Here is a 56,182-nt window from a genome sequence, read left to right as displayed (position 1 = left end):
AGGCGGCCGACGAGGATGTGCTGGACGACTTGTCGCGCCGTATCCGGCGGGATACCAAGGCCCTGGTCGAACAACTGGAAGCAGAGTTCGACACAGCCGGCGATCTGGAGGCCGCGGCCGATACGGTGCGTCGTCTCAAGTTCCTCGAGAAGCTGCAACACGAAATCAATGATGCCTTGACGGCGCTGGAATCCTGATGGCTCTGCTGCAAATTTCCGAACCGGGCATGTCCACGGCCCCCCACCAGCATCGGCTGGCGGTGGGCATCGACCTGGGTACGACCAATTCGCTGGTGGCCACCGTACGCAATGGCGTGCCCCAGTGCCTGCAGGACGAGAACGGCAAGATGCTGCTGCCGTCCGTCGTGCGTTACCTGCCGGACGGGCAGGTGGCGATCGGCCGTGTGGCCCAGACCGCCCAGGCGACCGATCCGCGCAACACCATCGTATCTGTGAAGCGTTTCATGGGCCGCGGTCTGAAGGACGTCGCCCACGTGGAGACGATGCCTTACGACTTCGTGGACGCCGAGGGCATGGTGCGCCTGCGCACCGTCCAGGGCGTGAAGAGCCCCGTGGAAGTCTCCGCTGAGATCCTCCGGAGCCTGCGTCAGCGGGCCGAGTACAGCCTTGGCGGCGAACTCACCGGGGCTGTGATTACGGTGCCGGCCTACTTCGACGACGCCCAGCGCCAGGCGACCAAGGATGCGGCGCGCTTGGCCGGCCTGAACGTGCTGCGTCTGCTCAACGAGCCGACTGCGGCGGCAATCGCCTACGGCCTCGAGAACGCCTCCGAAGGCGTCTACGCGGTCTATGACCTGGGCGGCGGTACTTTCGACATTTCCATCCTGCGACTGTCGCGCGGGGTTTTCGAAGTGGTGGCGACCAGCGGCGACGCGGCGCTGGGCGGCGATGACTTCGATCATCGCCTGTTCTGCTGGATTCTCGACAACGCCGGAATCTCGCTGCCGTCCGACCGGGATTCCCGCCGCCTGCTGATGAAGGCGCGGGAGGTCAAGGAGCGTCTGACCCTCGACGAGTCGGTGCCGATTCGCATGACCCTGGAGAGCGGTGACGAAGTGGATCTGGTGATCGAACGCCAGGTCTTCGTCGACATTACTGTCAACCTGGTCAGTAAGACCCTCAAGCCGGTCAAGAAGGCCCTGCGGGATGCCAACCTGTCGCCGGAGGACGTCAAGGGCGTGGTGATGGTCGGCGGTGCGACGCGCATGCCCCATGTGCAGCAGGCGGTCGGTGAACTTTTCGGGCAGACGCCGCTCACCAATCTCGACCCGGATACCGTGGTAGCCGTCGGTGCGGCCATGCAGGCCAATGTGCTGGCCGGCAACCGGGCCGGGGAGGATGAATGGCTGCTTCTCGACGTGATTCCCCTGTCCCTCGGCATCGAGACGATGGGCGGGCTGGTCGAGAAGATCATTCCGCGCAATTCAACGATCCCCACTGCCCGCGCGCAGGACTTCACCACCTTCAAGGACGGGCAGAGCGCCATGGCCTTCCATGTGGTGCAGGGCGAGCGCGAGCTGGTGTCCGACTGCCGCTCGCTGGCCCGCTTCGAGCTGCGCGGCATTCCGCCGATGGTGGCGGGTGCGGCGCGCATCCGCGTGACCTTCCAGGTGGACGCCGATGGCCTGTTGTCCGTGTCAGCACGGGAGCAGACGACCGGCGTCGAAGCACGGGTTGAAGTGAAGCCTTCCTATGGCCTGGCCGACGACGAGATCGCTGGCATGCTGAAGGCTGGTTTCGAGCACGCCCAGAACGACCTGGAAGTGCGCGCGCTGAAGGAGCAGCAGGTTGAAGCCGAACGCGTGATCGAGGCGACCGAGAAGGCCCTGCAGGCGGATGGCGAACTGCTCAACGAAGCCGAGCGCGCGGAGCTGGATGGCGCCGTGGCCGCCTTGCGGGCTGCTGCCGAAGGTCAGGAAGCACGGGCCATCAAGATTCAGCTGGAGGTCTTCAACCGCGCTTCCAACGAGTTCGCCTCGCGCCGCATGGACAAGAGCATCCGTGAAGCGCTGGCGGGCCACAAGATCGACGAGATCCGGATCTGAACGAATCCGGACGGATAAGAACCATGACGACATTGATTGTGCTGCCCCATGTAGAACTCTGCCCGGAAGGGGCAGTCATCGAGGCCGAACCCGGCCAGAGTATCTGCGACAGCCTGCTCGCCAATGGCATCGAGATCGAGCATGCCTGCGAAAAATCCTGCGCCTGCACGACCTGTCACGTGGTCGTGCGCGACGGCTTCAACAGCCTGGAGCCGGCCGAGGAACTGGAAGAGGATCTGCTGGACAAGGCCTGGGGGCTGGAGCCCACGTCGCGCCTGTCCTGTCAGGCCATCGTTGGCGAGACGCCGTTGACGGTGGAAATCCCCAAGTATTCCATCAACATGGCGCGGGAGGGCAAGCACTGATGAAATGGACTGACGTACAGGAAATTGCCATCCAGCTGGCCGACGCGCATCCGGATACCGATCCGGCGCGGATCAACTTTGTCGATCTGATGCGCTGGGTGGTCGCGCTGCCCGAGTTCGCCGATGATCCCAAGCACTGCGGCGAGCGTGTGCTGGAGGCGATCCAGCAGGCCTGGATCGAGGAATCCGAGTGAGCTCCGCGGCGCCGGCCACCATCCACGGTTTCGAGTTCCGGAGCCTGGACGGCGCGGCGCCGGTTCCGCTGGCAGACTTTGCCGGCAAGGTGGTGTTGATCGTAAACACCGCTAGCCGCTGCGGCTTCACGCCTCAATATGCAGGCCTGCAGCAGTTGCACGAAACCTATGCCGGGCGCGGGCTGGTGGTGCTCGGTTTCCCGTGCAACCAGTTTGGTGGTCAGGAGCCCGGCGATGCGGGGGACATTGTGCAGTTCTGCGAGCGCAACTACGGCGTGAGCTTCCCCCTGAACGAGAAGGTGGATGTCAATGGCGCCAACGCCCATCCCTTGTTTCGTTTCCTGACTGCGGCGCTGCCCGGTGTGCTCGGCACCCAGCCGATCAAGTGGAACTTCACCAAGTTTCTGGTCGACCGCCAGGGGGTGCCTTTCAAGCGTTACGCGCCGACCACGACGCCGGCGGATCTCGAGAAAGACATCGAAGCGCTGCTCGGCTAGCGCCTTCGAACGCTAGTGGGTCGTCGGTTCCGACGGCTCGTTCAACGAAAGCCAGTAGAGACCAAGCTGCCCGACAGCTTGCAGGAAACGTTCGAAGTCGACGGGCTTGCGGATGTAGCTGTTGGCGCCCAGCCGGTAGGCCTCGGAAATATCCTGATGTTCCTTCGAGGTGGTCAGCACCACCACCGGCAGCAGGGTGGTGCGTTCGTCCGCGCGGATGCGGCGCAACACCTCGAGGCCATCGATGCGCGGCAGCTTGAGGTCGAGCAGCACGAAGGCCGGCATCAGCAGTGGGGCGCGCGAGGCATATTGCCCCGTGCAGAAAAGGTAATCGAGCGCTTCGACGCCATCCCTGGCGACCACGACCTGGTTGCTGATCTTGTTCTTGCTGAATGCCCTCAGTGTCAGCGCTTCGTCGTCGGGATTGTCCTCGACGAGAAGAATCGGGCGATCGGTCGCCATACGAACTCCTTGATCCTGCCTTTATGTTCTTGTGCTTGTTTTTTCCGTTGGGCGGGGCCGGGCTCCGAAGAGTCCAGCCCCGTACAAGATCATAAGTACGGCAGGAGCAGGAAGAGGTTGACCGATTTCTCGCTGGAAATCACTTTGACGACAATTGACCGGCTTCGAGGACAAAAATCTTGTCGTCTCCGCTCGGTGCAGATACCCAGGTTGGGGCGAGGGTGGGGAAAGCCTCTTCGACGATGTGCCGGTTGTGGCCGACTTCGATGGCGAGGAGGCCGCTCGGCTTCAGGAAGCGGGGCGCGTCGGCCAGCAGCTTGCGCACCAGATCCAGGCCGTCCTCGCCGGAGCCGAGGGCCAGGCCGGGTTCGTGCAGGTATTCCGCAGGCAGTGCATCCATGGATTCCTGCGTGACGTAGGGCGGGTTGCTGAGGATGAAATCGAACTGCTGCTGCGGAACCGCTGCGAAGCCGTCGGAAAGCACCAGCCTGATGCGGTCTTCGAGACCGTAGGCGGCAATGTTCTCGGCCGCCACTTCAAGGGCGTCCTGGGAAATGTCGACGGCAACGATCTCGGCGTTGGGGAAGGCGTGCGCCATCAGGATGGCCAGGCAGCCCGAGCCGGTGCACATGTCCATTGCCGCGGTGACGGCCTCCGGATCGACGATCCACGGGCTGAAGCCGTCATGAAGCAGCTCGGCGAAGTAGGAGCGCGGGATGATGACCCGTGGATCTACCTTGAAGCGGAAATCCCCAAGCCAGGCTTCGCCGGTGATGTAGGCGGCGGGCAGGCGCTCGGCGGCACGCTTCTCGATGACCTCGAAGATGTCTACCCGCTCGTCGCTGGGAATGCAGGCGTCGAGGAAGGGCTCGAGGCGGTCGAGGGGGAGTGCGAGGGTGTGCAGGATCAGGTAGACAGCTTCGTCGTAGGCATCTTGCAGCCCATGGCCGTAGAAGCAGTCGGCGCGGTTGAAGCGGGTGACCGCGTAACGCAGCCAGTCGCGCACAGTGACGAGTTCGGCCAGCGGGCCATGCTCGTGTTCATGCTCGTCCTCGTGATCGTGATCGTGGTCGTGTTCGTCGTGGTGGGTCATGCCGGTTCCGATGCAGTCAGCAGGTTTTCGAGGGTGCGACGGTAGATCGCGGACAGGGGCTCGATGGCGTCCACCGCGATGCACTCGTTGAGCTTGTGGATGGTCGCGTTCACCGGGCCGAACTCGACGACTTGCGGGCAGATGTCGGCGATGAAGCGGCCGTCCGAGGTGCCACCGGTGGTGGACAGTTCCGTGTCGAGGCCCACGGTGTCGCGGATCGCGTCGGCAATGGCCGTCACCAGGCTGCCGCGGGGCGTCAGGAAGGGCTTGCCACCGAGGGTCCAGGCGAGGTCGTAGTCGAGGCCGTGGCTGTCGAGGATCGAATGAACCTTGGCCTTCAGGTCGTCGGCGGTATGAACCGTTGCAAAGCGGAAGTTGAACAGCACTTCCAGCGTACCGGGAATTACGTTGGTGGCGCCGGTGCCGGCCTTGATGTTGGACATTTGCCAGGACGTCGGCGGGAAGTACTCGTTGCCCTCGTCCCAGGTGACTGCGGCCAGTTCGGCCAGGGCCGGGGCGGCCAGGTGGATGGGGTTCTTCGCCAGGTGCGGGTAGGCGATGTGGCCCTGCACGCCCTTGACGGTCAGCTTGCCAGACAGGCTGCCGCGGCGGCCGTTCTTGATCGTGTCGCCAAGGGTGTCGACGGAGGTCGGTTCGCCGACGATGCAGAAGTCGAGCGTCTCGCCACGGGCCTTGAGGGTTTCGACGACCAGCGTGGTGCCATGGGTGGCATCGCCTTCCTCGTCGGATGTCAGCAGCAGGGCGATGGAACCGGTGTGGTCGGGATGGGTGGCGACGAAGGCTTCGATGGCCGTTACGAAGGCGGCGAGGGACGACTTCATGTCGGCGGCGCCACGGCCGTACAGGAAGCCGTCACGCTCGGTGGGCACGAAGGGGTCGGAATGCCACTCGGCCAGCGGGCCGGTGGGGACGACGTCGGTATGGCCGGCGAAGACGACCAGCGGGCTCTGTGTACCGCGACGGGCCCACAGGTTGCTGACGCCGCCGCCGTCGATGCGTTCGCAGACGAAGCCGAGCGGGGCGAGGCGGGCCGCAATGAGTTCGAGGCAGCCGGAATCCTGCGGCGTGACGGACGGGCGGGCGATGAGTTCGCGGGTCAGGGCCTGGGTCGGCAGGGCCGCGGTCTGGGGGGCGTTCATGTCTTGTTCTTAGTCGTCGTTGTTGAGTTCGAATGTGAACTCGCGGAAGGAAGTGCCGTCCGGCTCGGTTTGCTCGAAATCGATGGTGGAGGGCTGACGGGTCTTGTTCTTGTCGCCGTTACCGGTTGGACCAATCTGTGCGTTGTTGATCAGCCACGACAGGTTGGTGGGCGAATCCGCATTGGCCAGCGCTTCTTCGAGGGTGATGTACTTTTCCTTGTAGAGCCGGAACAGGTCCTGCTCGAAGGTGCGGGAGCCCTGGGCCAGGCTTTGCTCCATGGCTTCGCGGATCGCCGAGATCTCGCCGCGCTCGATGAGTTCGGCCACCTGGCGGGAGTGCAGCAGGATCTCCACCGTCGGAATGCGGCCGCCGTCAGGACGTTTGACGAGGCGTTGGGAGATGATGCAGCGCAGGGTCGCGGCCAGGTCGAGGGACAGCAGCGTGCGGGCATCCAGCGGGAAGAAGCTGAAGATGCGGTTCAGCGCGTGGTAGGCGTTGTTGGCGTGCAGCGTAGCCAGGCACAGGTGGCCGGTCTGGGCGTAGGCGAGGGCGGCCTGCATGGTTTCCCGGTCGCGGATCTCGCCGATCAGGATGCAGTCCGGGGCCTGGCGCATCGCGCTGCGCAACGCGTTCTGCCAGTCCAGCGTGTCGCTGCCGATCTCGCGCTGGTTGACCAGCGACATCTTGTGCTTGAACAGGTACTCGATCGGGTCTTCGATGGTCAGGATGTGGCCGGAGCGGTTCTCGTTGCGGTAGTCGATCATCGATGCGATGGTCGTCGACTTGCCGGAACCGGTGGCGCCGACCACCAGTACGAGGCCGCGCTTTTCCATGATGACTTCGGACAGCACCGACGGCAGGCCCAGGCTCTCGAGGCGCGGAATGTCGCCGAGAATATAACGGACGACGATCGCAATGCTGTTGCGCTGCCAGAAGATGTTGATCCGGAAGTTGCCCATGTCCCGCCGGCCGAAGGAGAGGTTCATCTCCTTGTACTTCTCGAAGCGCTCGATCTGCTCGGGCGACATCATTTCGTAGGCCATGCGGTGGATCATCGTCGGATCCATCGACTGCTGGTTGATCGGCAGCGTGTTGCCGTCGATCTTGATGTGGATCGGGGTGCCGACGGTAATGAAGATGTCCGAGGCCTTCTTCTCGGCCATCAGGGCAAAGAGCTTGTCGATGATCATCGGGCGACCCGGAAATGAACAGGGCCGCCCCTGGAGGCGGCCCCTGAAGGGGGAAAGGTCAGTCGCGCAGCAGTTCGTTGATGCTGGTCTTGGCGCGGGTCTGGGCGTCCACCTTCTTGACGATCACCGCGCAGTACAGGCTGTACTTGCCATCGGCGGAGGGCAGGTTACCGCTGACCACCACGGAGCCGGCGGGGACGCGGCCATAGGTGATTTCGCCGGTGGCGCGGTCGTAGATCTTGGTGCTCTGGCTGATATACACGCCCATGGAAATGACGCAGTTGTCTTCCACGATGACGCCTTCGACGACTTCGGAGCGGGCGCCAATGAAGCAGTTGTCGCCGATGATAGTCGGGTTGGCTTGCAGGGGCTCCAGCACGCCACCGATGCCGACGCCGCCGGAGAGGTGCACGTTCTTGCCGATCTGGGCACAAGAGCCGACGGTGGCCCAGGTGTCGACCATGGTGCCCTCGTCGACGTAGGCGCCGATGTTCACGTAGGAGGGCATCAGCACGACACCCTTGCCGATGAAGCTGCCCTTGCGGGCCGTGGCGTTGGGCACGACGCGGAAGCCGCCGGTGGCGAAATCGTGGGCATCGTAGTTGTCGAACTTGGTCGGCACCTTGTCGAAGTAGCGGGTGCCGTTGTCGATGACCTTGTTGTCATGGGTGCGGAAGTACAGCAGCACGGCTTTCTTGATCCACTGGTGGGTGACCCACTCGCCGTTGATCTTTTCGGCGACGCGCAGCTTGCCCTGGTCCAGCTCTTCGATCACGTGCTCGATGACCTCGATCTGCTCCTTGGTGGCGCTGGCGGCAGACAGGTCGGTGCGGCGTTCCCACAGCTCTTCGATGAGGGTTGCGAAGGGGTTTTCGTGATTGGGCATGATGTGAATGGATGCAGTCATGAATTTTTCGAAAGTCGTTGGGCGAAAGTGGCGACTCGGGTGGCCGCCTCGACACACTCTGCCAGTTCGGCCACCAGCGCGATTCGGACAAACCCTGCGCCGGGATTGATGCCGTGGGCTTCGCGCGCCAGATAGCTGCCGGGCAGAACCGTCACATTATATTCGGCCTGCAGGCGACGGGCGAATTCGGTATCGCTGAGGCCCAGCCGGTCGACCCGGGCCCACAGGTAGAAGCCGGCGTCGGGGCGTTCGACGTCCAGGTGGGCAGCAATGAGCGGGGTGATGCGGTCGAACTTCTCGCGGTACTGGCGGCGGTTCTCCGCCACGTGGGCTTCATCGCGCCACGCTGCCGCGGAGGCGGCCTGCACGGACGGGCTCATCGCACAGCCGTGGTAGGTGCGGTAGAGCAGGAAACGCTTGAGGATGGCCGCATCGCCAGCCACGAAACCGGAGCGCATGCCCGGCACATTGGAGCGCTTGGACAGGCTGGAGAACATCACCACGTTGCGGAAGTCGCTGCGGCCGAGGCGGTGCGCGGCTTCGAGGCCGCCGATCGGCAGGTTGTCGTCGTCGAAGTAGATCTCCGAGTAGCACTCGTCGGCGGCGATCACGAAGTTGTAGCGGTCGGACAACTCGAACAGGCGCTTCCATTCATCCAGCGACAGCACGCGGCCGGTCGGGTTGCCGGGCGAGCAGACATAGACCAGCTGCACGCGCTGCCAGTCGGTTTCCGGAATGGCGTCGAAGTTCGACCCGAAGTTGTCATCCGGTAGGTTGTTGATGAAGTAGGGCTGGGCGCCGGCGAGGTAGGCCGCGCCCTCGTAGATCTGGTAGAACGGGTTCGGGCAGACCACCAGCGCGCCGGGTTTCGAGCCGTCGACGACGCATTGGGCGAAGGCGAACAGCGCCTCGCGGGAGCCATTGACCGGCAGCACCTGGGTGCCTGCATTGACCGAGGGGAGGTTGTAGCGCCGCCCAAGCCAGCCGGCGATGGACTGGCGCAGTTGCTCGGAGCCCTGGGTGGTGGGGTAGTTGGCCAGGCCGCCGAGATTGTCGATCAGCGTGTCGCGGATGAAAGCCGGCGTGGCGTGCTGGGGTTCGCCGATGGACAGGCGGATCGGCGCGTACTCCGTCGGCGGCACGATGCCTTCGAACAGGGCACGCAGCTTTTCGAAGGGATAGGGGTGGAGTTCCTGGAGATGCGGATTCACTTTCGGCGGATGTCCTGTGTTTGGGCCCTCGACGGGCATTCTATGGCGCCGGCGCGGGGCCCGGCTTGGCCGCTGTCGCTGCGGCTCGGGGCAGGGCGGTCAGCCCTGTGGCCTCGTTTTGGGCCGGTGGTATTATAGCGGCGGCCGCCAATGCGGCACTGCAGCATCAACGGCGCTCCCGCCTCCTGTCCCTTGTTTTCTGGAATCCCGTGCGCCTCGCCAAACTCAAGCTTGCCGGTTTCAAGACCTTCGTCGACCCGACGACCGTGCTCACCCCGGGCAACCTGGTGGGCGTCGTCGGGCCGAACGGGTGCGGCAAGTCGAACATCATCGACGCGGTTCGCTGGGTGCTCGGCGAGTCGCGGGCCTCGGCGCTGCGCGGCGGGTCGATGCAAGACGTCATCTTCAATGGCTCGACGACCCGCAAGCCGGTGTCGCGGGCCAGCGTGGAGCTGGTCTTCGACAACGCAGAGGGGCGCGCCGCCGGCCAGTGGAAGCCCTATGCCGAAGTGGCGGTGAAGCGGGTCCTTGACCGCAGCGGTGAATCGACCTATTTCATCAATGGCGTGCAGGTCCGCCGCAAGGACGTGATCGACCTGTTCCTGGGCACCGGCCTGGGGCCGCGGGCCTACGCGATCATCGAGCAGGGGATGATCTCGCGCATCATCGAGGCCCGCCCGGAAGAGGTGCGGGGCTTTCTCGAAGAGGCCGCCGGCGTCACCAAGTACCGGGAGCGCCGCAAGGAGACCGAAGGTCGCCTGGCCGATGCCCGTGACAACCTGGCCCGCCTGGACGACATCCGCAACGAGCTCGGCCAGCAGCTCGGCCGGCTGGAGGCCCAGGCCGCGGTGGCCGAGAAATACCACCGGTTGAATACCAGCCTGTCGGAGCGCCAGAACCTGTTGTGGCTACTCAAGCGCAACGAGGCGCGCGCCGAACGGACGCGCCTGACCGAGGAGCTGGCCGACGCCACCCGCCGCATCGAAGCCGATTCGACCCGCCTGCAGGAACTGGAAGCCCAGCTCGAAGCCGCACGAGACAGTCAGATGTCCGCCAATGAGGGCGTGCAGCTGGCCCAGAGCGCGCTGTTCACCGTGAGCTCCGAACTGACCCGCCTTGAAGGCGAGCTGGCGCGGCTGCGCGACAGCCGGCGCCTGCTGGAAAGCCGCCTGGCCCAGCTGGAGCGGGACGACGCCCAGTGGCGCAGCCAGCAGGAGAACCTGGGCGCCGACGCCGAGCGCTGGCAGAGCCTGCTCGAGAACGCCAGCCTGCGCGCCGAACAGGCCGAGGCGCGGCATGCGGAAGTCGAGGAGCGTTTGCCGGAGGCCGAGGAGGCCCAGCGCACCGCCGATGCCACGGCATCCGCGGTGCGGCGCGAACTCAACCAGGCCGAGCAGCAGATCCGTGTCGAAGAAGCGCACCGGGTCAGCAGCGAACGGACCCTTGAAACCCTGACCCAGCGCCGGGCGCGCCTGCAGCAGGAGCAGGCCTCCGTGCAGGCGCCGGACCTGCGTGCAGTGGCCGAAAGAGAGGCGGCACTGGAGGAGGCCGAGGACACCCTGGCCCGTCACCAGGGTGAGATCGCCGATCTGCAGGCCAGCCTGCCGGCCACCCAGCAGGCCCTCAAGCAGGCATTGGAGGCGGAGCGTCAGGCCCAGCGCCGGGCGACCGAGTTGCGGGCGCGGCGTGAAGCCCTGGTCCAGTTGCAGAACAAGGTGCAGGCCCAGGGGCAACTGGGTGACTGGCTGAAGCGCCATGGTCTGGAGGCGCTCAAGCCCTTGTGGCAGCGCATCCGTGTCGAAGCCGGCTGGGAGCTGGCGCTGGAGGCGGTATTGCGCGAGCGCCTGGCTGCCCTGCCGGCGTCCGACGGCCGAGCTGCGCTGGCGGCGTTGGCCGACCGCGTGCCGGGCGCCGTCGCCTTTCTGCTCGCTGATTCCGCACCGGAGCCGGCCACGTCACGGGAGGTGCTGGACGGGACCCGCCCGCTCCTGTCCCTCGTGCAGGCGGACGACGAGTTGTTGCCCCTGCTCGCCAGCTGGCTCGCCCAGGTCTTCGTGGTAGGCGATCTCGGGCCGTGGCTGGGCCGGCGCGCGGAGCTGCAAGGCCTGCGGCTGCTGACGCAGGAAGGGCATCAGCTGGATGCCTGCATCCTCAGCCACTACGTGCCGGATTCCCGCACCCATGGTGTGATCGAACGCCAGAGGGAAATCGACCAGCTGGCGGCGGAAGTCGATGCGGCTCAGGAGGAGGCGTCCCTGGCCCACGCCGGCGTGGGGGAGGCGGAGGAGCAGGCGACCCGCCTGCAGGACTCCCTGACCCAGCTACGGCGCGAGGCGCAGGCGCTGCAGGCTCGCGTCCATGCCGAGCAGGTGGAGGTGCTCAAGCTCAACCAGGCGCGCCTGCGCTATGAGGAACGCTGCGGCCAGATCGACCGCGATCTCGGTGAGATCGCCCACAGCGAGCAGGCCGAGCAGGACCGCCTGATGCGCGCCGAGACCGAGCTGGAGCGCAGTCGGGAAATGGCCGAGCTGCAGCGGGGCCGTCTGGATGCGGCGGAAGCCGTACGGCAAGAGCGGGAAAGAGCCTTGCGCGAAACCCGCGCGCTGGAGCAGGCGCTGTCGCGTGAACTGCAGGAAGCGCGCCATTCCGAGCGCGAATGTGCCAGCAAGCTCGAGGACATTGCCCGCAACCGGGCGCTGGCCGCCGAGCAGCTCGAACGCATCGCCGACGAACTGGCCGAGCGGCGCGAGACGCTGATGGAGATCGACGAGGTCTCGGTAGCTACGGCCCTGCAGGAAGCCGTGGCCCTACGTTCGGCGCGGGAATTCGCGCTGGCGGAAAGTCGCAACATCCTCGAGGACGCCAACGGACGCCTGCGTGCGCTGGAGGAGGAACGCCAGCGCACGGAGCATGGCGCGGCGCCTCAGCGGGAACGGGTTGCAGACCTGCGCTTGCGCGTGCAGGCAGCGGAAATCGCCGAAGCCCAGCACGCAGCGCGGCTGGAAGAAGCTCAGGCTGACGAGGCCGCATTGCTGCCGCTGCTGATGCCCGATTTGAAGGAAGGTACGTTGCAGCGGGAGGTGGCCCGCCTCGGCCGGGAAATCACTGAGTTGGGCCCGGTCAACCTGGCGGCACTGGACGAGTTGAAGGCGGCGGCAGAACGTAAAAATTATCTGGATGTGCAGACCGAGGACTTGCTCGGTGCCATCGAAACCCTGGAGGATGCAATCCGCCGTATCGACCGGGAAACACGGGAGCAACTCCAGGAGACGTACAATACGGTGAATCGCCATTTCGGCAGCCTGTTCCCGATGCTCTTTGGTGGGGGCGAGGCCCGTCTGGTGCTGACCGGCGACGAGATCCTCGATGCGGGGATCACGATCGTCGCCCAGCCGCCGGGCAAGAAGAACAGTTCCATCCAGCTGCTTTCGGGCGGCGAAAAGGCCTTGACGGCGATTGCGCTGGTGTTTTCCATGTTCCAGCTCAATCCGGCGCCGTTCTGTATGTTGGATGAGGTCGACGCGCCACTCGACGATTCGAACACCGAGCGTTACTGCCAGATGGTCAAGCGCATGTCGTCGCAGACCCAGTTCGTCTTCATCAGCCACAGCAAGATCACGATGGAAATCGCGCAGCAGCTGGTGGGTGTCACGATGCAGGAGCAAGGTGTGTCTCGGGTGGTGGAAGTGGATATCGAGGAAGCGCTGCGCCTGGCCGAAACGGCTGCGGCGTAATCCGGAATACAAGGGAAATCGATGGCAATCAGTGAATTGCAGATAGGTCTGGTCGGTGCCGGTGGCGCCGTGGTGGTCGGCATCTTCGCGTTCAACAAGTGGCAGGAACGCAAGCACCGCAAGCAGATCGAGCAGGCCAACCCCACCGTACAGGAGCCTGTGCTCAGCGAGTTGCCGACGGGAACCGGGGCCGAGCGCGTCGAGCCGGTCATCAGTGCCGAGCAGGTGCGCACGGCGCCGAGCGCCCAGTCCGTCAAGGACGCCAGCGCGCGGCGGGTGCCGCCCTTGTTGCCGCCAGAGGTGGATGAGCGGGCCGACTGGGTGATCCGCATCGAGTCCATCGAACCGCTGGTGGCGGCGCGCCTGTGGCAGGTGGCAACGCAGCAGTGCGGCGATATTGCCAAGCCGGTACGCTGGTTCGGTTTTTCCGATTCCGGTAACCGCTGGGAGCAGGTGAGCGCCCATAGCGCCGGCACCTATCACTGGGTTTGCGCGGCGCTGCAACTGGTAGACCGGCGCGGGCCGGCGAGCGAGGGCGACCTGGTGCATCTTTCCGACAGCCTGCAGCGCATGTGCGACATCTTCATGGCCATCCCGTCCCTACCGGCCCGCACCGAAGCGCTGACGCGGGCGGCTGAGCTGGATCGCTTCTGCGCCGGCGTGGACATCCAGATCGGTGTCAATGTGGTGGCCCGTTCCCAGGCTTTTGCCGGAACCAAGCTGCGTGGCCTGGCGGAAGCCGCCGGTCTCGAACTGCTCGGCGACGGCTGTTTCCATGCCCGTGACGAGCTGGGCAACAGCCAGTTCGTGCTGAGCAACCTGGAGCCGGTGCTGTTTGCGGCTGAGGAAATGCGCAGCCTGAGCACCCAGGGCGTGACACTGATGCTCGACGTGCCGCGGGTGGCTGACGGAGTTCGGGTTTTCGAACGCATGATGAGCTTTGCCCAGCAATTGGCCGAGGCCCTCAATGGTGCGGTCGTCGATGACAACCGCTCGCCCTTCGGCGAGAAGGCGATGGGCCTGATCCGGGCCCAGATCGAACAGTTCCAGGGGCAGATGGCCGAGTGCGATATCGCCCCGGGCTCACCGCTGGCCCAGCGCCTGTTTTCCTGAGCGAGGTCCGGATGACTGTCAGTCAGGAAACCCGTGCCCGGGCGGCGGCGCTGCGCGCCGAGCTGGAACGCCATGAACATGCTTATTACGTGCTCGATGCGCCCACCGTGCCGGACGCCGAGTACGACCGCCTGTTCCGCGAGCTGCAGGACCTCGAAGCAGCGCACCCGGAGCTGCTGACGCCGGACTCGCCGACCCAGCGCGTCGGCGGCCAGCCGTCGTCCGAGCTGGCACCGGTGGCCCATGTGGTGCCGATGCTGTCGATCCGTACCGAGACGGACACCACCGACCAGGGGGCGCTCAATTTCGATCAACGCGTGCGCCGGGCGCTGGGCTTGGACGAGCAGGCTGCGCCTGTCGCCTATGCGGCGGAGCTCAAATTCGACGGCTTGGCGATCAGCCTGCGCTACGAAAATGGCGTGCTGGTCCAGGCCGCGACGCGCGGCGATGGCAGCACCGGCGAGGACGTGACGCGCAACGTACGCACTGTCCGCCAGATTCCGCTGCGCCTCAAGGGCGATGCACCTCCGGTGCTGGAGGTGCGCGGCGAGATCTACATGCGGCGCGACGAATTCGAGCGTTTCAATGCCCGCCAGGAAGCTGCGGAGCAAAAGATCTTCGTTAATCCACGCAATGCCGCGGCGGGTAGCCTGCGCCAGCTCGACCCGAGCATTACAGCGCAGCGGCCGCTGTCCTTCTTCGCCTATGGCCTCGGCGACGTGCAGGGCTGGGCGCAGCCTGACACCCACAGCGGCGTGCTCGATGCGCTGGCGGCCTTCGGCCTGCCGGTCTGCGAGCATAGGGCTCGCGTCGAGGGGCCGGAGGCGCTGGCCCGTTTCCACACCGAGATGGCGGCACAGCGCGAGCGTCTGCCCTTCGACATCGACGGCGTGGTTTACAAGGTGGACAGCATCGCCCGCCAGCTGGAGCTGGGCTTCGTGTCCCGCGAGCCGCGCTGGGCGGTGGCCCACAAGTACCCGGCCCAGGAAGTGGCGACACGCCTCATCGGCATCGACGTGCAGGTGGGGCGGACCGGAGCCCTGACGCCGGTGGCGCGACTGGAACCGGTGTTTGTCGGCGGGGTGACGGTCACCAACGCCACGCTGCACAACCAGGGTGAGATCGACCGCAAGGATGTGCGCCTCGGCGACTGGGTCATCGTGCGCCGCGCCGGCGACGTGATCCCGGAAGTCGTCGGCCCGATCGTCGAACGGCGCGAAGGTGAGCTGGAGCGCTTTGACCTGCTCAAGTCCTACCCGACGTGCCCGGAATGTGGCTCCCACGTGGTGCGCGGCGAGGACGAGGCGGTGGCGCGGTGCACCGGTGGCCTGTTCTGCCCGGCCCAGTGCAAGCAGGCGCTGCTGCACTTCGCGGGCCGGCGGGCGGTGGATATCGACGGGCTCGGCGAGCAGATCGTCAATCAGCTGGTCGAGGCCGGCATCGTCAAGACGCCGGCGGATCTCTACGACGCCAGCCGGGTGAATGCCGAGGTGCTGGCCGGGCTGGAGCGGATGGGCGAGAAGTCGGCCGCCAACCTGATGCAGGCCATAGATGCCAGCCGGGAGACCACGCTGGCGCGCTTCATCTTCGCGCTGGGCATCCGCAATGTCGGTGAAACCACCGCCAAGGACCTGGCCCGCCATTTCGGCGGAATCGAGGCCCTGCTGGCCGCCGACGAGGCCGCGCTGCTGGTGGTGCCGGACGTGGGGCCGGTGGTGGCGCGCTGCATCGCCGAGTTCTTTGCCGAAGCGCACAACCGGGATGTCATCGCCGCGCTGCGCCGGGAGATGCGCTGGCCGGAGACAGAGCCAGCGCCGAGTCGTCCGACCGAAGGTGGTCTGGCCGGCAAGACCTTCGTGCTGACCGGCACGCTGCCGAGTTTGCGGCGCGATGAAGCCGCCGCGATGATCGAGGCCGCGGGCGGTAAGGTCAGCGGTTCCGTCTCCAAGAAGACCAGTTACGTGGTGGCCGGGGCCGATGCGGGCAGCAAGCTCGAAAAGGCGCAACAACTCGGTGTCATAATCCTGGACGAGGACGCGCTGCGTGCCTTGCTCGCATCGGTCGAACCGGAACAGCCGGGCGACCAGGGCCAATTATTCAGGGAATAAGGGACGATGAAGAAAGTGACGAAGGCGGTGTTTCCTGTCGCGGGTCTGGGGAGCCGCTTCCTGCCTGCGACCAAAGCCAGTCCGAAGGAAATGATGCCGATCGTGGACAAGCCACTGATCCAGTATGCGGTTGAAGAGGCCGTGGCGGCCGGGGTGACCGATCTGGTGTTCATCACTGGCCGCTCCAAGCGGGCCATCGAGGATCATTTCGACAAGGCCTACGAGCTCGAGACCGAGCTGGAGATGCGCGGCAAGACCGAGTTGCTGAAGATCGTCCGGGACACCGTGCCGTCCCACGTCAATTGCATCTACATCCGCCAGGCTGAAGCGCTGGGTCTGGGGCACGCGGTGCTGTGTGCTGCGCCGGTGGTTGGCGAGGAGCCGTTTGCGGTGCTGCTCGCCGACGATCTGCTCGATGCCCGGGGCCAGACGCCGGTGCTCAAGCAGATGACCGATGTCTACAACTACCATCGCTGCTCCGTGCTGGGGGTGATGAACGTGGCGCCGGAGCAGACCCGCCAGTACGGTATCGTCAGTACCGAGCGGGATAGCGGCGAGCTCCAGCGCGTCACCGGCATCGTCGAAAAGCCGAAGCCCGAAGAAGCGCCGTCCACGCAAGCGGTGATCGGCCGCTACATCCTCACCGGCCGGATTTTCGACCATCTGCGCCAGCTCAAGCCGGGCGCCGGCGGCGAACTGCAGCTGACGGACGCGATTGCGTCCCTGCTGCAGGAGGAGGCGGTGCTCGCTTATCAGTTCAAGGGTGTCCGTTACGATTGCGGCTCCAAGCTGGGCTACCTGCAGGCCACCGTGGAGCTGGGTCTGCGTCACCCGGAAGTGGGAGCGGAGTTTGCGGCTTTCCTGGCATCGCGGGACGCCTGAGCCCGTAGAGCAGCACGGACGTCAGCAATGAAAAAGCGCGGCTCGATGAGCCGCGCTTTTTCATTGCGTTGCCGGCACGGGGGCCGGCAACGTGGGGCGTGCTTACGCGTCGTCGCGAGCAGCGCGCTTACGATCGTGTTCCTTCAGGAAGCGCTTGCGCAGGCGGATGGACTTCGGCGTGATTTCCACGATTTCGTCATCGGCGATGAATTCGATGGCGGATTCGAGGGTCAGCTGGATCGGGTTGATCAGACGGACGGCTTCGTCGGTGCCGGAAGCACGCACGTTGGTCAACTGCTTGCCCTTGATCGGGTTTACCACCAGGTCGTTGTCGCGGGTGTGGATACCGATGATCATGCCTTCGTACAGGGCATCGCCCGGGCTCACGAACATGCGGCCGCGATCCTGCAGGTTCCACAGGGCGTAGGCTACGGCTTCACCGTCGTTCTGGGAGATCAGCACGCCGTTGCGGCGCTCGGCCATGGCACCGGCCATCGGGCTATAGTCGTCAAACACATGGCTGGCAAGGCCGGTTCCGCGGGTCATGGTCAGGAATTCACCCTGGAAGCCGATAAGGCCACGGGCAGGAATGCGGTACTCGAGGCGCACGCGACCCTTGCCATCCGGTGCCATATCCTGCAGCTCGCCGCGACGACGGCCGAGTTCTTCCATCACACCGCCCTGGTGGTCTTCTTCCACGTCGACGGTGAGCATTTCGTACGGCTCGCACTTGACGCCGTCGATATCCTTGAACACCACGCGGGGGCGACCCACGGCCAGCTCGTAGCCTTCGCGGCGCATGTTCTCCAGGAGGATGGTCAGGTGCAGCTCACCCCGGCCGGCCACTTCGAAGGTGTCGGAGTCGCTGGTGAAGTTCACGCGCAGGGCGACGTTCTTGAGCAGTTCCTTCTCGAGGCGCTCACGGATCTGGCGGCTGGTGACGAACTTGCCTTCACGGCCGGCCAGCGGGGAGCTATTGACCATGAAGTTCATGGTCAGGGTGGGTTCATCCACGGCAATCGGGGTCATGCCTTCCAGACAGTCCGGATCGCACAGGGTGACGCCGATGTTGACCTGCTGGATGCCGGCCACCAGCACGATGTCGCCGGCCTCGGCAACTTCGGCGGGGGAGCGCTCCAGGCCCTTGAAGGTCAGGATCTGGGAAACCTTGCCCTTGCCGCGGTTCTCGTCGCCGTACATCACGACGACTTCCTGGTTGGGCTTGATGCGGCCACGCTTGATGCGGCCGATGCCGATCTGGCCCATGTAGGTGGAGTAGTCGAGGGAGCAGACCTGCATCTGCAGCGGGCCATCAGCGTCCACTTCGGGGGCCGGAACGTGCTTGAGGATGGCTTCGAACAGCGGGCGCATGTCCGTGCGCTCGTCCTCGAGGTTTTCCATCGCGAAGCCGTTGAGGCCGGAGGCGTAGATGATCGGGAAGTCGAGCTGTTCGTCGGTGGCGCCGAGCTTGTCGAACAGGTCGAAGGTGTGGTTGATGACCCAGTCGGGGCGGGCGCCCGGACGGTCGATCTTGTTGATCACGACGATCGGCTTGAGACCCAGGGCCAGGGCCTTGCGGGTCACGAAGCGGGTCTGCGGCATCGGGCCTTCGACGGAGTCTACGAGCAGCAGCACGCTGTCGACCATCGACAGCACACGTTCCACTTCACCGCCGAAGTCGGCGTGTCCCGGGGTGTCGACGATGTTGATGTGGGTGTCGCCGTACTGGATCGCACAGTTCTTCGACAGGATGGTGATGCCCCGTTCCTTTTCGATGTCCCCCGAGTCCATGATCCGCTCACTGACCTGCTGGTTGTCGCGGAAGGTGCCGGATTGGCGCAGGAGCTGGTCGACGAGAGTTGTCTTGCCGTGGTCGACGTGGGCGATGATGGCGATGTTGCGAATGGCGCGGGACATGTGGAGGGATACCGGAAGTGCTTGAATAAACCGGTATTTTAGCATGTCTTGCGCGACGCAGCATCGGAAGGCGACGGGCGGGGGCGTGCTAAGATGCCGGGCCAAGACGGATTTTCGAGGAGTGGCCGGAGATGCTGGCGATTATTGGCGGTAGTGGATTGACCCAATTGGCAAGCCTGGACCTGATTCGCAGGGAGGTGGTGCGGACGCCTTACGGCGAACCTTCCGGGGCGCTTACCTTCGGGCGTCTGTGCGGTCGTCCGGTGGTGTTCCTGGCGCGTCACGGTTACGGCCACACCATTCCTCCCCATCGGGTGAACTACCAGGCCAACCTGTGGGCGCTTCATCAGGCCAAGGCCGACGCGATCATTTCGGTGGCTTCCGTGGGAGGTATCCGGGCCGACCTGTGTCCGGGCACGCTGATTGTTCCCGATCAGATCATCGATTACACCTGGGGTCGCAAGAGCACGTTCCACGACAGCTCGGACGAGCCGGTCGTACATATCGATTTCACCGAGCCGTACGATGCCGCACTGCGCCGGCGGATTCTTGCCGCAGCGGCCGCTGCGTCGGAAACCATTGTGGATGGCGCCGTCTATGCGGCAACCCAGGGGCCGCGTCTCGAAACGGCCGCGGAGATCAACCGTCTGGAGCGCGACGGTGCCGACGTGGTGGGCATGACCGGCATGCCCGAAGCGGCGCTGGCCCGTGAGCTCGGCATTCCCTACGCGGCGATCAATGTGGTGGCCAATTTCGCGGCCGGCCGTGCCAGCAGCGCCAATGGCATCTGCTTTGACAGCATCGACGTGGTGCTGCGTGAAGCCATGCGGCGGGTAAGGCAGGTTCTCGACCATATCTGCGAAGCATGATTCGCGACGTTCTCCGCATGGGCGATCCGCGCCTGCTGAGGGTGTCGAGGCCGGTCGAGGCTTTCGGTACGCCTGAGCTTGCAGCCTTGATTGCCGATCTGCGTGACACCATGCGTCACATGAGCGGGGCGGGCATTGCCGCGCCTCAGATCGGTGTTGACTTGCGGGTGGTGATCTTCGGTGGTGGCCTCAGTCCACGTTATCCGGACGCATCGGCCGTGCCGGACACGGTGCTGATCAACCCAGTGCTCACTCCCGTCGGCGAAGACGAGGAGGGCGGCTGGGAGGGCTGTCTGTCCGTCCCGGGCCTTCGGGGCTGGGTGTCGCGCTGGACGCAGTTGCGTTATACCGGGTTCGACGAGCGTGGTGAGCTCATTGACCGGCTGGCGAGCGGATTTCACGCCCGTGTGGTGCAGCATGAGTGCGATCACCTGGACGGCATCCTGTATCCGATGCGGGTGCGCGATTTTTCCCGCTTCGGATTTACCGATGTACTGTTTCCGGATGGTTCGGTGGCGGCCGACGACTGAGCGCCGGCCGCGTACCAGGTCAGACGGCCAGTTTTTCCAGCAGGTCCGATTCGATCTTCAGCACTTGGGCGTCCTGGGTCAGGCCCGGGCCGCTGATCAGGAAGGTATCCTCCACCCGCTCGCCCAGCGTGGCGATCTTTGCAGTGTGCAGGTTGATGCTGTAGTGGGCCAGCGTTTCGGCGACGCCGAACAGCAGTCCGGGGCGATCGGCGGCGGTGACTGACATGATGAAGTGCTGGCCGCGCTCGTCCGGGCGGATGCTTACTTCCGGCGTAATCGGGAAGTGCTTGACTTCCCGCGACAGGCGGCCGTTGGCAGGCTGATCCACCGGCGCATTGGTGTGCAGGCGTTCGGTGAGATCGTGTTCCAGCAGGTTGATCAGGTCGCGGTAGTGCACTTCTTCCTGGCCCGGGTCGAGCAGCACGAAGCTGTCCAGTGCATAGCCATGGCGGGTGGTGTGGATCTTGGCATCGGCAATCGTGAAGCCGAGGCGCGCGAAGAAGCCGCACAGGCGCACGAACAGGTCGCGCTGGTCCTGCATGTAAACCATGACCTGCAGGCCTTCGCCTACATGGCTGAGGCGAGCCTTGACGACCGGTTCGCCGGCTTCCACGCGGTAGTACAGCATGCGTGCGTGCCAGGCGATTTCTTCCGGGTCGTGGCGCAGGAAGTACACCGTGTCGAGCTGGTCCCACAGCGCATCCTCGGTGCCCGGGCGCAGGCCGTAGTAGCGCAGCAGGTTGCGGGCGTCGTCCTGGCGAATCGGCGTTCCCAGGGCCTGTTGTGGCGTGGCGCCACGGAGCAGGCGCTGGGTGGTGAAGAACAGGTCCTCGAGCAGCTTGCCCTTCCAGCCGTTCCAGACCTTGGGGCTGGTGCCACGGATGTCGGCGTGGGTCAGGATGTAGAGTGCGGTCAGGTTGCGCTCATTCCTGACTAGCGCGGCGAAGCGGCGGATGACGTCCAGATCGGACAGATCCTGTTTCTGCGCGACATTGGACATCGACAGGTGGTGTTCGACCAGCCACTCCACCAGATCGGTGTCCGCAGCTTCCAGGCCGTGGGATTCGCAGAAGTCCCGGGCGTCCTTCATGCCAAGCTTGGAGTGGTCGCCACCGCGGCCTTTGGCGATGTCGTGGAACAGCGCGGCGATGTAGATCAGCCAGGGCTTCTCGAAGCTGGTGCACAGGCGTGTCAGCAGCGGATACTCGTGGGCATGTTCCGCCACCACGAAACGGCGTACGTTGCGCAGGACCTGCAGGATGTGCTGGTCTACGGTGTAGACGTGGAAGAGATCGTGCTGCATCTGGCCGACGATGCGCCGCCAGGCAGGCAGATAAAAGCTCAGGATGCCGTACTGGTTCATGCGCCGCAGTTCGTGCACGACGCCGCGCTTTTGCTGAAGCAGGCGCAGGAACAGCGCCTTGTTGGCCGGGTTCTGACGGAACTCGGCATTGATCAGTTTGCGCCCGCGCCACAGGGCGCGCAGCGTACGGGCGGTCATGCCCTTCAGCTCCGAGCGCTGTTCGAGCAGCAGGAAGCACTCCAGAAGGGCGCTTGGATGCCGATCGAAGACGCCCTCGTCACGCACGTCGAGGAGTTCGCGCACGCACTGGAAGCGCTCGTTGATGTTGATGGCGGCGGGGAAGCGGTTGGGGAAGAACTCGACGCCGAAATTCAGCAGCAGGATGGTATTGAGCTGGGTGACCTTCTTGGCCGTTCGGTAGTACTCCTGCATGAACACTTCAGAGGCCCGGCGCACGTCATTGGATTCGTAGCCGAACTGGCGGGCGAGCTTGTCCTGGTGGTCGAACAGCAAGCGGTCTTCGCGGCGGCTTGTTATGTGGTGCAGGCGGATCCGCGTGTGCTGCAGGAAACGCTCGACTTCGCGCAGCTCGGTGGCTTCCTCGTCGGTAATCAGGCCGTGCCGGGCCAGATCGCGCCAGTGGGTTCCGAAGCCGGCCGCACGGCTGACCCAGCCGATCAGCTGCAGGTCGCGTAGTCCCCCCGGGCTTTCCTTGCAGTTCGGCTCCAGGGAGTAGGGCGTTTCGTTGTGGCGCGTGTAGCGCTGCTCCTGTTCCAGGCGTTTGGCCTTGAAGAACTGGCCGGGGTTGAGTCGTTCCCTCAGCTGCTGCTCGAACTGTTCGTAAAGCGGTCGGTTGCCGCACAGGAAGCGGGCTTCCAGCAGATTGGTCATGACCGTCACGTCGAGTGCGGCCTCTTCGAGGCACTCCTCCTCGGTCCGTACGCTATGGCCGATATCCAGGCCGACGTCCCACAAGAGGCCGATCATCTGGGTCAGGCGATCCTGCAAGTCCTCGTCGGGCTGGTCTTTGAGCAGGAACAGCAGATCCACGTCCGAACAGGGGAAAAGTTCTTCCCGCCCATAGCCGCCGACGGCGACCAGGGTCGCCGAAGCGGGCAGTCCGAAGTCCTTCCACAGGTCCAGCAGTACGCCATCGACCAGATGTGAGCGGCCCTTGAGGATCGGGTCCGTCAGCGGCCGGGCCTCGTAAGCCGCGCGCAGTGCTTCGCCCCCGGTCTTGAGGCGGCTCTTGTAGCGGGCTATGAATTCTCTGGCGGCTTCGGGGGGGATGATGGAGGCGGTCTCGGGCATGTTCTGGCTGGCGCTCAGGGCTGGAGGTTGGCGACGATGTCCGGGCGCGGCGGCGAGCCGGCCGAAAGGGTCAGGACTTCAACGCCCGTCTCGGTGACAAGCACCATGTGCTCCCACTGTGCAGACAGGCTGCGATCGCGGGTGACAATGGTCCATCCATCGGGGAGTTCGGAGATTGCCGCCTTGCCGGCGTTGATCATCGGCTCGATGGTGAAGATCATGCCGGGCTTCAGTTCCAACCCTGTGCCCGGCTTGCCGTAGTGCAAGACCTGCGGGTCTTCGTGGAAGTTGGCGCCGATGCCGTGTCCGCAGAACTCACGAACGATGGAGAAGCCGTTTTTCTCCGCGTGCACCTGGATGGCATGACCAATATCCCCGAGATGGGCACCGGGCTTCACCTGGGCGATGCCGAGCCACAGGCATTCGTATGTAATATTGCACAGCCGCTTGGCCAGGATGCCCGCATCGCCGACGATGAACATGCGGCTGGTGTCGCCGTGGTAGCCGTCCTTGATGACGGTGATGTCCAGATTGACGATGTCCCCCTTCTTGAGGGCCTTGTCGCTTGGAATCCCATGGCAGACCTGATGGTTGATCGACGTGCAGATGGACTTGGGGTAGGGCTTGTAGCCGGGCGGGCAATAGTTGAGCGGTGCAGGAATGCAACCTTGGACATCTACCATGTAGTCATGGCACCGCTTGTCGAGTTCCGCGGTGGTGATGCCAGGCTTGACGAAGGGCGTGATGAAGTCGAGGACTTCCGAGCCCAGGCGGCCCGCGATGCGCATCTTTTCGATTTCTTCGGGCGTTTTTATGGAGACGCTCATGGAGGCATGCTTTGTTGGGTTTTGAGCCTATTAGGCTAGCTCAAGCAGACCCTGCGGGCAACGCGTGGGCCCGCATGGGCGGCTCGAGAGGGGCGGTCTTGAGAGGGGTCTGCAAATGCTGATATACTCGGAGGCTTGTCTGGCTGGATGCCGGGCAAAATTCACACGCCTGACCCTTTGGGGTTTGTGAATCCTTGTAATGGATTCAAAGCGGAGCCGTTTTGCAGAAAGGCTGCACGGCAGGTTGGGCGGCGGTTAAACCTCAGTATTGGAGTAAGAAATGTCTGTCACCATGCGTCAAATGCTCGAAGCGGGCGTTCACTTTGGCCACCAAACCCGTTTCTGGAATCCGAAGATGGCTCCGTTCATCTTCGGTCAGCGCAACAAGATCCACATCGTCAACCTCGAGAAGACCCTCGTCAAGTACAACGAGGCCATGGATTTCGTGCGCAAGCTGGCTTCCAATCGCGGCAACATCCTGTTCGTCGGTACCAAGCGCCAGGCCCGCGAAATCGTTGCTGAAGAAGCCCGTCGTGCTGGCATGCCTTACGTTGACGAGCGCTGGCTGGGCGGCATGCTGACCAACTTCAAGACCGTCAAGGTTTCCATCAAGCGCCTCAAGGACATGGAAGCCATGGTCGAAGACGGCTCCGTCGAGCGTCTGTCCAAGAAGGAAGCCCTGCTGGCCTCCCGCGAACTCGAGAAGCTGCAGAAGAGCCTTGGCGGCATCAAGGATTTGGGCGGCCTGCCGGACGCCCTGTTCGTGATTGACGTCGGCTATCACAAGATTGCGATCACCGAAGCCAACAAGCTGGGCATTCCGGTCGTGGCTGTTGTCGATACCAATCACACCCCCGAAGGCGTTGACTTCGTGATCCCGGGTAACGACGACTCGTCCCGTGCGATCCGTCTGTACGCCCGTGGCGTTGCCGATGCGGTCCTCGAAGGCAAGAACCAGGTGATCCAGGAAATCGTTGCTGCCGGCTCCGACGAGTTCGTCGAAGTGGAAGACGGCGCCGAAGAGCAGGCCTGATTTCCGTCGAATCCGATCAAATAGTTATTAGGAGCAAGCATGGCGGAAATTACCGCAAGCATGGTCAAGGAACTGCGCGAGAAGACCGACGCGCCGATGATGGAGTGCAAGAAGGCCCTGGCTGAAGCCGCTGGTGATATGGGCAAGGCTGAAGAGATCCTGCGCGTCAAGCTGGGCAACAAGGCCTCCAAGGCTGCTGCCCGCGTGACTGCAGAAGGTATCGTTGGCGTTTCTATCTCCGCTGACGCCAAGCTCGGCGCCATCGTCGAAGTGAACTGTGAGACCGATTTCGTCGCCAAGAACGACGATTTCCTGGGGTTCGCGAAGAGCGTGGCCGATCTGGTCGCCAGCAAGAGCCCGGCGGACGTCGATGCGCTGTCTGCTCTGGATCTGGGTGGTCAGTCCGTTGAGGAAGTTCGCAAGGCACTGATCGGCAAGATCGGCGAGAACATCACCATCCGTCGTTTCTCCCGTATCGAGGCGAAGGGCGCTGTGGCCAACTACATCCACGGTGGTTCCAAGATCGGCGTGCTGATCGACCTCGTCGGTGGTGACGAGGCTCTGGCCAAGGATCTGGCGATGCACATCGCCGCGTCCAAGCCGAAGTCCCTGGATTCATCCGGCGTGCCCGCCGAACTGCTGGATGTCGAGCGCCGCATCGCCATCGAAAAGGCGCGCGAAGCCGGCAAGCCGGAAGCGATGCTGGAGAAGATCGCCGAAGGTACCGTGCAGAAGTTCCTGAAGGACGTCACGCTGCTGGATCAGGTCTTTGTGAAGGCCGAGGATGGCAAGCAGACCGTCAGCCAGTTGCTGAAGGCCAAGGGCGCTTCCGTCGCCGGCTTCACCCTCTACATCGTGGGTGAAGGCATCGAGAAGAAGGTTACCGACTTCGCAGCTGAAGTGGCCGCCCAGGCCGCTGCTGCCCAGAAGTAAAAGAGGTGACAAGACGATGAGTCAGCCCGCTTACAAACGCATTCTCCTCAAGCTGTCCGGCGAGGCCCTGATGGGTGATGATGCTTATGGCATCAACCAGGAGGTGGTGACCCGGATCGTCAGTGATGTGGTTGAAGTCACACGTATCGGCGTCGAGGTCGGGATTGTGATTGGCGGCGGGAACATCTTCCGTGGAATGGCGGGCGCTGCGACCGGTATGGATCGCGCGACCGCCGACTACATGGGGATGCTGGCCACCGTCATGAACGCAATGGCCCTCGGCGACGCCTTCCGCGCCGCCGGGGTCAATGCCCGAGTTCAATCCGCGCTGAGGATCGACCAGGTGGTCGAGCCGTATATCCGCGGAAAGGCAATCCGCTACCTCGAAGAGGGGCGGGTGGTCATCTTTGGTGCCGGTACTGGCAATCCGTTCTTTACTACCGATACGGCCGCCGCGTTGCGTGGCTCCGAGATCGGTGCGGATATCGTCCTCAAGGCCACCAAGGTTGATGGAATCTACACGGCCGATCCCAAGAAGGATCCTTCTGCGACCCGCTTTCACAAGATTTCGTTCGATGAAGCAATTGCGCGCAATCTGGCAGTGATGGATGCGACTGCGTTCGCGTTGTGCCGTGACCAGCGTTTGCCGATCAATGTCTTCAGCCTTTTCAAGAGCGGCGCTCTGAAGCGTGTCGTTCTCGGCGAAGATGAAGGTACGCTGGTTTATTGCTGAGGAAAAAGTGATGATTCCAGAGCTGAAGAAAACTACCGAGCTCAAGATGCAGAAGTCCATCGAGGCGCTCAAGCAAGATCTCGCCAAGGTGCGTACCGGTCGGGCGCACGTGGGGATTCTGGATCATGTGATGGTGGAATATTATGGCAACCCTGTGCCGATCAACCAGGTCGCCAATGTCACGTTGATCGATGCCCGTACGATCGGTGTCCAGCCGTGGGAGAAGCCCATGGTTGGCAAGGTGGAAAAGGCAATCCGTGATTGCGATCTTGGTCTGAACCCGGCGTCGCAGGGAGAGGTCATCCGCGTGCCGATGCCCGCTCTCACTGAAGAGCGTCGCAAGGAGTTGATCAAGGTCGTTAAGCATGAGGGCGAAGGTGCAAAGGTTGCCGTACGCAATCTGCGCCGTGATGCCAATGCGTCGCTCAAGGATGCCGTCAAGGCGAAGACGATCTCGGAAGATGATGAGCGTCGCGCACAGGATGATGTCCAGAAGCTGACCGATAAGGCGATTGTCGAAATTGACAAGCTTCTTGCTCAGAAAGAACAAGAACTGATGCAGATCTGACCCTCGCGGTCGGATTTTTTCCGCTCTCCTTCAGACGGACAGATCATGGTGCGATTGCCTTTTCTCAGCTCCACGCGGGGCGTACCCGAGGCTGCGAAGATTCCGCGGCATATCGCCATCATCATGGACGGCAATGGGCGTTGGGCGCGCAAGCGCCTGATGCCGCGGGTTGCCGGTCATGCCAAAGGTGTCGATGCCCTTCGTGAGGTGATTCGAACCTGCCTTGACCGGGGGGTCGAGTACCTGACGGTTTTTGCATTCAGTTCGGAAAACTGGCGTCGTCCGAAGGATGAAGTTTCCTTCTTGATGCAGTTGTTCGTGAAGTCGCTCAAGCTGGAAATCGAGCGTATCCATCGCAACAACATGCGTCTGCGCGTTGTGGGTGATCTGGCTGGCTTTGACAAGCCGCTGGTCGATCTGATCCGTGACTCGGAAGCGCTCACGGCGGCCAACACTGGCATGAATCTGACAATCTGCGCCAACTACGGCGGACGTTGGGATGTCATGCAGGCTGTCGATAAGATGTTGGCCTCCTCGCCTGGTGTCACCAGCGGGTTCTCGGAAGACGATCTTGCCTCGCATCTCGCGCTGAGTTTCTGTCCTGAGCCGGATCTCTTCATACGCACAGGCGGTGAGCAGCGCATCAGCAATTTCATGCTGTGGCAACTCGCGTACTCCGAACTCTATTTCACCGACAAGCTTTGGCCTGAATTCGGGGAGGCTGCGCTGGACGAGGCAATTCTGTCGTATCAGCAGCGTGAGCGCCGCTTTGGGCGCACCAGTGAGCAGCTCGTGTCCGGCGAGCCAGACTCCTCCGTTTCCGGTCATGCTTAAAGCGCGGGTCATTACCGCGCTCGTCCTGCTTGCGGGGTTGCTGTCGGCGCTGTTCCTGTTGCCACCTGTCGGTTGGCTCGCATTTTCCTCTCTGATCTGCGCGCTTGCGGCGACCGAATGGGCGTCGATGCTCGGGTTTTCGACGGTGACGAGGCGCTTGTACGCGCTGTTGCTGGGGGCTTTGTGTCTCGCAATGGGGCTTGTTGCCGGTTTGCACAAGGAGGCGGCGATCGCCCCGTTTGCATTGGAGCCGGTCTACATTGTCGGTGCAATTTTCTGGTTGTTGTGCGTACCCTTCTGGCTGAGGGCCAAGTGGCGTCTGCCTGAAAGTGCTGCCGCGCCGTTGATAGGTTCGGTACTTTTGTTGCCGCCCAGTCTGGCCATCGCACATCTCCGTCTTCTCAGTCCTTGGCTGTTGCTCGGAGTCATGGCTGCGGTCTGGATTGCCGATATTGCGGCCTATTTCTCTGGACGGGCTTTTGGCAAGCGCAAGCTGGCGCCGTCTATCAGTCCCGGCAAGAGCTGGGAGGGGGCGTATGGTGCGGTGATCGCGGTCACGCTGTATGGCGTCGCTTGCATCTCGTACTGGGGATCCGTCAAGGGCGCAGGTCTGTTGTGGGTGGCCTTGCTGCTGGTGGGTTTTACGGCGCTCAGCATCATCGGTGATTTGTTCGAGTCGCTTGTCAAGCGTCAGGCTGGCGTGAAAGACAGCGGAAGCTTGCTGCCTGGGCATGGAGGCGTTCTCGACCGGATCGACAGCCTGACGTCTACCTTGCCGGTCGTCGCGCTGATTGCCCTCTGGATGGCACGATAAGACATGATTCAAGGGAAAAAGCTCATTACCGTGCTGGGGGCTACGGGCTCCATCGGCGTTAGTACGCTGGACGTTGTCGGGCGCCATCCGGATCGTTACGGTGTCTTTGCATTGACGGCTCATCGGCAGGTGGACAAGCTGCTGGCCCAGTGTCTTGTGCATCGTCCTGCCTATGCGGTCGTGGCGAGCGCCGACGATGCAGCACTGTTACAGGTCATGCTCGAGCGTGAAGGGTGCTGTACCGAGGTGTTGTCCGGCAGCAAGGCGCTCGTCGAAGTGGCGTCTGCTCCCGAGGTCGATATGGTCATGGCGGCCATCGTCGGCGCAGCCGGCTTGCCGCCGACACTCGCCGCGGCGCGCAGCGGAAAGCGAATTCTGCTGGCCAACAAGGAAGCCCTGGTGATGTCCGGGGCTCTTTTTATGCAAGAGGTTGCCGCAGGTGGCGCAACGTTGCTACCCATCGACAGCGAGCACAATGCGATCTTTCAGGGCCTCCCCGTGGGGTTCGAGCGTGGCCTTGATGGCAGTGGCGTGACCCGTATCCTGCTGACTGCATCCGGCGGTCCTTTCCTGAACAAGCCCATCGACGAACTCCCTGCGGTGACGCCGGACATGGCGTGTGCTCACCCGAACTGGGTGATGGGGCGCAAGATTTCCGTCGATTCCGCGACGATGATGAACAAGGGACTCGAAGTCATCGAGGCCCACTGGCTGTTTGGTGCGTCGGCTGATCGCATCGAGGTCGTGATCCATCCCCAGAGCGTGATTCATTCCCTGGTGGCGTATGCGGACGGTTCGGTGCTGGCCCAGCTGGGCAATCCGGATATGCGCACGCCCATTGCCCACGCCATGGCCTATCCGGAGAGAATCGATGCAGGGGTGAAGCCGCTGGACCTGTTCGAGATCGGTCGTCTCGATTTTCAACGGCCGGATTTTCAGCGTTTCCCGTGTCTGGGTCATGCGTACAGGGTGCTTCGTGAGGGCGGTGTCGCTCCGGCGGTGCTGAACGCTGCCAACGAGGTCGCCGTGGCGAGCTTTCTCGACGGGAAGCTGGGGTTCGAACGTATCGCCGGAGTCATCGCGGCGACGCTCGATGCCATCGAGCCCAGGGACGCGGACTCCCTGGATGGGGTTCTCGAGGCGGACCGTCAGGCCCGCGAATACGCCGCCCGTTTCGTTGGGCGGGCCTCGTGCTGACGAATATGAGTCTGCTGGACTACCTGATTCCTTTTGCGCTGGCGCTCGGCATTCTGATCGTAGTGCACGAATTCGGGCATTACATCGTTGCCCGTGTGTGCGGTGTGAAGGTGCTGCGCTTTTCCCTTGGCTTCGGCAGACCCTTGTTTGTCTGGCGGGCAGGAAAGGATGGCACCGAATGGGCGCTGTCCGTGTTTCCGCTGGGCGGCTATGTGAAGATGCTCGACGAGCGCGAAGCGCCGGTTGCCGAGGAGGAGCTGCATCGGGCGTTCAACCGGCAGACAGTCTGGCGCCGCATCGCCATCGTTGCTGCCGGGCCGCTGGCGAACTTTGCGCTGGCGATCATCTTGTACTGGGGGTTGTATTCCGGCGGCGTAGAGGAGTTGCGGCCGCGTCTCGGTACGCCGATTGCTGCCAGTGCTGCCGAGCGTTCGGGCTTCTCCGATGGCGAACTGGTGCGCTCCGTGGATGGGCACCCTGTGGCGACCTGGCAGGAGTTCCGCTGGCAATTGCTTCAGCACGCTTTTGAGCGGCGCACCGTCACGGTGGAGACAATCAATCCCAGGGATGAGATCGCATTCCGGCCGCTCGAACTGGCCGGTGTGAGTGTGGATCAGGGCGAGCAGGACATCAGCGCGCAGCTCGGACTCCGCCTCTATCGTCCGAATGTTCCTGCAGTGCTCGGTGCCCTGAGCAGTGGCGGTGCGGCCGAGCGGGCCGGTCTGAAAAGCGGTGACAAGGTATTGCGCATCGGGAGCAAGAAGATCGGCGGCTGGAGTGATCTGGTCGAGATTGTCCGCGATGCCCCGGGCGCTGAGCTCGAGGTGGAGGTCTTGCGCGACAACGTGCCACTCGTTTCGAAGGTGGTGCCGACATCCGTAGAGGAAAAGGGGCGGACCATAGGGAGGATCGGTGTTGCGGTCGCCGATGCGGACATCCGCCGGGATTTGATGTTCACCATCGTCCAGTACGATTTCGTCGATGCCTTCGTCAAAAGCGTGGCTCAGACCTGGGATACCGCTGCCTTGAGCGTGTCTGTGCTGGGGCGCATGATCGTCGGCGAAGTTTCCGTCAAGAATTTGAGTGGGCCCGTGACGATTGCCGATTTTGCCGGTCAGTCGGCAAAAATGGGTTGGGCCCATTACATCAAGTTTCTGGCCCTGATCAGCATCAGTCTTGGTGTGCTGAACCTGCTGCCCGTTCCGGTGCTCGATGGTGGGCACTTGTTGTATTATGTGATCGAGATCATCAAGGGCGGCCCGGTTTCCGAGCGGGTTATGGAAATCGGTCAGCAGATTGGAATGGCTCTGCTGGCGGCGCTAATGGCTTTTGCCTTCTACAACGACATCAACCGCCTTGTTGCTAGCTGAAATCGGATGAAATCCAAGCTTCTTCCTGGGCTGATCGCCACACTTTTTGTGGCATCGCCCGCCTTGGCCTTCGAGCCATTCGTAGTCAAAGACATTCGCGTTGAAGGGATTCAGCGGACCGAGGCCGGTACTGTTTTCAGTTACCTGCCGGTCAAGGTCGGCGAGCGCTTCTCGGATGAAAAGGCCTCCCAGGCCATCAAGGCGCTATTCGCAACGGGTTTCTTCAAAGATGTCCGGATCGAGGTGGATAACGATGTGATCGTTGTCGTACTCGACGAACGTCCGGCCATCGCGCAGGTCGATTTTGTCGGCATCAAGGAGTTCGACAAGGACGCGCTGAAGAAGGGGCTCAAGGAAGTCGGTCTTGCCGAGTCGCGTATTTTTGACCGTGCGGTACTCGAACGCGCCGAGCAGGAACTCAAGCGCCAGTACCTTTCCAAGGGTCTGTACGGCGTGCAGATCACGACGACCGTCACGCCGCTGGAAAGAAACCGGGTCGGTGTGAATTTCAATGTCGTCGAGGGCGACGCCGCCAAGATCCGTCAGATCAGCATCATCGGTAACCAGGTGTTCAAGGAGAAGGAACTGCTGGAGCTGTTCTCCTTGACGACGCCGGGCTGGATGACTTGGTACTCGAAGAGCGACCAGTATTCCAAGCAAAAGCTGTCTGCCGACATCGAGACGCTGCGCTCGTACTATCTGAATCGCGGCTATCTGGACTTCTCGGTCGATTCGACCCAGGTGTCCATCACGCCGGACAAGAAAGACATCTACATCACCTTGAGCATCACCGAAGGTGAGAAATACACCGTTTCCGACGTCAAGCTGGCGGGGAACATGGTGGTGCCCGAGGAAGAGCTGCAGAAACTGGTCAAGCTCAAGGCCAGTGACACCTTCGTGCGGGACAACGTCACTGCGACGACCAAGGCGATCAGTGACCGTCTCGGCAATGCCGGCTACGCGTTTGCCAACGTGAATGCGGCGCCTGAGGTGGACAAGGCCAATCGCACGGTGGCTTTCACCGTGTTCGTCGATCCCGGTCGACGGGTCTATGTGCGCAAGATCAATTTTGCCGGTAATGCCCGGACGCGGGACGAAGTGATCCGGCGTGAAATGCGCCAGATGGAAGGCGCATGGTATGACGGCGACGCCCTCAATCGTTCCAAGGTACGCCTGGACCGGCTGGGCTATTTCGACGAAGTGACGGTTGAGACCCCGGCCGTGCCCGGCTCGACCGACCAAGTCGATGCGAATTTCACGGTCAAGGAACGGGCCACAGGCAACCTGATGCTGGGTGCGGGCTTCTCCAGTTCCGAAAAGGTGATCCTGTCCGCGTCGATTTCCCAGCAGAACCTGTTCGGCACGGGTAATGCGATGACGCTGCAGGTAAATACCGGTCGCATCAACAAAACCATTGCCCTGTCCTTCACCAATCCCTACTGGACGATTGACGGCGTCAGCATCGGCTGGGATCTCTACCAGCGCAATGTGGACCCGACCTCGTTGTCGGTGGCAACGTACAAGAGCTCGTCCATTGGTGCGGGAATCCGCTTTGGCTATCCGATTGCCGAGGACGACCGGATCAATTTCGGCCTGGCCGTCGATCAGACCTCGATCAAGGTCTACGATTCCAGTCCGTCGCCCTACGTGGGCTTCGTGAATACCTTCGGTGATACGGCCAAGAGTCTGCTGGCAACCATCGGCTGGTCCCGTGACCGCCGCGACAGCTTCGTGTACCCGACGTCAGGTGTTTATCAGCGTGCATCGGTTGAGATCGCCACGCCGGCCTTCGACATGCGTTATATCCGCGCCAACTACCAGCATCAATACTGGATTCCGTTTGGCGGCGGCTACGCGTTGATGTTGAACGGCGATGTTGGCTATGCCCATGGTTACGATGGCAAGGAATTGCCGTTCTACAAGAATTTCTACGCGGGTGGTATTGGCTCGGTGCGCGGCTATCAGCAGAGCACGCTGGGGCCGCACTACACGGATTCGTCGGGTTATGTCCGGGCGCTGGGCGGTAACCGCCGCGTGATCGGCAATGCCGAGTATTACTTCCCGATGCCGGGTTCCAGCAAAGACAAGTCCATGCGTCTGTCGCTGTTTGCCGACGTGGGCAACGTCTGGGGGGCCGACGAAAAGGTTCAGGCTTCGGATTTGCGTTACAGTGCGGGGTTGGCTTTCTCCTGGAGTTCCCCGGTTGGGCCCTTGAAATTCAGCCTGGGTAATGCGTTAAAGAAAAAAGACGGCGACAAGACGCAGAAGTTCCAGTTCCAACTGGGTACCGTGTTCTGATTGCTGCCGCATGGCATGCAGATGGAGGTTTGAGTGAAAGGTATTGGTTTGTCCGCACTCGCAGCAGTGCTGCTTGCTGCATTCGCAACGACGGCTGCGGCCGAGGTGAAGGTCGGGTTCGTCAATTCCGATCGCGTCATGAAGGAAGCGACGCCTGCGAAGAAGGCCCAGCAGAAGCTGGAAAAGGAATTCGAGAAGCGCGATCAGGACCTGCAGCGCATGGCCAAGCAGCTTCAGGGCATGCAGGAAGGTCTCGAGAAAAACGGCGTGACGATGGGCGAGGGCGACCGCCGCAACAAGGAACGCGAATTCAACGAGCTCAACCGGGATTTCCAGCGCAAGCAGCGCGAGTTCCGTGAAGACCTCAATCAGCGCCGCAACGAGGAACTGGCCGGCGTTCTGGATCGCGCCAACAAGACGATCAAGCAGATCGCCGAGGCCGAGAAGTACGACATCATCTTCCAGGAGGCGGTGTACGCCAGTCCGCGCATCGACATCACCGACAAGGTGATCAAGGCGCTGAGCGAAGCGAAGTAAGCGGTTGCCAATGGAATTCTCCCTTGGCGAGCTGGTAAGCCGGCTCGGCGGCGAACTCGTCGGCGATCCGGCCACTGTCGTTCGGCAGATTGCTTCGATCGAAACGGCCCGGGAAGGCGAGCTGGCTTTCTTGTCCAACCCCAAATTCGGGGCGTCGCTGGTGACGAGCAAGGCCTCAGCGTTCATCCTGTCTCCGAAGGCGGCTGGGCTTACCGAGCGTCCGCGCATTCTGACGGCCGATCCGTACCTGTACTTTGCGCGGGTCGCGCAGCTGTTCAATCCGCCCAAGCGGGCGCCGGCAGGCGTGCATGTCAGCGCGGTGGTCGCCTCTGTGCTTCCCGCATCGGTGTCCGTCGGTCCCAATGCGGTGATCGGCGAGCGTTGTCTGATCGGCGAAGACTGCGTGATCGGCGCGGGGTGCCTGATTGCCGATGGCGTTCAGATCGGTGCGGGTTCCCTGCTGCATCCCGGCGTCAAGATCTACGACAATTGCGTCATCGGTGCGCGGACGATACTGCATTCCGGTGCGGTGATCGGCGCAGATGGCCTCGGTTTTGCGCGTGATGCGGACAAGCACTGGGTCAAGATCCCGCAGATCGGCCGGGTGGTGCTGGGCGACGATGTGGAGATCGGCGCCAATACCACCATCGATCGTGGTGCGCTGGACGACACTGTCGTTGGAAATGGCGTGAAGCTGGACAACCTCATCCACGTGGCCCATAACTGCCATGTGGGGGACGACACCATCATGGCGGCAATGGCCGGCCTGGCCGGTAGTACCCGCGTCGGCAAGCGCGTGATGGTCGGCGGCAAAGCCGGCTTCTCGGGCCATCTGGAGGTGGCCGACGACGTGGTGATCTCGGCGGACACCAATGTGACCAAGACCCTCGACAAGGCCGGCGTGTACACGGCCATGATCCCGCTGCAGCCGCATGCGGACTGGGTCCGGAATTTTGCCCATCTGCGTCGCCTCGATGCGATGGCGGAGCGGGTGCGCGAGCTGGAAAAGAAGCTCGCCGAAATGGAAAAGAAATCATGAGCGAAATCATCGACATCAACGAAATCAAGCGTTACATCCCGCACCGCTATCCCTTCCTGCTGGTGGATCGCATTACCGAACTGGAAGTGGGCAAGCGCGTCGTGGGCCTGAAGAACGTGACTGTCAATGAGCCTTTCTTCCCGGGCCATTTTCCGCACAACCCGGTGATGCCGGGCGTGCTGATCATTGAGGCGCTGGCCCAGGCAGCCGCAGTGCTGGCCTTCAAGACCGACGGTACGGTGCCGGACGAGAACGCGATGGTGTATTTTGCTTCCGTGGACAACGTGCGCTTCAAGCGTCCGGTGGTGCCGGGTGACCAGCTCGTGCTGGAAGCCGAGATCGTGCGCGTGATGCGCAACATCTGGAAGTTCAAGGGCACCGCGAAGGTTGCCGGCGAGCTGGCGACCGAAGCCGAATTCATGTGCGCGATCAAGCGATGACGATCCACCCGACTGCCATCGTTCATCCCGGCGCGCGCCTTGCCGAAGGTGTGCAGGTCGGGCCGTATTCGATCATCGGCGAACACGTCGAGATCGGTGAGGGGACCCGCATCGGTCCCCACGTGGTGATCGAGGGGCACACCCGCATCGGTAGCGACAACCGCATCTTCCAGTTCTGTTCGCTGGGCTCCGAGCCGCAGGACAAGAAGTACGCCAACGAGCCGACCCGGCTGGAAATCGGCGACCGCAACACGATCCGAGAATTCTGCAGCTTCAGTACGGGCACGGTGCAGGACGGCGGCCTGACCCGCGTCGGCAACGATAACTGGATCATGGCTTACGTGCACGTGGCCCATGACTGTCTGGTCGGCAACAACACGATCTTTGCCAACAACGCGACCTTGGCCGGCCACGTGACGGTGGGCGACTGGGCGATCCTTGGCGGTTTCACCGGCGTGCACCAATTCGTCCGTGTTGGCGCCCACAGCTTCTGTGGCGTCGGTACCGTGCTGCTGCAGGATCTGCCGCCCTTCGTGACGGTTTCCGGTAATCCGGCTGCACCGCACGGTATCAACAGTGAAGGCCTCAAGCGCCGGGGCTATTCGAGCGAAGGCATCACGGCCATCAAGCGGGCCTACAAGACCCTCTATCGCAGTGGCCTGACCCTCGACGAAGCGCGCCGCCAGATTGCCGGGGCCGCTGCGCAGGCGCCTGAACTGCAGCAGTTCTCCGACTTCATCGCCGAATCCGGGCGTGGCATCGTTCGCTGATCCATGGTCGTGCGCATTGCCATGGTGGCGGGTGAGGCCTCCAGCGATCTCCTGGCCAGTCATCTGATCAAGGCCCTCAAGCATCACCTCCCCGATGCCGAGTTCTTCGGCATCGGCGGTCCCAAAATGCAGGCGGTGGGTTTCCAGGCCCTGTGGCCCGCTGAAAAGCTGTCGGTCCACGGCTATGTGGACGCCCTCAAGAATTACCGCGAACTGTCGGGTATCCGCCGTCAGTTGCTGGACATGCTGGTCAAGAATCCGCCGGCTGCCTTCATTGGCGTCGATGCGCCGGATTTCAGCCTGTGGCTCGAGAAACGCCTGAAGGACAAGGGCATTCCGGCCATCCATTTCGTCAGCCCATCTATCTGGGCCTGGCGCCGTGGGCGTTTGAAGGGTATTGCGCGGGCGGTCAGCCACATGCTGTGCCTGTTCCCGTTCGAGCCGGAGATCTACCGGACGGCGGGCGTGCCGGTGAGCTACGTGGGCCATCCCCTGGCCGATGTCTTTCCGTTGGTGCCGGACCGCGAGGGTACGCGGGAGATGCTGCAGATCTCCCCCGGCGGGCCGGTTTTCGCATTCCTGCCGGGCAGCCGCCAGTCGGAACTGCGAAACCTGGCGGATACCTATATCGCCACTGCGGCGCTGCTGCACAGCCGCCATCCCGATGCCCGTTTCCTCGTACCGCTGGCAACCCGCGAGACCCGCCTGTTGTTCGAAGAGGCCTTGCGGCGCCATGCCCATCTGGACCTGCCGATCCGCATTCTCTTTGGCCATTCGGTCGAGGCGATGATCGCCGCCGACGTGGTGCTGGTAGCAAGTGGAACGGCAACCCTGGAGGCTGCGCTGCTCAAACGGCCGATGGTTATAACCTACAAGATCGGCAAATGGTCCTTCCGTCTCATGAAGCGCATGGCCTACCTGCCGTGGGTCGGGCTGCCCAACGTGCTGGCGGGGCGGGAAGTGGTACCTGAGGTGCTGCAGGACGCAGCCACGCCCCAGGCGCTGGCGGAAGCCCTCGACGGCTGGCTGGTGGACAAGGCACGTATCGCCGAACTCGAGCGAACCTTTACCGACATGCATCTGCAGTTGCGCCAGAACACGGCGGACAAGGCGGCGGCGGCCATTCTGCCGTACCTGAAAGGACGTTGAAGATGCTCCTGTGTGGCGTCGATGAGGCTGGACGCGGCCCCCTGTGCGGGCCGGTAGTGGCTGCGGCGGTGATCCTCGATCCGGCCCGGCCGATCGAGGGGCTGGCCGACTCCAAGAAGCTCAGCGAAAAGCGCCGCCAGCGTCTGGCGGTGGAGATCCGGGAGAAGGCTTTGGCCTGGTGTGTGGCCGAAGCCAGCGTCGCCGAGATCGATCGGATCAACATCCTGCACGCCAGCATGCTGGCGATGCAGCGTGCCGTGGCGGGCTTGTCGCAGCGGCCGGATAAGGTGCTCGTTGACGGCAACCGCTGTCCGCAGCTGGATCTGCCCTGCGAGGCCATCGTCAAGGGCGACGCGCTGGTGGCCGAGATTTCGGCAGCATCCATCCTCGCCAAGACGGTGCGGGACGAACTCCTGGTGGAACTCGACAAGCTTTACCCTCAATACGGTCTGGCCGGCCACAAGGGCTACCCGACGGCAGCTCACTTGAAGGCGTTGCGTGCCCACGGGGCCTGCGGAATTTATCGGCAGAGCTTCGCGCCGGTGCGCGACGTGATTTCCAATCCGCCTCTGTGGACCGAGGACGACCTGAGATGAAACATCACCACGTGCTGTTGCTCGTACATCTGGCCGGCGTGATCGTGTGGGTTGGCGGCATGGCCTTCGCCCATTTCTGCCTGCGGCCGTCTGCGCTGCAGTTGCCGCCGGCCCAGCGTCTGAGTCTGTGGCATGGTGTCTTCGGGCGCTTCTTCCCGATCGTGTGGGCTGCGGTGGCAGCCATCGGCCTGTCCGGCTTCGCGATGCTGCTGGAGGTGGGCTTCGCTCAGGCGCCTCGTGCCTGGCACATGATGGCCGGCGTGGGCTTGGTGATGATGGCGATCTTCGCGAGCATCTGGTTTGGTCCGTGGCAGGCGCTCAAGGCTGCGGTGGCGGCGGAGAGTTGGGCACGGGGCGCACAGGCGCTCAATACGATCCGCCAGCGGGTGACGCTCAACCTCGTCCTTGGCACATTGACGGTCGTCCTCGCCACGGTCGGCCTGGCATTCTGACGCGTGAAGCAGATCAGCTCACGGGATAACCCGACCATCAAGCATCTGCACGCGCTGGCGACGTCGGCGCGGGATCGGCGCAAGGAAGGATGCACGTTGCTCGATGGCGCACACTTGCTCGGTGTTGCGCTGGAGCGGGGCGTTGATGTGTTGCAGGTCGTCGTCAGCGAGAGCGGCCGCCGGCAGGCGGAGATTGAAACGCTGCTGGCACGCTGCCCGTCCGAGAGGCAGATCGAAGTGCCGGATCGTCTTTTCGCGCATATCAGTCCGGTGGATACGCCCAGCGGCGTGCTCGCGGTGATCGCAATTTCCGTCGCCGATGAACAAAGCCCGACGACCGACACTTGCGTGCTGCTCGACGGTGTGCAGGACCCCGGCAATCTTGGCACCATCCTGCGGACTGCCGCGGCGGTTGCCGTGAAGGAGGTGCTGCTCACTCCGGGCTGCGCCCAGGCTTGGTCGCCCCGCGTACTGCGTGCGGCGATGGGGGCCCACTTTGGCTTGTGCATCCGTGAAGGCGTCGATGCGGCGCAGGCGCTGCGGGATTTCCCCGGTGCCATTCTGGCTGCGGATCTGCGGGACGCCACTGAGCTGTATGACCTGGACCTGCGCGGTCCGGTGGCCTGGCTGTTCGGTTCTGAGGGGCAGGGTCTGTCCGCCGAAGTGGCGGCGCTGGCCACCCGCCGCGTGCTGATCCCGATGCCCGGTGGCATGGAGTCCCTCAACGTGGGGGTGGCGGCCGGCGTGTGCCTGTTCGAACAGCTCCGCCAGCGGCGTTCAGCCAGGTACTCAGTCGGGTAATTTGAGACCGGCAGCGCTGGCTGCCGCCGCGGCGTCGTGGTCGGTACGGAACGGCAGCACGCCCAGCAGTGGCGCAGGCAGACGACGGCTCAGGGATTCCAGGTTCTGTTCGAAGCGCAGCATGGCCGGATCCACCTGGTTGGCGATCCAGCCGGCGAGCCGCAGACCGCGCGCCTGGATGGCCTCTGCGGTGAGCAGGGCGTGGCTGATGCAGCCGAGCTTCATGCCCACCACCAGGATCACTGGCAGGGCCAAGTGCTGGGCCCAGTCGGCGGTGTCGAAATCATCGCCCAGTGGCACGCGGAAACCACCGACGCCTTCCACCAGTACCAGCTCGGCCTGGGCACGGAGTGCTTGGAGCGCTGCGTCGATTTTGCTTGGATCGATGCTCACGTCTTCTTCGGCGGCGGCGATGTGCGGTGCGATCGGGCTGGCCAGGCAGTAGGGGTTGAGCAGCGCCAGCCCCGGGTCGAAGCTGCCGGCCGCGCGCAGGCGTGCCGCATCTTCGTTGAGAAATTCCCCATTGATCATCTCCGCGCCGGCGGCGATCGGCTTCATGCCGACGGCGCGCAGGCCGCGGGTGCGGGCTGCGTGGAGCAGGGCGCAGGTGGAGAAGGTCTTGCCGATTTCGGTATCGGTGCCGGCGATGAAGTAGGCGCTCATTTCTTTTCTGCTATCAACCAGTAGGTATCGTAGGACGCCGGCAGTCCGGCGGGGGTCCGGTAGGCCTCGTAGGCCGCGCTGAGGCGGCCCCAGGCTGCTTTCCCAAGGGGCGCCTGGCGGCGCGGCGCGCCGGTCTGGTGGGCGCCGAGGGTCTTGATGTCGCGCAGCAGGCGGCGCAGGTCGGGTGCCCAGGCGTAGAGGGTGTCGCGCTCAGTCTCGACGATCCGCAGACCGGCGTCCTCGATGGCGTCGTCGATGACTTCCGGCGGCTGGAAGCGCAGCACATGCTCGTGTTGATCCACGTGGCTGAAGGCATCGCGCAACTCGCTGAGGGTGCCGGGGCCGAGGGTGGCGATCCACAGCTGGCCGCCGGGGCGCAGGCTGCGTGCCAGCTCCGGGAAGGCCTTGCGCGGATGGCACCACTGTAGCGCGTAGCTGGACCACAGCAGGTCCACGCTGGCTTCCGCCAGTGGCAGGCGTTCCATGTCCGCACACAGCGGTTCGGCCAGCCCGGCGGGATGACGGCGCAGCATTGAGGTGGCGAAGTCCAGCGCGATCAGCTGGGCCGCCGGGAAACGTTGCCTGAGGCCGGGAAGCGCGTAGCCGGTGCCGCAGCCCGCATCGACGATACGGCCGGGCTGCAAAGGCTGCGTGGCGGCGAGTGCGAACAGGCGGTCGCAGGCGCTGCGCTGGACGGCGGCAACCGCGTCGTAGGCATCGGCGGCCTTGTCGAAGGCGGCGCGGACTGCGTCTTTTGGGGCGGGGGCGTCAGTCAAGGGCGAAACCCTCGATCAGCGTCGCGCATTCTTCGGGGCGCGACAGGAAGGGGGCGTGGCCGCATTGCCCGAACACCGTCAGGCGTGCGTCGGGCAGCGTATCGGCCAGCCATTCGGCGGCGGCGGCCGGCATCAGCTTGTCCTCGCTGCCGTGGAGCAGGCGGACCGGCTGGCGGATTGTCGGGACGATGGCGCGCAGGTCGGTCTCGGCGAGCAGGCGCAGGCCGTCGGCGAGAGCTGTCCTGCGGGCATCGTCGGCGGGTGTGAGGCTGTCCGTGAGGGTTGCGGCGACTGCCTTGCGGGCGCTGTCGCCGAGGCTTTGCAGTGCCACGAAACGGCGCTGGGTGGTGTCAGGTGCGGTGTCGAAGTCCTGGCGGAAGGCGTCGAGGGTGCTTGCGGGCAAGGCTGCGGGCCAGTTGTCGGCCTGGACGAAGCACGGCGAGCTGCCGATCAACACCAGCCTGGCCACGCGCTCCGGGGCCTGCTGCGCGAGATGCAGCGCAAGCTGGGCGCCGAGGGACCAACCGACGAGCACGGCGCCTTCCGGTATGTGGGGAAGCAGGGCGTCCGCCCATTCGTGCAGGCTCGGCCCGACCGAGGCCGCGCTGCCGTGCCCAGGCAGATCGGGGGTATGCAGCGTGAAGGTGCCGGAGAGCGTTGCGGTCAGCGGCTTCCAGACAGTCGAGGAGAGCCCCCAGCCGTGCAGCAGGACGAGATCGCGGCTCATGCCAGCGCTCCTTCCAGACGCAAGAGGGTGGCAACCAGGCGATCCACCTGCGCCTCGCTGTGGGCGGCCGACAGTACGATGCGAAGCCTCGCGGCGCCCTTCGGAACCGTTGGTGGACGGATCGCCGGCACCCACAGGCCTTCCGCATCGAGGGCGCGGGAGACGGCCAGCGTCTCGTGGTTGTCGCCGATCACGACGGGCTGGATCGGGGTTTCCGACGGTAGCAACTGCCAGCGTTTCAGCTTCAGCCCCGCGCTGAAGCGGGCGATCAGGGCCTGCAGGTGGGCGCGGCGGGCGTCGCCGTGTTCGATCAGGTCGACGGCGGTCAGCAGCGCGTCGGCGAGCAGCGGCGGGGCTCCGGTGGTGAAGATGTAGCTGCGGGTCTTGTTGAGCAGCCAGTCGATGACGCTCCGCTGCCCGGCGATGAAGGCGCCGGACACGCCGGCGGCTTTGCCGAGGGTGCCCATGTAGATCAGGCGCGGCGAGTTCAGGCCGAAGTGCGTAAGGCTGCCGCGCCCCTGGGGGCCCAGTACGCCGAAGCCGTGGGCGTCATCCACCAGCAGCCAGGTCTTGTGCGCCTCCGCCAGTGCGAGCAGTTCGCGCAGCGGTGCGATGTCGCCGTCCATGCTGAACACGCCGTCGGTGACGATCAGCTTGCGCGGCGCGGTGGAGGCCTGCAGGCGGGCGGCCAGGGCCTGGACGTCGCAGTGGGGGTAGCGGATCAGCTCGGCGCGGGACAGCAATGCGCCATCCACCAGCGAGGCGTGGTTCACCTTGTCGGCGAAGATTGCGTCGCCACGGCCGACCAGCGCCGGCATCACGCCGATGTTGGCCATGTAGCCGGTGGAGAAATACAGCGCGTCGTCCATGCCGACGAAGGCGGCGAGGCGGGTTTCCAGCGCCTCGTGGGCGGCATAGTGGCCGCTGACCAGGTGGGATGCGCCGGAGCCGACACCCCAGCGGTCGATGCCCTGGTGGGCCGCGGCGGCCAGTGCAGGCTCGGCGGCCAGGCCCAGGTAGTCGTTGGAGCAGAAGGCGGTGACCGCATCCTCCCGGTCGGCGAGGCGCGTGTCCGGACGACAGGGGGTAGTGACGATGCGCCGGCGGCGGCGCAGGCCGGCGGTGTCGAGTTCGGCGAGGCCGGCGTCCAGTTCTTCGAGCGGATCGGGATACTCAGGCAAGGCTGGCCTCCAGGGCGGCAGCGCAGCGGCTGGCGAGGAAGCCGATCTCGTCGTCGCCAAGGATATAGGGGGGCATGGTGTAAACCGTATTACCGATCGGGCGCAGCAGAAGTTCCCGCTGCAGGGCTTCGGCGAAGAAACGGCGAGAGAAGCCGGCCAGTGCGTCGGCTACGTCGAAGGCCAGGATCATGCCTTGCTGGCGCAGATGGCGGACCGCCGGGTGGCCGCCAAGCGCGTTGCGGAAAGCCTCGCCGATACGCTGGGCTTTGGCGCGGTTGGTGGCGATCACATCGTCCTGCGCGAAGATGTCGAGGGTCGCCAGCGCGGCCCGGCAGGCCAGCGGGTTGCCGGTATAGGAATGGGAGTGCAGGAAGCCGCGGGCGGTATCGTCGTCGTAGAAGGCCTCGAAGACGGTGTCGGTGGTGAGGACGATGGACAGGGGCAGGTAGCCGCCGGAAATGCCCTTCGACAGCAGCAGGAAGTCCGGCCAGATGCCGGCCTGCTCGCAGGCGAAAAAGCTGCCGCTGCGCCCGCAACCGACGGCGATTTCGTCGGCCACCAGATGCACCTGGTAGCGGTCGCACAGCCCGCGCGCCAGGCGCAGGTATTCTGGATCGTACATGACCATGCCGGAGGCGCCCTGGACCAGCGGCTCGACGATCAGCGCGGCGGTTTCGTCGGCGTGGGCGGCCAGGTGGGCTTCCAGCGCGGCGGCGGCGCGGCGGGCTACGTCGGCGGCCGTTTCGCCGGCTTCGGCCAGACGCGCGTCCGGCGTCGGCACGCAGGTGCCACCGCGCACCAGCGGGGCGTAGGCGTCGCGGAAGATCGCCACGTCGGTGACGGCCAGCGCGCCGACGGTCTCGCCGTGGTAGCTGCCGGCCAGGCTGACGAAGCGGTTCTTGCCGGGGCGGCCCGTATTGCGCCAGTAATGCACGCTCATCTTGAGGGCGATCTCGGTCGCCGAGGCGCCGTCCGACGCGTAGAAGGCATGCCCGAGTCGGTGGCCGGTGAGGGCGGCCAGACGCTCGGACAGCTCAACCACTGGTTCGTGGGTGAAACCGGCCAGCAGCACGTGCTCGAGGGTGTCGAGCTGATTCTTGAGCGCTGCGCCGATGCGCGGATTGGCGTGGCCGAAAAGATTGACCCACCAGGAGCTGATGCCGTCCAGGTAACGCTTGCCGTCCATGTCGTACAGCCATGCACCCTCGCCGCGCTTGATGGGGATCAGCGGCAGTTGTTCGTGGTGCTTCATCTGGGTGCAGGGGTGCCAGACGGCGGACAGGGAACGGGACAACAGGCTGGCGTTGGAGGCGCTGGATGACATGGCGGTTCTGATTTTTCTCTGCGGATGGCTTCAGAAGTGCAAAGTGGAGCGGTCATCAGCTGACGGCTCCACTTGCTTGGCCGGGTCCGCTGCCTGTTGCCAGGTGCGGACCCGCGGCACGACTCAGTACGAGTAAATGCTGTTTCCGGCCGCACCGACGGCGGTGAAGATGTTGTCGGCGTGGATCACGCCATACATCGTGTTGCTGTTGGGGCTGGAGGCGGCGGCCCAGGTCGTGCCGTCCGTGCTGGAGTAGACGGCGCCGTTGTCGCCGAGGGCGGCGTAGCGGGACGAGGACGCGACGGCGTTGAGGTTGGCGCTGCCCTGAGTCTGGACATTCCAGGCCGTGCCCGTGGTGCTGCTGACAATCACGCCGCCGTTGCCGACCGCCACGATGCTGTAGGTCACACCGCCGGTGGTGGAGTTGACCGTCGACATGCTGGCTGCTGCCTTGAGCGTGGCCGTGGTGCCCGAACTGACGGCGGTCCACGTTACGGCATCGGAACTGGTGAGCAGGGTGCCGTTGGCGCCGACCGCCACCCACAGGCCGAGGGCCGAGTAGGTCACGCCATGAAGGTCGTTGGTGGTCGGAACGGTGGTGGCCGCGGTCCAGGTCGTGCCGTCGCCGGAGTGCAGGATGGTGCCGTTGGCCCCGACCGCGACGAGGGTCGACGAATTGGTGGCCAGCGCGTTGAGCTTGGCGCTGCTGCCTGAGGTGGCGGCCGTCCAGGTCGTGGTGTCGGTGCTGGTGAGCACGGCACCGCCATCGCCCACCGCGACGTACTTGGCCAGCGCATACAGGACGGCATTGAGCGCGGCACCGCTGGCGGGGCGAACCTGCGTCCAGCTGAGGGCGCTGGCCGACACGTAGGCTGGGCTGCTGTAGATCACACCCGTGTCGCCGACGGCAACGTAAGCGTAGGTGGTGGCGCTGCTGGAGCTCAGCCCATAGGCCACGCTGCGCAGTGCATTGGTGCTGCCGAGGGCTCCGCCGGCCAGCCAGACCGAACCTGCGGCCCGCGGCGTGGCCGTCTGGACCGCCGAGCCCGGGCCGCCAGGGCCACCGTTGGTGCGGCCGTTGATCGTGATGGCGTACTGGGTGTCGTTGGTCAGGCCGGTCAGGATGTACGGTGCGCTGACATTCAGCCGGTAGCTGGCGGTCTTCTCGCCCGCGCTGATCGTGTCGCCCGCCTTGAACCACAGCCAGTACTCGACGCCGGGTTCCTGGACCCAGTCGATGACGATCTGGGTGTCACCGGGAGTGACCGACTTGATGCTCGGGGCCGGGGCTGAGCCGCCACCACCGCCACAGGCGGAGAGAACGGCAGCACTGAGAATTGCGGTGATGAACTGTCGGCGACGGGGGAGGAACATGGAATGGACCATCGATGAAGGAAGCGAGATGGCATTCTACAACAGCCCGGCAGTCCCGCTCTCCCCCGACGTCGGTGGATGTCGGTGAGGCGACGGGACGGATCAGACGATTGGAACGCCGGCCAGCTCCTTCAGCAGGATTTCCTGCGCGGCGCGCCGGTTGGTGCGGGGATTCTTCCTGCGATAGGCGTTATCGGCATCCAGTTCCCAGGCCTGGCAGTTGTCGCCCAGATAGGGCCGCAGGCCTTCCTTCATGACCCGTCGTTTGACCCGCGGGTCGAGGATCGGGAAGCCGACTTCGATGCGTTTGAAGAAGTTGCGCTCCATCCAGTCCGCGCTCGACAGGTAGAGTTTGTCGGCGCCGTCGGCGTGGAAATAGAAGATCCGGTGGTGTTCCAGGAAGCGACCGACGATGGAGCGCACCCGGATGTTTTCGGACAGGCCGGGTACGCCGGGCTTCAAGGCGCAGACACTGCGGGCGATGATGTCGATCTCGACGCCGGCGCGGGACGCTTCATACAGCGCTTCGATGGTCTCCGGTTCGAGCAGTGCATTGACCTTGACGATGATGCGGCCCTTGCGGCCCGCCCGCGCGATTTCGGCCTCTTCGTGAATCGCCGCCACCACGTTCGGCTGCAGCGTGAACGGCGCCTGCCACAGGTGCTTGAGCTTGCCGGCCTGGCCGAGCCCGGTGAGCTGCTTGAACACTTCGGCGACGTCGGCGCCGATTTCGTCGTTGGCGGTCAGCAGACCGAAATCGGTATAGAAGCGGGTCGTGCGCGGATGGTAGTTGCCCGTGCCGAGGTGAGCGTAGCGTTTGAGCTGGCCTTCTTCGCGGCGTACGAGTAGCAGCAGTTTGGCGTGGGTCTTGTAGCCGAACACGCCGTACACCACGTGGGCGCCGACTTCCTCGAGCCTGGCGGCCCAGCTGATGTTGGCCTCTTCGTCGAAGCGGGCCATCAGCTCGAGCACCACCGTGACCTCCTTGCCCTTTTGGGCGGCGCGGATCAGGTGCTCCATCAGCACCGAGTCGGTACCGGTACGATAGACCGTCATCTTGACGGCAACCACTTCCGCGTCGTCGGCGGCGGCCTTCAGCAGCTCGATGACCGGCTCGAAACTCTGGAAGGGGTGGTGGAGCAGGATGTCCTGGCGGCGCATCGCCGCGAAGATGTTCTCCTGCTTGTCGAGGCCCTTCGGGCGCGCGGGCAGGAAGGGGCGGTATTTGAGGTCCGGGCGTTCGACCCAGTCGGGCACCTGGTTGAGGCGCACCGGATTGACCATGCCGGGAACCCGATAGACGTCAGCTGGCCCCAGGGCGAACTGCTTCATCAGGAAGTTGGCCATCGACTCCGAGCAGTTGTCGGCGAGCTCCAGGCGTACCGCGTCGCCGAAGTGGCGCTGCTGCAGTTCGCCCTTGAGGGTGGCTCGAAGGTCCTTGACCTCTTCCTCGTCCACGAACATGTCGGAGTTGCGGGTCACCCGGAACTGGTAGCAGCCGAGCACGTTCATGCCTTCGAAAAGCTCGCCGACGTGGGCGTGCAGCAGGGACGACAGGAAGACGAAGCCATACTCGACGCCGGTCAGTTCCTTCGGCAGCCGGATCACGCGGGGCAGGGCGCGGGGCGCCTGCACGATGGCGGAGCCGGAGCTGCGGCCGAAAGCGTCGCGGCCTTCCAGCTCGACGGCGAAATTGAGGCTCTTGTTGAGCACCCGCGGGAAGGGGTGGGCCGGGTCCAGGCCGATCGGTGTCAGTACCGGCATCACTTCGCGCATGAAGTAGTCCCGTGCCCACAGGTGCTGGGCATCGGTCCACACGCTGCGGCGCAGGAAGACGATGCCCTCGGCGGCGAGGGCCGGCAGGATGGTGTCGTTGAGCAGCGCATACTGCTCGGCGATGATGCTGTGAACCTTGGCGCTGATCAGGCTGTGGAGGGCGGAAGGGGTCAGCCCGTCGGTGGTGATCGCATGGCTGCCGAGACGTAGCTGTTCCTTCACGCCAGCCACCCGAACTTCAAAGAACTCGTCCAGGTTGCTGGATACGATGCACAGGAAGCGCAGGCGCTCGAGCAGCGGTACGGCGGGATCGGCGGCCTGGGCGAGGACACGGCGCTGAAACTGGAGCAGGGAGAGTTCGCGGTTGATGAAGTGATCCGAGTTGAAATGGCGGATGTTGTTGGTACGGTGCATGGGCTCTCCTCTTGATCCTCTGATTAGGCCCTGAGTATGTGACATTTTTGTTGCGTGAAGATTACGGTTGCCGCCGGGGCGGGATTGATGCGGAGCACCGTGCGGTGCAGTGCTAGAATTTCGAGCCTCTGCGCCGCCTGGTGCCATTTGTGCATGCTTCATGAATCGTGAATTGATTGCCGCCATCGATCTGGGTTCCAACAGTTTCCGTCTGCAGGTCGGGCGGATCGTCAATGACCAGATCTACCCCCTCGATGGCATCAAGGAGGCTGTCCGCCTCGCGGCCGGGCTGTCCCCCGACCGGATGCTGGATGCCGCGGCCCAGTTCCGTGGCATCAGCGCGCTGCGCTGCTTCAACGAGCGGATCCGCGACTATCCGCCGGAGGCCGTCCGGGCAGTGGCGACCAACACTCTGCGGGTGGCCAAGAACGCACCCCATTTCCTGGTGCAGGCCGAGGCCGCACTGGGCTTCCCGATCGAGGTCATCGCCGGTCGTGAGGAGGCGCGCCTCATATACGTGGGGGTCGCGCACACCCTGCCCAATCCCCACAGGCAGCAGCTGGTGGTGGATATCGGCGGCGGTTCCACGGAGTTCGTGATCGGCAAGAGTTTCCAGCCGATCAAACTCGAATCCCTTTACATGGGCTGCGTGAGTTATTCCCTGCGTTATTTCCCTGACGGCCGCATCGACAAGCGCGGCATGCGCGAAGCCGAACTGGCAGCCCAGAAGGAGATCCAGACCATCACCCACGCCTACCGGGAGGTGGGGTGGGAAGAGGCGGTCGGTTCGAGTGGCTCGGCCAAGGCGCTGGTGGACATCCTCGAGCTCAACGGGCTGTCCGACGGCGGCATTACCCGCAGTGGCCTGGATCGTCTGCGCACCCTGATGCTGAAGGCGGGCCATCTGGACAATCTGCAGCTCGAGGGACTGCGTCCGGATCGCATGCCAGTGCTGCCCGGTGGTCTTGCCATCATGTGGGCGATCTTTCAGGAATTCGGCCTGGAGCGGATGACCTTCTCGGAAGGCGCGCTGCGCCTGGGGGTGCTCTATGACCTGCTCGGTCGCTACCACCACCATGACCTGCGCGATGCGACCGTGTCGGCTTTCATGGAACGCTACGGCGTGGACATGGCGCATGCCCGGCAGGTGACCGAGACTGCGCTGGCTTTCCTGCTGCAGCTCGATCCGGCCGCCAACGATGCCGAGAACGCGGATCGGCGCTTCCTCGAGTGGGCCGCGCGGCTGCACGAGATCGGTGTTTCGGTGGCCCATTCGAGCTATCACAAGCACAGTGCCTACATTCTCGGCAATGCCGACATGCCGGGCTTTTCACGCATGGACCAGGGGCGCCTGGCGCGCATGGTGCTGGCTCACCGCGGCAAGCTGTCGCGCATCGGGGCCCTCGATCCGGAAAGCCCCGAGTGGCGCCTGATCCTGTGCCTGCGGTTGGCGGCGGTCGTTCACCGCGCCCGCGACGGCCGTGGGGTGCCGCCGCTGCGCCTCAAGCGTGACGGTCGGGGCCATGTCGCGGTGGCGGATGCGGAATGGCTGCGCAACCTGCCACTGACTGCGGCGGCCCTGGACGAAGAGGAGCGTCAGTGGCAGACCATCGGCCTGCCGCTGAAGGTGCGCGTGGAGCGGGCTGCGGCGCGCAGTCCGGCTGGCGCCTAGGCGTCGGCCGATGCGTTCGGAACCCCGTCCGCTCCCCGCGATCCGTCTCGAACGCGACGGCGGGGCACTGCGGGCCGTGTTGTCGGGGGACTGGACGCTGCGCCTGCTGCAACCAGATCTCGGTACGCTGCGGCGCCAGCTCGATCAGATCGAGGCAGACTGCATCTGGGACCTGGACGGCGTGTCGCGGCTCGACAGTTTCGGTGCGCTGCTGTTGTGGCGTTGCTGGGGACGACGCTGTCCGCCTGGCCTCGTGCTGCCGGACCGGCTGGACTCGGTCTTTGCGCGCCTGTCCGGTCTGGGCGAAGGCGGCCTGCCCGTTGAGCCAGGGTATCGGTTCCTCGACGGTACGGAAGGCGTCGGCCGCCTCTTCTTCAAGATGCTCCGCAATGTGGTCGGCTTTGTCGCGCTGGTTGGCCAGCTCGTCATCGACTTCTTCCATCTGCTGCACGCGCGCGGCCATTGGCCCGTGCTGGAGACGTCCGCCAACTTTTACAAGGTCGGAGTCCGTGCGATGCCGGTCACGGCGCTGGTGGGTTTCCTGATCGGTGTCGTGCTGTCCTACCTGTCTGCACTGCAGTTGCGGGCCTTTGGCGCGGATGTGTTCATTGTCAACATCCTGGGGCTCGGCATCATCCGCGAGCTCGGGCCGGTGCTGGTGGCAGTGCTGGTGGCGGGCCGCTCGGGCTCGGCGATGACGGCCCAGATCGGTGTGATGCGCGTCACCGAGGAGATCGACGCGCTGGCAGCGATGGGCATCTCGCCCTACGTCCGGCTGGTGCTGCCCAAGGTGGTGGCGTTGACGCTGGCGATGGCGCCGCTGACCCTGTGGGGTTCGGCGGTGGCCTTGTTCGGCGGCATGGTGTCGGCCAACCTCCAGCTGGATCTGAGCTTCGACTATTTCTTGAATGCCTTGCCGCGGGCTGTGCCAGCGGCCAACCTGGTCATTGGCCTGAGCAAGGGGGCGGTGTTCGGGTTGCTGATTGCGCTGGTGGCCTGCTATTTCGGTCTGCGCGTGAAGCCGAACACCGAGAGCCTGTCGGCCAACACGACGGCTTCGGTGGTCACGTCGATCACCGTGGTCATCCTGGTGGATGCGGTGTTCGCCATCGCGACCCGTTCCATCGGCCTGCCGCGATGAGCGACCAACCCGTTCAGGTCCGGGGGCTGGAAACCCGCTTCGGCCAGACTTGGGTCCACCGGGGCATCGATCTTGCCGTTCCGGCCGGAGAGGTAGTGGCCCTGGTCGGTGGTTCGGGGAGCGGCAAGACCACGCTGCTGCGTCAGATGGTTGGTCTGCTGCGGCCGACTGCCGGGGAGGTGAGCCTGTTCGGCGAGCCGCTGTTTGCGGGTTCCCGTGCCGAGCAGTTGGATCGCCGGCGCCGCTTCGGCATGCTGTTCCAGCACGGGGCGCTGTTTTCTGCGCTCAACGTGTTCGCCAATGTGGCTTTCCCGTTGCGGGAAATCGGTATCACCGACGAGGCGATGCTGCAGGATCTGGTGCGACTCAAGCTGGCAATGGTGGAGCTCGAGGCCGACGTGGCGCTACGCATGCCGGCCGAGCTGTCGGGGGGCATGGTCAAGCGGGTAGCGCTGGCGCGGGCCCTGGCCCTCGAGCCCGAGCTGCTGCTGCTCGACGAGCCGACGGCGGGCCTCGATCCGGATCGCAGCAGTGGCTTCGTGCGGCTCATTCGGGCCTTGCACCAGGCGCTTGGACTCACCGTGGTGCTGGTGACCCACGATCTGGATACCCTGGCTGCATTGGCCAGCCGCGTCGCGGTGCTGGCGGAGGGGCGTATACTGGCTTTCGGCCCGCTTGACGAGATAATGAACGTGCAGGACCCTTTCATTGAGCGTTTTTTCCATAGTGATCGCGCCCTGGCTGCCTTGGCGCGCGGACGGGGTATCGGCTGATGGAGAGTCGGGCCCACGCCATTGCCGCCGGTCTGTTCGTGATCCTGCTCAGCGCGGGTATCGTCCTGTCCCTGTGGTGGTTTTCCGACAAGCGGGAGGTCACCCGCGATGTCGTGCTGGTGACCTCCGGCAGCGTTAACGGCTTGAATCCCCAGTCCACCGTGCGTTACCGCGGCATTGTTGCCGGCAAGGTAGCGGACATCGCCCTCGATCCGGCAAATCCGAAAGACCTGCTGGTCAAGGTGCGGATTCGCAGTGACCTGCCGATCACCCGCGGTACGCGGGCGCGCATGGCCAATCAGGGGGTGACAGGGTTGGCCTACATCGCCCTCGATGATGCCGGCGACAAGCCTGAACCGCTGCAGGGGGAGGGGGGAGGGCTGCCGCGAATTCGTCTGGCCCCCGGCCTGATGGAGGAGGTGGCCGATGCTTCGGTGCAGACCCTCAGGCGCGTGCAGGAAATCGTCGACCGGCTGGCGGTGCTGACCCGCCAGGACAATCTTGTACATATCGAGAAGACCCTAGCCAATCTGGAGTCTTCCAGCCAGGGGCTGGACCGGACGTTGAAGGAGGCGCCGAAGACGCTGGCTGCCGTGCGTCAGGTGTTCAGCAAGGAGAACCTGGCACGCATCGACCGCTCCCTGGCCAATCTCGAACGCCTGAGCGCCGAGGCCGCGCCGATGGCCAGCGAGGGCCGCGCGCTGCTGGTCAGGCTGCAGAACGTGACGGAGCGGGTCGACGGTGTTGTCGGGGCGACCGGAGAAGGCTTTGCCACCAGCACACTGCCGCGCTTGAACGTGTTGCTGCAGGAGCTCACCACCACGTCGCGGCAGCTGTCCGATCTGCTCGACGAACTCGACAACTCGCCGCAGCTCCTGTTGCTGGGGCGCGGCAAACCGGCGCCGGGGCCAGGTGAGGCGGGTTTTCATAGCCGGCCCGTGCCGCGGTAAGGTCGGGATTGCCAACGATCCGTCCACTGTTGCCAGATTCGATGCGTATGCCCTCTCATCTTCGGTCTCTGCTGCCGGCGCTCCTGGCCCTGGGCTTGGCTGCATGCGGCAGCCTGCCCAAGGCCGCGCCAAACTACTCGGTGCACGATTTCGGTCCGCTCGATTCGGCGGCGTTGCGTCCTCTCGGTTTTCCGATCCGCAGTGCCGAGGTGGTGCCGGCGCCCTGGCTGGCCTCGACGGCGATGCAGTATCGCCTCGCCTACGCGCAGCCGACCCGGCGCCAGTTCTATCTTGAAAGCCGCTGGGCGGCGCAGCCCGGGCAGCTCGTTGAGCTGGCGGTGAAGCGTTCGATGAAGACCAGCGAGACGGCTGTCTCCTCCAGTGGCTGCCGGTTGCGGGTGGATCTGGACGAGTTTGTGCAGGTTTTCGACGAGGAGGGGCGCAGTCGCGGCATTGTCGAAGCCCGGGCGGCGCTACTGGCGCCGCGCACGGATCAGCTCATTGCGACGCGGGGATTCGCCGTTGCACGCCCGGCGCCGACCCCGGACGCTGTTGGTGGCGTGATGGCCTTGCGGGAGGGTGTGCTGCAGCTCAACCGCGAACTGCTCGACTGGCTGGAGGCGATCGACAGGGAAGGGGCGACGCGGCCCGGCGGTGGCGTCCGTACCCGCTGTTCAGCTTGAAGTTCGACCGGCAGGAACGTGCCGGCTTATCACATGAAGACCGAGGAGGAGAGCCCATGAATGCTGTTGCCGAAACCCTTACCGATCCCTTGCTGCTGCGCGAAGACGCGGACGGCGTCGTAACGCTGACGCTGAACCGGCCGGGCCAGTTCAATGCGCTGTCGCAGCCGATGCTGGAGGCCTTGCTGACGGAGCTGACCGGTATTGCAGCCAACTCTTCGGTGCGGGTGGTGGTGCTCGCCGGAGCCGGCAAGGCCTTCTGTGCCGGGCACGACCTGAAGGAAATGCGCGGCAACTACACCAAGTCCTTCCAGCAGGCCCTGTTCCGCCTGTGTGGCAAGGTGATGATGCAGATCGTGAACATGCCCCAGCCGGTGATCGCCCGCGTGCATGGCATTGCCACCGCCGCCGGTTGCCAGCTGGTGTCCATGTGCGATCTGGCGGTGGCGTCCGACGTGGCGCGCTTTGCGGTGTCCGGCATCAACGTCGGGCTGTTCTGTGCCACGCCGAGCGTCGGTCTGTCCCGCAACATGGGGCGCAAGGAAGCTTTCGAGATGCTGGTGACCGGTGATTTCATCGATGCCGCCGAGGCGAAGCGGCATGGTCTGGTCAATCGCGTCGTGCCCATCGAGACGCTGGACGAGGAGGTGGCAAAGCTCACCGCGTCGATCTGCGCCAAGTCGCCGGTGGCCATTTCGATGGGTAAGCAGATGTTCTATTCGCAGCTCGAGATGGGACTGGATGCGGCCTACCAGCAGGCGGCCGAGGTGATGGCCTGCAACATGATGTGCGAGGACGCCGCCGAAGGCATCGACGCCTTCATGGCCAAGCGCAAGCCGGTGTGGACCGGCAGGTAGATGCGGATCGCTGCCGCGTGCTGATCGATACTCACTGCCACCTGGATGCGTCGGAGTTCGACGCGGATCGGTGTGCCGTCGTCGATACGGCCCGGGCGGCCGGGGTTGGTGGTTTTCTGGTGCCGGCAGTCGAGGTGGCCAATTTCGCGGCGGTCGCCGACCTCGCAGCCCGACTGCCGGACTGTCGTTACGCCCTTGGGATTCATCCCATGTACGTGGCTGGGGCGCTGGAGTCCGACCTGGATCTTTTGCGTGAAGGCCTGTTGCGAGGCGGCGCGGCGGCGGTCGGTGAAATCGGTCTGGATGGCTTCATTCCGGACGGCGACCTGCCGCGGCAGACTGCGTTCTTCCTGGCTCAGCTCAAGCTCGCGCGGGAGTTCGACCTGCCGGTCGTGCTGCACATCCGGCGCGCGCAGGACCCGATCCTGAAATGTCTGCGGCAGGTTCCCGTACGGGGCGGCGTCGCCCATGCCTTCAACGGCAGCCGGCAGCAGGCCGAGGCCTTCATCAAGCTGGGGTTCAAGCTGGGCTTCGGTGGTGCCATGACGTACACAGGTTCGCGACGGATCCGGGAGCTGGCGGCTACATTGCCGCTTTCGGCCATCGTGCTGGAGACCGATGCGCCGGACATCCCACCGGCCTGGTGCGCCGGAGGACGCAACGATCCGGCCAACCTGCTGCGCTTTGCGCAGGAGCTGGCGGTGCTGCGCGGGATTGATGTGAATGCCGTGATCGTCGCAACGGGGGATAATGCGGCCGAAGCGATTCCTGCCCTGGCCGACCTGCCCGGGTTCAGGTCTGGGGGGGCGTCGTAGTCGGGCGGTTGCAGGCGATGAGCTGGCGGATGTCGTCCTTCATGCGGGCGATGTCGCCGTCGAACTTCTCGCAGTTCATCATCGACACGCCAAAGACGTAGGCATACAGCAGCATGCTGCGGGTGGACGCTTCGTGCATCGGCATGCCGGAGGCCAGGAATAGTTCGCGCGCGCAACGCAGGCGCCAGGCGTCCACTTCTTCGACGATCAGTGCGGCGGTCGCATCGCGGCGCGCCCATTCGCGCATCGCCAGCTCGATGAGGATGCCCTTGCGGTTGCGGCTGGCGCTATAGACGTCGATGACATGAAAGATCTGTGCTTCTTCGTCGCCGGTCGGCCTGGTCTGCTTGACGATGTCGCGGATGCGCCCGTCCTTCCAGGTCTCGAGGACACCGGAGAGCAGGTCCTGGCGATCCTTGAAGTGCCAGTAGAAGCTGCCCTTGGTGACATGCAGGCGCTTGGCCAGCACTTCGACGCGTACACCGGTGACGCCTTCGTCGGCGAGCGTGTCGAGGGCGGCCTGGATCCAGGCGTCACGGTCAAGCTGGAGGCGGGGCGGTTTTTCCATACGGTGTAGTATTGACGGGTACAGTTCCCATACGCTACCGTACGGAAAGTGACAAAGCAAGGTGCCTGTGAGAAGCTGGCGGCTTTGCTGGTCCGTCTCCGTGTCGGCACCGGATTGCCGGCGGATGCGGCGGTCGGAGAACAGGTTTGCCGACGGGAGGTCGAATCATCGATGCCCGCGGCAGATCCAGAATATGGTGGAGAACCTCTACAAATGGAAGGAGCGCAGCATTGAAGATTCTGGTGCCCGTTAAACGCGTGGTCGACTACAACGTCAAGGTGCGCGTGAAGAGTGACGGATCCGGCGTGGATATCGCCAACGTCAAGATGTCCATGAACCCGTTCGACGAAATCGCGGTCGAAGAAGCTGTGCGCCTGAAGGAAGCCGGCGTGGCGACCGAGGTGGTGGCCGTCTCCTGCGGCGTCGGCGCCTGCCAGGAAACCCTGCGCACCGCGATGGCGATCGGTGCCGACCGCGGCATTCTCGTCGAAACCGATGCCGAACTGCAGCCGCTGGCCGTGGCCAAACTGCTGAAGGCGATTGTCGACAAGGAGCAGCCCCAGTTGGTGATCTGCGGCAAGCAGGCCATCGACGACGACGCCAACCAGACCGGCCAGATGCTGTCCGCGCTGAAGGGCTGGCCGCAGGCCACCTTTGCGTCCAAGGTGACGATGGGCGAGGGCAAGGCCAGCGTGACCCGTGAAATCGACGGCGGTCTGGAGACCCTCGAAATCTCCCTGCCGGCGGTGGTGACCACCGATCTGCGCCTGAACGAGCCGCGTTATGCGACGCTGCCGAACATCATGAAGGCCAAAAAGAAGCCGCTGGAAACCGTCAAGCCGGCCGATCTGGGGGTGGATGTAACGCCCCGTGTGACGACCCTCAAGGTCGTCGAGCCGGCCAAGCGCAGCGCCGGCGTGATCGTGGCTGACGTGGCTCAGCTGGTGGAAAAACTCAAGAACGAAGCGAAGGTGCTGTAATGACGATTCTGGTTATTGCCGAGCACGACAATGCGTCCCTGAAGGGCGCAACCCTCAACACCATCAGTGCTGCTGCCAAGCTGGGCAGTGACGTTGCCGTGCTGGTCGCCGGCTCCGCTGCGGCGGCGGTCGTCGAGGCTGCCTCCAAGGTGGCTGGCGTCGCAAAGGTGCTGGTGGCGGACTCGACGGCCTTTGCCGATCAGGC

General features: G+C 64.1%; 54 protein-coding genes (2 of these 54 only partly in view). 37 read left to right on the top strand and 17 right to left on the bottom strand.

Going from position 1 to position 56,182, the window contains the following annotated elements:
• The 5 genes in view from hscB to B4920_RS05030 are tightly spaced (at most 23 nt apart) and all read left to right on the top strand, a layout consistent with a single transcriptional unit that may run on beyond the window.
• Positions 1-197: the end of a Fe-S protein assembly co-chaperone HscB gene (hscB, locus tag B4920_RS05050; protein ID WP_079433531.1), read on the top strand. It extends 334 nt beyond the left edge of the window; 197 of the gene's 531 nt are visible here — the last part of the coding sequence; its start codon lies off the left edge, out of view; its stop codon occupies positions 195-197.
• Positions 197-2,065 carry a Fe-S protein assembly chaperone HscA gene (gene hscA / locus B4920_RS05045; protein ID WP_079433530.1) on the top strand — a complete coding sequence of 623 codons (1,869 nt, stop codon included), beginning with the start codon at positions 197-199 and terminating at the stop codon, positions 2,063-2,065. Before hscB ends, hscA begins: the two co-directional genes overlap by 1 nt.
• 23 nt (positions 2,066-2,088) lie before the next feature.
• Positions 2,089-2,430, top strand: a complete 342-nt coding sequence (gene fdx, locus B4920_RS05040) for an ISC system 2Fe-2S type ferredoxin (RefSeq protein ID WP_079433529.1) — start codon at positions 2,089-2,091, stop codon at positions 2,428-2,430.
• A complete protein-coding gene (gene iscX, locus B4920_RS05035) occupies positions 2,430-2,624 on the top strand; it encodes a Fe-S cluster assembly protein IscX (RefSeq protein WP_079433528.1) in 195 nt (64 codons plus the stop codon). Before fdx ends, iscX begins: the two co-directional genes overlap by 1 nt.
• 20 nt (positions 2,625-2,644) lie before the next feature.
• On the top strand, positions 2,645-3,121 hold the full coding sequence (locus tag B4920_RS05030) for a glutathione peroxidase (RefSeq protein ID WP_216819760.1): 477 nt from the start codon (positions 2,645-2,647) through the stop codon (positions 3,119-3,121).
• A gap of 12 nt (positions 3,122-3,133) precedes the next feature.
• Here B4920_RS05030 and B4920_RS05025 read toward each other — a convergent pair whose 3' ends face one another.
• The 6 genes from B4920_RS05025 to dapC form a co-directional block, all read right to left on the bottom strand.
• Positions 3,134-3,583 (bottom strand): response regulator, encoded by a 450-nt coding sequence (locus B4920_RS05025; RefSeq protein WP_079433526.1) that lies wholly within the window; start codon positions 3,581-3,583, stop codon positions 3,134-3,136.
• Positions 3,584-3,722: 139 nt separating this feature from the next.
• Positions 3,723-4,676 (bottom strand): 50S ribosomal protein L3 N(5)-glutamine methyltransferase, encoded by a 954-nt coding sequence (gene prmB / locus B4920_RS05020; RefSeq protein WP_079433525.1) that lies wholly within the window; start codon positions 4,674-4,676, stop codon positions 3,723-3,725.
• On the bottom strand, positions 4,673-5,836 hold the full coding sequence (gene dapE / locus B4920_RS05015; RefSeq protein ID WP_079433524.1) for a succinyl-diaminopimelate desuccinylase: 1,164 nt from the start codon (positions 5,834-5,836) through the stop codon (positions 4,673-4,675). The genes prmB and dapE overlap by 4 nt, the downstream gene beginning before the upstream one ends.
• A 9-nt stretch (positions 5,837-5,845) precedes the next feature.
• Positions 5,846-7,027: a PilT/PilU family type 4a pilus ATPase gene (locus tag B4920_RS05010; protein ID WP_079433523.1), complete on the bottom strand. Its 1,182-nt coding sequence runs from the start codon at positions 7,025-7,027 to the stop codon at positions 5,846-5,848.
• A gap of 58 nt (positions 7,028-7,085) precedes the next feature.
• Positions 7,086-7,934, bottom strand: coding sequence for a 2,3,4,5-tetrahydropyridine-2,6-dicarboxylate N-succinyltransferase (dapD, locus tag B4920_RS05005; RefSeq protein ID WP_079433522.1), 849 nt, complete (start codon positions 7,932-7,934; stop codon positions 7,086-7,088).
• Positions 7,931-9,145, bottom strand: coding sequence for a succinyldiaminopimelate transaminase (dapC, locus tag B4920_RS05000; protein WP_079433521.1), 1,215 nt, complete (start codon positions 9,143-9,145; stop codon positions 7,931-7,933). Before dapC ends, dapD begins: the two co-directional genes overlap by 4 nt.
• Positions 9,146-9,354: 209 nt before the next feature.
• Between dapC and smc the strand changes: the two genes are divergently transcribed.
• From smc to galU, 4 genes are read left to right on the top strand one after another with little or no spacing between them, the layout of a single operon-like run.
• Positions 9,355-12,879: a chromosome segregation protein SMC gene (smc, locus tag B4920_RS04995; protein WP_079433520.1), complete on the top strand. Its 3,525-nt coding sequence runs from the start codon at positions 9,355-9,357 to the stop codon at positions 12,877-12,879.
• Between the two features lie 21 nt (positions 12,880-12,900).
• Entirely contained in the window at positions 12,901-13,992 is a 1,092-nt protein-coding gene (locus B4920_RS04990; protein WP_079433519.1) for a cell division protein ZipA C-terminal FtsZ-binding domain-containing protein, read from the top strand.
• Positions 13,993-14,003: 11 nt separating this feature from the next.
• Positions 14,004-16,100, top strand: coding sequence for an NAD-dependent DNA ligase LigA (gene ligA, locus B4920_RS04985; protein ID WP_079433518.1), 2,097 nt, complete (start codon positions 14,004-14,006; stop codon positions 16,098-16,100).
• Positions 16,101-16,106: 6 nt separating this feature from the next.
• A complete protein-coding gene (gene galU / locus B4920_RS04980; protein ID WP_079433517.1) occupies positions 16,107-16,982 on the top strand; it encodes a UTP--glucose-1-phosphate uridylyltransferase GalU in 876 nt (291 codons plus the stop codon).
• A gap of 102 nt (positions 16,983-17,084) precedes the next feature.
• On the opposite strand, the gene typA is transcribed toward galU, so the two are convergent.
• On the bottom strand, positions 17,085-18,899 hold the full coding sequence (gene typA / locus B4920_RS04975; RefSeq protein WP_079433516.1) for a translational GTPase TypA: 1,815 nt from the start codon (positions 18,897-18,899) through the stop codon (positions 17,085-17,087).
• 131 nt (positions 18,900-19,030) lie between these two features.
• Between typA and B4920_RS04970 the strand changes: the two genes are divergently transcribed.
• Together B4920_RS04970 and B4920_RS04965 are read left to right on the top strand one after the other, a co-directional pair.
• Positions 19,031-19,768 (top strand): S-methyl-5'-thioinosine phosphorylase, encoded by a 738-nt coding sequence (locus tag B4920_RS04970; RefSeq protein WP_079433515.1) that lies wholly within the window; start codon positions 19,031-19,033, stop codon positions 19,766-19,768.
• A complete protein-coding gene (locus B4920_RS04965) occupies positions 19,765-20,298 on the top strand; it encodes a peptide deformylase (protein WP_079433514.1) in 534 nt (177 codons plus the stop codon). Before B4920_RS04970 ends, B4920_RS04965 begins: the two co-directional genes overlap by 4 nt.
• A gap of 19 nt (positions 20,299-20,317) precedes the next feature.
• Here B4920_RS04965 and B4920_RS04960 read toward each other — a convergent pair whose 3' ends face one another.
• Positions 20,318-22,912: a [protein-PII] uridylyltransferase gene (locus B4920_RS04960; RefSeq protein ID WP_079433513.1), complete on the bottom strand. Its 2,595-nt coding sequence runs from the start codon at positions 22,910-22,912 to the stop codon at positions 20,318-20,320.
• A gap of 14 nt (positions 22,913-22,926) precedes the next feature.
• Entirely contained in the window at positions 22,927-23,739 is an 813-nt protein-coding gene (gene map, locus B4920_RS04955) for a type I methionyl aminopeptidase (RefSeq protein WP_079433512.1), read from the bottom strand.
• A gap of 280 nt (positions 23,740-24,019) precedes the next feature.
• Between map and rpsB the strand changes: the two genes are divergently transcribed.
• Genes rpsB through B4920_RS29740 form a run of 17 tightly spaced genes read left to right on the top strand, consistent with a single transcriptional unit; the run spans position 24,020 to position 39,303 of the window.
• Positions 24,020-24,772 (top strand): 30S ribosomal protein S2, encoded by a 753-nt coding sequence (rpsB, locus tag B4920_RS04950; RefSeq protein WP_079433511.1) that lies wholly within the window; start codon positions 24,020-24,022, stop codon positions 24,770-24,772.
• A 39-nt stretch (positions 24,773-24,811) separates the two neighbouring features.
• Positions 24,812-25,705 carry a translation elongation factor Ts gene (gene tsf / locus B4920_RS04945; RefSeq protein ID WP_079433510.1) on the top strand — a complete coding sequence of 298 codons (894 nt, stop codon included), beginning with the start codon at positions 24,812-24,814 and terminating at the stop codon, positions 25,703-25,705.
• A 16-nt stretch (positions 25,706-25,721) separates the two neighbouring features.
• Positions 25,722-26,438, top strand: a complete 717-nt coding sequence (gene pyrH / locus B4920_RS04940) for a UMP kinase (protein WP_079433509.1) — start codon at positions 25,722-25,724, stop codon at positions 26,436-26,438.
• A gap of 10 nt (positions 26,439-26,448) precedes the next feature.
• Positions 26,449-27,006: a ribosome recycling factor gene (gene frr, locus B4920_RS04935; RefSeq protein ID WP_079433508.1), complete on the top strand. Its 558-nt coding sequence runs from the start codon at positions 26,449-26,451 to the stop codon at positions 27,004-27,006.
• Positions 27,007-27,051: 45 nt separating this feature from the next.
• On the top strand, positions 27,052-27,840 hold the full coding sequence (gene uppS, locus B4920_RS04930) for a polyprenyl diphosphate synthase (RefSeq protein WP_079433507.1): 789 nt from the start codon (positions 27,052-27,054) through the stop codon (positions 27,838-27,840).
• On the top strand, positions 27,833-28,654 hold the full coding sequence (locus B4920_RS04925) for a phosphatidate cytidylyltransferase (RefSeq protein ID WP_079433506.1): 822 nt from the start codon (positions 27,833-27,835) through the stop codon (positions 28,652-28,654). Before uppS ends, B4920_RS04925 begins: the two co-directional genes overlap by 8 nt.
• A gap of 3 nt (positions 28,655-28,657) precedes the next feature.
• A complete protein-coding gene (ispC, locus tag B4920_RS04920) occupies positions 28,658-29,851 on the top strand; it encodes a 1-deoxy-D-xylulose-5-phosphate reductoisomerase (RefSeq protein WP_079433505.1) in 1,194 nt (397 codons plus the stop codon).
• A 5-nt stretch (positions 29,852-29,856) separates the two neighbouring features.
• A complete protein-coding gene (gene rseP, locus B4920_RS04915; protein ID WP_079433504.1) occupies positions 29,857-31,221 on the top strand; it encodes an RIP metalloprotease RseP in 1,365 nt (454 codons plus the stop codon).
• Between the two features lie 6 nt (positions 31,222-31,227).
• Positions 31,228-33,519 (top strand): outer membrane protein assembly factor BamA, encoded by a 2,292-nt coding sequence (gene bamA, locus B4920_RS04910; RefSeq protein ID WP_079433503.1) that lies wholly within the window; start codon positions 31,228-31,230, stop codon positions 33,517-33,519.
• Between the two features lie 33 nt (positions 33,520-33,552).
• Positions 33,553-34,056, top strand: coding sequence for an OmpH family outer membrane protein (locus B4920_RS04905; protein ID WP_079433502.1), 504 nt, complete (start codon positions 33,553-33,555; stop codon positions 34,054-34,056).
• 10 nt (positions 34,057-34,066) lie between these two features.
• Entirely contained in the window at positions 34,067-35,095 is a 1,029-nt protein-coding gene (gene lpxD / locus B4920_RS04900; protein ID WP_079433501.1) for a UDP-3-O-(3-hydroxymyristoyl)glucosamine N-acyltransferase, read from the top strand.
• Positions 35,096-35,100: 5 nt separating this feature from the next.
• Complete coding sequence (gene fabZ / locus B4920_RS04895; protein WP_368664708.1) at positions 35,101-35,535, top strand: 3-hydroxyacyl-ACP dehydratase FabZ; 435 nt, start codon at positions 35,101-35,103, stop codon at positions 35,533-35,535.
• On the top strand, positions 35,532-36,305 hold the full coding sequence (gene lpxA, locus B4920_RS04890; protein ID WP_079433500.1) for an acyl-ACP--UDP-N-acetylglucosamine O-acyltransferase: 774 nt from the start codon (positions 35,532-35,534) through the stop codon (positions 36,303-36,305). Before fabZ ends, lpxA begins: the two co-directional genes overlap by 4 nt.
• Positions 36,306-36,308: 3 nt before the next feature.
• A complete protein-coding gene (gene lpxB, locus B4920_RS04885) occupies positions 36,309-37,454 on the top strand; it encodes a lipid-A-disaccharide synthase (protein WP_079433499.1) in 1,146 nt (381 codons plus the stop codon).
• A gap of 2 nt (positions 37,455-37,456) precedes the next feature.
• On the top strand, positions 37,457-38,050 hold the full coding sequence (gene rnhB / locus B4920_RS04880; protein ID WP_079433498.1) for a ribonuclease HII: 594 nt from the start codon (positions 37,457-37,459) through the stop codon (positions 38,048-38,050).
• Complete coding sequence (locus B4920_RS29745) at positions 38,047-38,502, top strand: CopD family protein (protein ID WP_173862641.1); 456 nt, start codon at positions 38,047-38,049, stop codon at positions 38,500-38,502. Before rnhB ends, B4920_RS29745 begins: the two co-directional genes overlap by 4 nt.
• A 3-nt stretch (positions 38,503-38,505) precedes the next feature.
• Complete coding sequence (locus B4920_RS29740; protein ID WP_173862640.1) at positions 38,506-39,303, top strand: RNA methyltransferase; 798 nt, start codon at positions 38,506-38,508, stop codon at positions 39,301-39,303.
• Here the strand turns inward: B4920_RS29740 and bioD are convergent.
• The 7 genes from bioD to ppk1 all read right to left on the bottom strand — a co-directional run bounded on the left by bioD (position 39,292) and on the right by ppk1 (position 47,538).
• Positions 39,292-39,966 (bottom strand): dethiobiotin synthase, encoded by a 675-nt coding sequence (bioD, locus tag B4920_RS04870; RefSeq protein WP_079433497.1) that lies wholly within the window; start codon positions 39,964-39,966, stop codon positions 39,292-39,294. The genes B4920_RS29740 and bioD overlap by 12 nt on opposite strands.
• The gene (gene bioC / locus B4920_RS04865) at positions 39,963-40,742 is read right to left on the bottom strand and encodes a malonyl-ACP O-methyltransferase BioC (RefSeq protein ID WP_079433496.1); all 780 of its coding nucleotides are present in this window, start codon (positions 40,740-40,742) and stop codon (positions 39,963-39,965) included. Before bioC ends, bioD begins: the two co-directional genes overlap by 4 nt.
• Positions 40,735-41,469, bottom strand: coding sequence for a pimeloyl-ACP methyl ester esterase BioH (gene bioH, locus B4920_RS04860; RefSeq protein WP_079433495.1), 735 nt, complete (start codon positions 41,467-41,469; stop codon positions 40,735-40,737). Before bioH ends, bioC begins: the two co-directional genes overlap by 8 nt.
• Positions 41,466-42,650, bottom strand: coding sequence for an 8-amino-7-oxononanoate synthase (gene bioF, locus B4920_RS04855; protein WP_079433494.1), 1,185 nt, complete (start codon positions 42,648-42,650; stop codon positions 41,466-41,468). The genes bioH and bioF overlap by 4 nt, the downstream gene beginning before the upstream one ends.
• Positions 42,643-43,974 (bottom strand): adenosylmethionine--8-amino-7-oxononanoate transaminase, encoded by a 1,332-nt coding sequence (gene bioA / locus B4920_RS04850; RefSeq protein WP_079433493.1) that lies wholly within the window; start codon positions 43,972-43,974, stop codon positions 42,643-42,645. Before bioA ends, bioF begins: the two co-directional genes overlap by 8 nt.
• Before the next feature lie 123 nt (positions 43,975-44,097).
• Positions 44,098-45,348 (bottom strand): hypothetical protein, encoded by a 1,251-nt coding sequence (locus B4920_RS04845; RefSeq protein ID WP_139379428.1) that lies wholly within the window; start codon positions 45,346-45,348, stop codon positions 44,098-44,100.
• Between the two features lie 102 nt (positions 45,349-45,450).
• On the bottom strand, positions 45,451-47,538 hold the full coding sequence (gene ppk1 / locus B4920_RS04840) for a polyphosphate kinase 1 (RefSeq protein ID WP_079433491.1): 2,088 nt from the start codon (positions 47,536-47,538) through the stop codon (positions 45,451-45,453).
• A 160-nt stretch (positions 47,539-47,698) separates the two neighbouring features.
• On the opposite strand from ppk1, the gene ppx reads away from it, so the two are divergent.
• Genes ppx through B4920_RS04805 form a run of 7 tightly spaced genes read left to right on the top strand, consistent with a single transcriptional unit; the run spans position 47,699 to position 54,429 of the window.
• Entirely contained in the window at positions 47,699-49,210 is a 1,512-nt protein-coding gene (gene ppx / locus B4920_RS04835; RefSeq protein WP_079433490.1) for an exopolyphosphatase, read from the top strand.
• 10 nt (positions 49,211-49,220) lie between these two features.
• Positions 49,221-50,351, top strand: a complete 1,131-nt coding sequence (locus B4920_RS04830) for an MlaE family lipid ABC transporter permease subunit (protein WP_079433489.1) — start codon at positions 49,221-49,223, stop codon at positions 50,349-50,351.
• A complete protein-coding gene (locus tag B4920_RS04825; protein WP_079433488.1) occupies positions 50,348-51,124 on the top strand; it encodes an ABC transporter ATP-binding protein in 777 nt (258 codons plus the stop codon). Before B4920_RS04830 ends, B4920_RS04825 begins: the two co-directional genes overlap by 4 nt.
• Positions 51,124-52,074: an MlaD family protein gene (locus B4920_RS04820; RefSeq protein ID WP_079433487.1), complete on the top strand. Its 951-nt coding sequence runs from the start codon at positions 51,124-51,126 to the stop codon at positions 52,072-52,074. The genes B4920_RS04825 and B4920_RS04820 overlap by 1 nt, the downstream gene beginning before the upstream one ends.
• 47 nt (positions 52,075-52,121) lie before the next feature.
• A complete protein-coding gene (locus B4920_RS04815) occupies positions 52,122-52,757 on the top strand; it encodes an ABC-type transport auxiliary lipoprotein family protein (protein ID WP_161493240.1) in 636 nt (211 codons plus the stop codon).
• Positions 52,758-52,813: 56 nt separating this feature from the next.
• Positions 52,814-53,614 (top strand): enoyl-CoA hydratase, encoded by an 801-nt coding sequence (locus B4920_RS04810; RefSeq protein WP_079433485.1) that lies wholly within the window; start codon positions 52,814-52,816, stop codon positions 53,612-53,614.
• Positions 53,615-53,631: 17 nt separating this feature from the next.
• Positions 53,632-54,429, top strand: a complete 798-nt coding sequence (locus B4920_RS04805) for a TatD family hydrolase (RefSeq protein WP_079433687.1) — start codon at positions 53,632-53,634, stop codon at positions 54,427-54,429.
• Here the strand turns inward: B4920_RS04805 and B4920_RS04800 are convergent.
• Positions 54,407-54,997 carry a TetR/AcrR family transcriptional regulator gene (locus tag B4920_RS04800; protein ID WP_079433484.1) on the bottom strand — a complete coding sequence of 197 codons (591 nt, stop codon included), beginning with the start codon at positions 54,995-54,997 and terminating at the stop codon, positions 54,407-54,409. The genes B4920_RS04805 and B4920_RS04800 overlap by 23 nt on opposite strands.
• A gap of 230 nt (positions 54,998-55,227) precedes the next feature.
• Between B4920_RS04800 and B4920_RS04795 the strand changes: the two genes are divergently transcribed.
• Together B4920_RS04795 and B4920_RS04790 are read left to right on the top strand one after the other, a co-directional pair.
• On the top strand, positions 55,228-55,977 hold the full coding sequence (locus B4920_RS04795; protein ID WP_079433483.1) for an electron transfer flavoprotein subunit beta/FixA family protein: 750 nt from the start codon (positions 55,228-55,230) through the stop codon (positions 55,975-55,977).
• Positions 55,977-56,182, top strand: partial view of an electron transfer flavoprotein subunit alpha/FixB family protein gene (locus B4920_RS04790; protein ID WP_079433482.1) — the 5' portion only. 736 nt of this gene lie beyond the right edge of the window; only the first 206 of its 942 coding nucleotides appear in the window; the start codon lies at positions 55,977-55,979; its stop codon lies off the right edge, out of view. The genes B4920_RS04795 and B4920_RS04790 overlap by 1 nt, the downstream gene beginning before the upstream one ends.

Source organism: Zoogloea sp. LCSB751 (assembly GCF_002028455.1).
Classification (GTDB): domain Bacteria; phylum Pseudomonadota; class Gammaproteobacteria; order Burkholderiales; family Rhodocyclaceae; genus Zoogloea.
This window is presented reverse-complemented; position numbering and strand designations above follow the sequence as displayed.

What these genes read in the sequence shown, in the direction of transcription:
- B4920_RS04810 (WP_079433485.1), top strand. Translation starts at nt 52,814, where the DNA reads ATGAATGCTGTTGCCGAAACCCTTACCGATCCCTTGCTGCTGCGCGAA.
- tsf (WP_079433510.1), top strand. Translation starts at nt 24,812, where the DNA reads ATGGCGGAAATTACCGCAAGCATGGTCAAGGAACTGCGCGAGAAGACC.
- rpsB (WP_079433511.1), top strand. Translation starts at nt 24,020, where the DNA reads ATGTCTGTCACCATGCGTCAAATGCTCGAAGCGGGCGTTCACTTTGGC.
- bamA (WP_079433503.1), top strand. Translation starts at nt 31,228, where the DNA reads ATGAAATCCAAGCTTCTTCCTGGGCTGATCGCCACACTTTTTGTGGCA.
- B4920_RS04925 (WP_079433506.1), top strand. Translation starts at nt 27,833, where the DNA reads ATGCTTAAAGCGCGGGTCATTACCGCGCTCGTCCTGCTTGCGGGGTTG.
- dapE (WP_079433524.1), bottom strand. Translation starts at nt 5,836, where the DNA reads ATGAACGCCCCCCAGACCGCGGCCCTGCCGACCCAGGCCCTGACCCGC.
- lpxA (WP_079433500.1), top strand. Translation starts at nt 35,532, where the DNA reads ATGACGATCCACCCGACTGCCATCGTTCATCCCGGCGCGCGCCTTGCC.
- B4920_RS04830 (WP_079433489.1), top strand. Translation starts at nt 49,221, where the DNA reads ATGCGTTCGGAACCCCGTCCGCTCCCCGCGATCCGTCTCGAACGCGAC.
- map (WP_079433512.1), bottom strand. Translation starts at nt 23,739, where the DNA reads ATGAGCGTCTCCATAAAAACGCCCGAAGAAATCGAAAAGATGCGCATC.
- ispC (WP_079433505.1), top strand. Translation starts at nt 28,658, where the DNA reads ATGATTCAAGGGAAAAAGCTCATTACCGTGCTGGGGGCTACGGGCTCC.
- ligA (WP_079433518.1), top strand. Translation starts at nt 14,004, where the DNA reads ATGACTGTCAGTCAGGAAACCCGTGCCCGGGCGGCGGCGCTGCGCGCC.
- iscX (WP_079433528.1), top strand. Translation starts at nt 2,430, where the DNA reads ATGAAATGGACTGACGTACAGGAAATTGCCATCCAGCTGGCCGACGCG.
- B4920_RS04970 (WP_079433515.1), top strand. Translation starts at nt 19,031, where the DNA reads ATGCTGGCGATTATTGGCGGTAGTGGATTGACCCAATTGGCAAGCCTG.
- bioD (WP_079433497.1), bottom strand. Translation starts at nt 39,966, where the DNA reads ATGAGCGCCTACTTCATCGCCGGCACCGATACCGAAATCGGCAAGACC.
- pyrH (WP_079433509.1), top strand. Translation starts at nt 25,722, where the DNA reads ATGAGTCAGCCCGCTTACAAACGCATTCTCCTCAAGCTGTCCGGCGAG.
- typA (WP_079433516.1), bottom strand. Translation starts at nt 18,899, where the DNA reads ATGTCCCGCGCCATTCGCAACATCGCCATCATCGCCCACGTCGACCAC.
- bioH (WP_079433495.1), bottom strand. Translation starts at nt 41,469, where the DNA reads ATGAGCCGCGATCTCGTCCTGCTGCACGGCTGGGGGCTCTCCTCGACT.
- B4920_RS04845 (WP_139379428.1), bottom strand. Translation starts at nt 45,348, where the DNA reads ATGTTCCTCCCCCGTCGCCGACAGTTCATCACCGCAATTCTCAGTGCT.
- B4920_RS04825 (WP_079433488.1), top strand. Translation starts at nt 50,348, where the DNA reads ATGAGCGACCAACCCGTTCAGGTCCGGGGGCTGGAAACCCGCTTCGGC.
- galU (WP_079433517.1), top strand. Translation starts at nt 16,107, where the DNA reads ATGAAGAAAGTGACGAAGGCGGTGTTTCCTGTCGCGGGTCTGGGGAGC.
- B4920_RS29745 (WP_173862641.1), top strand. Translation starts at nt 38,047, where the DNA reads ATGAAACATCACCACGTGCTGTTGCTCGTACATCTGGCCGGCGTGATC.
- rnhB (WP_079433498.1), top strand. Translation starts at nt 37,457, where the DNA reads ATGCTCCTGTGTGGCGTCGATGAGGCTGGACGCGGCCCCCTGTGCGGG.
- ppk1 (WP_079433491.1), bottom strand. Translation starts at nt 47,538, where the DNA reads ATGCACCGTACCAACAACATCCGCCATTTCAACTCGGATCACTTCATC.
- B4920_RS05025 (WP_079433526.1), bottom strand. Translation starts at nt 3,583, where the DNA reads ATGGCGACCGATCGCCCGATTCTTCTCGTCGAGGACAATCCCGACGAC.
- lpxB (WP_079433499.1), top strand. Translation starts at nt 36,309, where the DNA reads ATGGTCGTGCGCATTGCCATGGTGGCGGGTGAGGCCTCCAGCGATCTC.
- B4920_RS04965 (WP_079433514.1), top strand. Translation starts at nt 19,765, where the DNA reads ATGATTCGCGACGTTCTCCGCATGGGCGATCCGCGCCTGCTGAGGGTG.
- B4920_RS04820 (WP_079433487.1), top strand. Translation starts at nt 51,124, where the DNA reads ATGGAGAGTCGGGCCCACGCCATTGCCGCCGGTCTGTTCGTGATCCTG.
- uppS (WP_079433507.1), top strand. Translation starts at nt 27,052, where the DNA reads ATGGTGCGATTGCCTTTTCTCAGCTCCACGCGGGGCGTACCCGAGGCT.
- B4920_RS05010 (WP_079433523.1), bottom strand. Translation starts at nt 7,027, where the DNA reads ATGATCATCGACAAGCTCTTTGCCCTGATGGCCGAGAAGAAGGCCTCG.
- frr (WP_079433508.1), top strand. Translation starts at nt 26,449, where the DNA reads ATGATTCCAGAGCTGAAGAAAACTACCGAGCTCAAGATGCAGAAGTCC.
- B4920_RS04990 (WP_079433519.1), top strand. Translation starts at nt 12,901, where the DNA reads ATGGCAATCAGTGAATTGCAGATAGGTCTGGTCGGTGCCGGTGGCGCC.
- hscA (WP_079433530.1), top strand. Translation starts at nt 197, where the DNA reads ATGGCTCTGCTGCAAATTTCCGAACCGGGCATGTCCACGGCCCCCCAC.
- ppx (WP_079433490.1), top strand. Translation starts at nt 47,699, where the DNA reads ATGAATCGTGAATTGATTGCCGCCATCGATCTGGGTTCCAACAGTTTC.
- lpxD (WP_079433501.1), top strand. Translation starts at nt 34,067, where the DNA reads ATGGAATTCTCCCTTGGCGAGCTGGTAAGCCGGCTCGGCGGCGAACTC.
- B4920_RS04800 (WP_079433484.1), bottom strand. Translation starts at nt 54,997, where the DNA reads ATGGAAAAACCGCCCCGCCTCCAGCTTGACCGTGACGCCTGGATCCAG.
- bioA (WP_079433493.1), bottom strand. Translation starts at nt 43,974, where the DNA reads ATGTCATCCAGCGCCTCCAACGCCAGCCTGTTGTCCCGTTCCCTGTCC.
- dapD (WP_079433522.1), bottom strand. Translation starts at nt 7,934, where the DNA reads ATGACTGCATCCATTCACATCATGCCCAATCACGAAAACCCCTTCGCA.
- B4920_RS04815 (WP_161493240.1), top strand. Translation starts at nt 52,122, where the DNA reads ATGCCCTCTCATCTTCGGTCTCTGCTGCCGGCGCTCCTGGCCCTGGGC.
- fdx (WP_079433529.1), top strand. Translation starts at nt 2,089, where the DNA reads ATGACGACATTGATTGTGCTGCCCCATGTAGAACTCTGCCCGGAAGGG.
- B4920_RS04960 (WP_079433513.1), bottom strand. Translation starts at nt 22,912, where the DNA reads ATGCCCGAGACCGCCTCCATCATCCCCCCCGAAGCCGCCAGAGAATTC.
- rseP (WP_079433504.1), top strand. Translation starts at nt 29,857, where the DNA reads ATGAGTCTGCTGGACTACCTGATTCCTTTTGCGCTGGCGCTCGGCATT.
- prmB (WP_079433525.1), bottom strand. Translation starts at nt 4,676, where the DNA reads ATGACCCACCACGACGAACACGACCACGATCACGATCACGAGGACGAG.